64 protein-coding genes and 1 pseudogene (2 of these 65 running past the window's edge) are annotated in these 53,919 nt (G+C 68.4%); 45 read left to right on the top strand and 20 right to left on the bottom strand.

Features of this window, described 5'->3' with window-relative positions:
• Positions 1-708: the 5' end (the start) of a DUF6421 family protein gene (locus KV397_RS03235; protein WP_261812163.1), read on the bottom strand. 732 nt of this gene lie to the left of the window's left edge; 708 of the gene's 1,440 nt are visible here — the first part of the coding sequence; the start codon lies at positions 706-708; the stop codon falls past the left edge of the window.
• A gap of 72 nt (positions 709-780) precedes the next feature.
• On the opposite strand from KV397_RS03235, the gene KV397_RS03240 reads away from it, so the two are divergent.
• A complete protein-coding gene (locus tag KV397_RS03240) occupies positions 781-1,239 on the top strand; it encodes an Lrp/AsnC family transcriptional regulator (protein WP_261812164.1) in 459 nt (152 codons plus the stop codon).
• Between the two features lie 9 nt (positions 1,240-1,248).
• Here the strand turns inward: KV397_RS03240 and KV397_RS03245 are convergent, their stop codons facing one another.
• Complete coding sequence (locus tag KV397_RS03245; RefSeq protein WP_261812165.1) at positions 1,249-2,274, bottom strand: ArsR/SmtB family transcription factor; 1,026 nt, start codon at positions 2,272-2,274, stop codon at positions 1,249-1,251.
• Between the two features lie 45 nt (positions 2,275-2,319).
• Here KV397_RS03245 and KV397_RS03250 point away from each other — a divergent pair, with 45 nt between their 5' ends.
• From KV397_RS03250 to KV397_RS03260, 3 genes are read left to right on the top strand one after another with little or no spacing between them, the layout of a single operon-like run.
• Positions 2,320-2,682: a cupin domain-containing protein gene (locus tag KV397_RS03250; protein ID WP_232763507.1), complete on the top strand. Its 363-nt coding sequence runs from the start codon at positions 2,320-2,322 to the stop codon at positions 2,680-2,682.
• 18 nt (positions 2,683-2,700) lie between these two features.
• Positions 2,701-2,991 (top strand): DUF4287 domain-containing protein, encoded by a 291-nt coding sequence (locus tag KV397_RS03255; RefSeq protein ID WP_261812166.1) that lies wholly within the window; start codon positions 2,701-2,703, stop codon positions 2,989-2,991.
• 51 nt (positions 2,992-3,042) lie between these two features.
• Positions 3,043-4,017, top strand: a complete 975-nt coding sequence (locus KV397_RS03260; RefSeq protein WP_261812167.1) for a 1,4-dihydroxy-2-naphthoate polyprenyltransferase — start codon at positions 3,043-3,045, stop codon at positions 4,015-4,017.
• A 15-nt stretch (positions 4,018-4,032) separates the two neighbouring features.
• Here KV397_RS03260 and KV397_RS03265 read toward each other — a convergent pair whose 3' ends face one another.
• The 4 genes from KV397_RS03265 to KV397_RS03280 form a co-directional block, all read right to left on the bottom strand.
• A complete protein-coding gene (locus KV397_RS03265) occupies positions 4,033-4,338 on the bottom strand; it encodes a DUF4229 domain-containing protein (RefSeq protein ID WP_047520932.1) in 306 nt (101 codons plus the stop codon).
• A 9-nt stretch (positions 4,339-4,347) separates the two neighbouring features.
• A complete protein-coding gene (locus tag KV397_RS03270) occupies positions 4,348-5,265 on the bottom strand; it encodes a hypothetical protein (protein WP_261812168.1) in 918 nt (305 codons plus the stop codon).
• 119 nt (positions 5,266-5,384) lie between these two features.
• Positions 5,385-6,164 (bottom strand): ABC transporter permease, encoded by a 780-nt coding sequence (locus KV397_RS03275; RefSeq protein ID WP_131492407.1) that lies wholly within the window; start codon positions 6,162-6,164, stop codon positions 5,385-5,387.
• Positions 6,161-7,201, bottom strand: coding sequence for an ATP-binding cassette domain-containing protein (locus KV397_RS03280; RefSeq protein ID WP_153242834.1), 1,041 nt, complete (start codon positions 7,199-7,201; stop codon positions 6,161-6,163). The genes KV397_RS03275 and KV397_RS03280 overlap by 4 nt, the downstream gene beginning before the upstream one ends.
• Before the next feature lie 63 nt (positions 7,202-7,264).
• Between KV397_RS03280 and KV397_RS03285 the strand changes: the two genes are divergently transcribed.
• The 3 genes and pseudogenes from KV397_RS03285 to KV397_RS03295 all read left to right on the top strand — a co-directional run bounded on the left by KV397_RS03285 (position 7,265) and on the right by KV397_RS03295 (position 9,535).
• The gene (locus KV397_RS03285) at positions 7,265-8,251 is read left to right on the top strand and encodes a helix-turn-helix transcriptional regulator (RefSeq protein ID WP_261812169.1); all 987 of its coding nucleotides are present in this window, start codon (positions 7,265-7,267) and stop codon (positions 8,249-8,251) included.
• Positions 8,252-8,336: 85 nt separating this feature from the next.
• Positions 8,337-8,412: pseudogene (locus KV397_RS03290) on the top strand.
• A 121-nt stretch (positions 8,413-8,533) separates the two neighbouring features.
• Positions 8,534-9,535: a TIGR00341 family protein gene (locus tag KV397_RS03295; protein ID WP_047520937.1), complete on the top strand. Its 1,002-nt coding sequence runs from the start codon at positions 8,534-8,536 to the stop codon at positions 9,533-9,535.
• A 33-nt stretch (positions 9,536-9,568) separates the two neighbouring features.
• On the opposite strand, the gene dacB is transcribed toward KV397_RS03295, so the two are convergent.
• From dacB to KV397_RS03315, 4 genes are all read right to left on the bottom strand, one after another.
• Positions 9,569-11,149 carry a D-alanyl-D-alanine carboxypeptidase/D-alanyl-D-alanine endopeptidase gene (gene dacB, locus KV397_RS03300; RefSeq protein WP_261812170.1) on the bottom strand — a complete coding sequence of 527 codons (1,581 nt, stop codon included), beginning with the start codon at positions 11,147-11,149 and terminating at the stop codon, positions 9,569-9,571.
• Positions 11,146-12,411, bottom strand: a complete 1,266-nt coding sequence (locus KV397_RS03305) for a serine hydrolase domain-containing protein (RefSeq protein WP_261812171.1) — start codon at positions 12,409-12,411, stop codon at positions 11,146-11,148. The genes dacB and KV397_RS03305 overlap by 4 nt, the downstream gene beginning before the upstream one ends.
• A gap of 190 nt (positions 12,412-12,601) precedes the next feature.
• Positions 12,602-13,264: a response regulator transcription factor gene (locus KV397_RS03310; RefSeq protein WP_261812172.1), complete on the bottom strand. Its 663-nt coding sequence runs from the start codon at positions 13,262-13,264 to the stop codon at positions 12,602-12,604.
• The gene (locus tag KV397_RS03315; protein WP_261812173.1) at positions 13,252-15,000 is read right to left on the bottom strand and encodes a sensor histidine kinase; all 1,749 of its coding nucleotides are present in this window, start codon (positions 14,998-15,000) and stop codon (positions 13,252-13,254) included. Before KV397_RS03315 ends, KV397_RS03310 begins: the two co-directional genes overlap by 13 nt.
• Positions 15,001-15,122: 122 nt before the next feature.
• Between KV397_RS03315 and arfB the strand changes: the two genes are divergently transcribed.
• Positions 15,123-15,563, top strand: a complete 441-nt coding sequence (gene arfB, locus KV397_RS03320) for an alternative ribosome rescue aminoacyl-tRNA hydrolase ArfB (protein ID WP_134352114.1) — start codon at positions 15,123-15,125, stop codon at positions 15,561-15,563.
• Positions 15,564-15,661: 98 nt separating this feature from the next.
• On the opposite strand, the gene KV397_RS03325 is transcribed toward arfB, so the two are convergent.
• Complete coding sequence (locus tag KV397_RS03325; RefSeq protein ID WP_248570196.1) at positions 15,662-16,138, bottom strand: hypothetical protein; 477 nt, start codon at positions 16,136-16,138, stop codon at positions 15,662-15,664.
• A 178-nt stretch (positions 16,139-16,316) separates the two neighbouring features.
• Between KV397_RS03325 and KV397_RS03330 the strand changes: the two genes are divergently transcribed.
• From KV397_RS03330 to KV397_RS03340, 3 genes are all read left to right on the top strand, one after another.
• Positions 16,317-16,970 (top strand): DUF998 domain-containing protein, encoded by a 654-nt coding sequence (locus KV397_RS03330; protein ID WP_131492399.1) that lies wholly within the window; start codon positions 16,317-16,319, stop codon positions 16,968-16,970.
• Positions 16,971-17,032: 62 nt separating this feature from the next.
• Positions 17,033-17,401 (top strand): YciI family protein, encoded by a 369-nt coding sequence (locus KV397_RS03335; protein ID WP_131492398.1) that lies wholly within the window; start codon positions 17,033-17,035, stop codon positions 17,399-17,401.
• Positions 17,398-18,645, top strand: coding sequence for an RNA polymerase sigma factor (locus KV397_RS03340; RefSeq protein ID WP_261812174.1), 1,248 nt, complete (start codon positions 17,398-17,400; stop codon positions 18,643-18,645). Before KV397_RS03335 ends, KV397_RS03340 begins: the two co-directional genes overlap by 4 nt.
• Before the next feature lie 15 nt (positions 18,646-18,660).
• On the opposite strand, the gene KV397_RS03345 is transcribed toward KV397_RS03340, so the two are convergent.
• The 5 genes from KV397_RS03345 to KV397_RS03365 all read right to left on the bottom strand — a co-directional run bounded on the left by KV397_RS03345 (position 18,661) and on the right by KV397_RS03365 (position 23,669).
• Positions 18,661-19,479 (bottom strand): nucleotidyltransferase domain-containing protein, encoded by an 819-nt coding sequence (locus KV397_RS03345; RefSeq protein WP_244093495.1) that lies wholly within the window; start codon positions 19,477-19,479, stop codon positions 18,661-18,663.
• 4 nt (positions 19,480-19,483) lie between these two features.
• Entirely contained in the window at positions 19,484-21,562 is a 2,079-nt protein-coding gene (locus tag KV397_RS03350; protein WP_131492395.1) for a bifunctional lysylphosphatidylglycerol flippase/synthetase MprF, read from the bottom strand.
• 51 nt (positions 21,563-21,613) lie between these two features.
• On the bottom strand, positions 21,614-22,420 hold the full coding sequence (locus tag KV397_RS03355; protein WP_131492394.1) for a tyrosine-protein phosphatase: 807 nt from the start codon (positions 22,418-22,420) through the stop codon (positions 21,614-21,616).
• A 96-nt stretch (positions 22,421-22,516) separates the two neighbouring features.
• Positions 22,517-23,167 carry a DsbA family protein gene (locus KV397_RS03360; protein ID WP_261812175.1) on the bottom strand — a complete coding sequence of 217 codons (651 nt, stop codon included), beginning with the start codon at positions 23,165-23,167 and terminating at the stop codon, positions 22,517-22,519.
• A gap of 73 nt (positions 23,168-23,240) precedes the next feature.
• Complete coding sequence (locus KV397_RS03365) at positions 23,241-23,669, bottom strand: hypothetical protein (RefSeq protein ID WP_227991784.1); 429 nt, start codon at positions 23,667-23,669, stop codon at positions 23,241-23,243.
• 75 nt (positions 23,670-23,744) lie between these two features.
• On the opposite strand from KV397_RS03365, the gene KV397_RS03370 reads away from it, so the two are divergent.
• Genes KV397_RS03370 through KV397_RS03380 form a run of 3 tightly spaced genes read left to right on the top strand, consistent with a single transcriptional unit; the run spans position 23,745 to position 26,615 of the window.
• The gene (locus KV397_RS03370) at positions 23,745-24,095 is read left to right on the top strand and encodes a PLD nuclease N-terminal domain-containing protein (RefSeq protein WP_047524129.1); all 351 of its coding nucleotides are present in this window, start codon (positions 23,745-23,747) and stop codon (positions 24,093-24,095) included.
• A gap of 14 nt (positions 24,096-24,109) precedes the next feature.
• Entirely contained in the window at positions 24,110-25,756 is a 1,647-nt protein-coding gene (menD, locus tag KV397_RS03375) for a 2-succinyl-5-enolpyruvyl-6-hydroxy-3-cyclohexene-1-carboxylic-acid synthase (RefSeq protein WP_261812652.1), read from the top strand.
• A 16-nt stretch (positions 25,757-25,772) separates the two neighbouring features.
• On the top strand, positions 25,773-26,615 hold the full coding sequence (locus tag KV397_RS03380) for a polyphosphate kinase 2 family protein (protein WP_153242826.1): 843 nt from the start codon (positions 25,773-25,775) through the stop codon (positions 26,613-26,615).
• Here the strand turns inward: KV397_RS03380 and KV397_RS03385 are convergent.
• On the bottom strand, positions 26,612-27,865 hold the full coding sequence (locus tag KV397_RS03385; protein ID WP_261812176.1) for an isochorismate synthase: 1,254 nt from the start codon (positions 27,863-27,865) through the stop codon (positions 26,612-26,614). The genes KV397_RS03380 and KV397_RS03385 overlap by 4 nt on opposite strands.
• A 56-nt stretch (positions 27,866-27,921) precedes the next feature.
• Between KV397_RS03385 and KV397_RS03390 the strand changes: the two genes are divergently transcribed.
• From KV397_RS03390 to KV397_RS03410, 5 genes are read left to right on the top strand one after another with little or no spacing between them, the layout of a single operon-like run.
• Positions 27,922-28,485, top strand: coding sequence for a DUF402 domain-containing protein (locus KV397_RS03390; RefSeq protein ID WP_134352106.1), 564 nt, complete (start codon positions 27,922-27,924; stop codon positions 28,483-28,485).
• Positions 28,482-29,201, top strand: coding sequence for a class I SAM-dependent methyltransferase (locus KV397_RS03395; protein WP_261812177.1), 720 nt, complete (start codon positions 28,482-28,484; stop codon positions 29,199-29,201). Before KV397_RS03390 ends, KV397_RS03395 begins: the two co-directional genes overlap by 4 nt.
• A 46-nt stretch (positions 29,202-29,247) precedes the next feature.
• Positions 29,248-30,309, top strand: coding sequence for a polyprenyl synthetase family protein (locus tag KV397_RS03400; RefSeq protein ID WP_047524123.1), 1,062 nt, complete (start codon positions 29,248-29,250; stop codon positions 30,307-30,309).
• A gap of 59 nt (positions 30,310-30,368) precedes the next feature.
• Positions 30,369-31,742, top strand: a complete 1,374-nt coding sequence (locus tag KV397_RS03405; protein ID WP_047524122.1) for an FAD-dependent oxidoreductase — start codon at positions 30,369-30,371, stop codon at positions 31,740-31,742.
• A 60-nt stretch (positions 31,743-31,802) separates the two neighbouring features.
• Positions 31,803-32,810: an alpha/beta hydrolase gene (locus KV397_RS03410; protein WP_131492389.1), complete on the top strand. Its 1,008-nt coding sequence runs from the start codon at positions 31,803-31,805 to the stop codon at positions 32,808-32,810.
• A 25-nt stretch (positions 32,811-32,835) separates the two neighbouring features.
• Here KV397_RS03410 and KV397_RS03415 read toward each other — a convergent pair whose 3' ends face one another.
• The 3 genes from KV397_RS03415 to KV397_RS03425 form a co-directional block, all read right to left on the bottom strand.
• Complete coding sequence (locus KV397_RS03415; protein ID WP_047524138.1) at positions 32,836-33,474, bottom strand: GntR family transcriptional regulator; 639 nt, start codon at positions 33,472-33,474, stop codon at positions 32,836-32,838.
• A gap of 202 nt (positions 33,475-33,676) precedes the next feature.
• On the bottom strand, positions 33,677-34,168 hold the full coding sequence (locus tag KV397_RS03420; protein WP_047524120.1) for a YajQ family cyclic di-GMP-binding protein: 492 nt from the start codon (positions 34,166-34,168) through the stop codon (positions 33,677-33,679).
• A 9-nt stretch (positions 34,169-34,177) separates the two neighbouring features.
• On the bottom strand, positions 34,178-34,822 hold the full coding sequence (locus KV397_RS03425) for a hypothetical protein (RefSeq protein WP_261812178.1): 645 nt from the start codon (positions 34,820-34,822) through the stop codon (positions 34,178-34,180).
• 200 nt (positions 34,823-35,022) lie between these two features.
• On the opposite strand from KV397_RS03425, the gene KV397_RS03430 reads away from it, so the two are divergent.
• The 26 genes from KV397_RS03430 to rplN all read left to right on the top strand — a co-directional run.
• A complete protein-coding gene (locus tag KV397_RS03430) occupies positions 35,023-36,231 on the top strand; it encodes a sugar ABC transporter substrate-binding protein (protein ID WP_153242821.1) in 1,209 nt (402 codons plus the stop codon).
• Between the two features lie 73 nt (positions 36,232-36,304).
• Positions 36,305-37,909 carry an ABC transporter permease subunit gene (locus KV397_RS03435; RefSeq protein WP_261812179.1) on the top strand — a complete coding sequence of 535 codons (1,605 nt, stop codon included), beginning with the start codon at positions 36,305-36,307 and terminating at the stop codon, positions 37,907-37,909.
• A 1-nt stretch (position 37,910) separates the two neighbouring features.
• Entirely contained in the window at positions 37,911-38,819 is a 909-nt protein-coding gene (locus KV397_RS03440; protein WP_131492372.1) for a sugar ABC transporter permease, read from the top strand.
• A 67-nt stretch (positions 38,820-38,886) separates the two neighbouring features.
• Positions 38,887-39,219, top strand: a complete 333-nt coding sequence (locus KV397_RS03445; protein ID WP_047524115.1) for a PadR family transcriptional regulator — start codon at positions 38,887-38,889, stop codon at positions 39,217-39,219.
• Positions 39,216-39,869: an HAAS signaling domain-containing protein gene (locus KV397_RS03450; protein ID WP_131492371.1), complete on the top strand. Its 654-nt coding sequence runs from the start codon at positions 39,216-39,218 to the stop codon at positions 39,867-39,869. Before KV397_RS03445 ends, KV397_RS03450 begins: the two co-directional genes overlap by 4 nt.
• 73 nt (positions 39,870-39,942) lie before the next feature.
• On the top strand, positions 39,943-40,095 hold the full coding sequence (locus KV397_RS03455; protein WP_153242816.1) for a hypothetical protein: 153 nt from the start codon (positions 39,943-39,945) through the stop codon (positions 40,093-40,095).
• Positions 40,096-40,210: 115 nt separating this feature from the next.
• The gene (locus KV397_RS03460; protein ID WP_131492370.1) at positions 40,211-41,251 is read left to right on the top strand and encodes an ABC transporter; all 1,041 of its coding nucleotides are present in this window, start codon (positions 40,211-40,213) and stop codon (positions 41,249-41,251) included.
• A gap of 65 nt (positions 41,252-41,316) precedes the next feature.
• The gene (locus tag KV397_RS03465; protein ID WP_261812180.1) at positions 41,317-41,751 is read left to right on the top strand and encodes a hypothetical protein; all 435 of its coding nucleotides are present in this window, start codon (positions 41,317-41,319) and stop codon (positions 41,749-41,751) included.
• Positions 41,752-41,818: 67 nt separating this feature from the next.
• Positions 41,819-42,466, top strand: coding sequence for a spermidine/putrescine ABC transporter substrate-binding protein (locus KV397_RS03470; protein ID WP_194239285.1), 648 nt, complete (start codon positions 41,819-41,821; stop codon positions 42,464-42,466).
• Positions 42,467-42,692: 226 nt separating this feature from the next.
• Complete coding sequence (rpsL, locus tag KV397_RS03475; RefSeq protein ID WP_017201609.1) at positions 42,693-43,061, top strand: 30S ribosomal protein S12; 369 nt, start codon at positions 42,693-42,695, stop codon at positions 43,059-43,061.
• A 5-nt stretch (positions 43,062-43,066) separates the two neighbouring features.
• Positions 43,067-43,537 (top strand): 30S ribosomal protein S7, encoded by a 471-nt coding sequence (rpsG, locus tag KV397_RS03480; RefSeq protein ID WP_017201608.1) that lies wholly within the window; start codon positions 43,067-43,069, stop codon positions 43,535-43,537.
• 87 nt (positions 43,538-43,624) lie between these two features.
• Positions 43,625-45,739, top strand: coding sequence for an elongation factor G (gene fusA / locus KV397_RS03485; RefSeq protein ID WP_047524111.1), 2,115 nt, complete (start codon positions 43,625-43,627; stop codon positions 45,737-45,739).
• 169 nt (positions 45,740-45,908) lie between these two features.
• Positions 45,909-47,099, top strand: coding sequence for an elongation factor Tu (gene tuf, locus KV397_RS03490; RefSeq protein WP_047524110.1), 1,191 nt, complete (start codon positions 45,909-45,911; stop codon positions 47,097-47,099).
• Positions 47,100-47,249: 150 nt separating this feature from the next.
• On the top strand, positions 47,250-47,462 hold the full coding sequence (locus KV397_RS03495; protein WP_045264638.1) for a hypothetical protein: 213 nt from the start codon (positions 47,250-47,252) through the stop codon (positions 47,460-47,462).
• An 835-nt stretch (positions 47,463-48,297) separates the two neighbouring features.
• Entirely contained in the window at positions 48,298-48,606 is a 309-nt protein-coding gene (gene rpsJ / locus KV397_RS03500) for a 30S ribosomal protein S10 (RefSeq protein WP_017201594.1), read from the top strand.
• Positions 48,607-48,614: 8 nt separating this feature from the next.
• Complete coding sequence (gene rplC / locus KV397_RS03505) at positions 48,615-49,274, top strand: 50S ribosomal protein L3 (protein WP_047524109.1); 660 nt, start codon at positions 48,615-48,617, stop codon at positions 49,272-49,274.
• A 2-nt stretch (positions 49,275-49,276) separates the two neighbouring features.
• Positions 49,277-49,939 carry a 50S ribosomal protein L4 gene (gene rplD, locus KV397_RS03510; RefSeq protein WP_047524108.1) on the top strand — a complete coding sequence of 221 codons (663 nt, stop codon included), beginning with the start codon at positions 49,277-49,279 and terminating at the stop codon, positions 49,937-49,939.
• Positions 49,936-50,259, top strand: a complete 324-nt coding sequence (rplW, locus tag KV397_RS03515) for a 50S ribosomal protein L23 (protein WP_017829206.1) — start codon at positions 49,936-49,938, stop codon at positions 50,257-50,259. The genes rplD and rplW overlap by 4 nt, the downstream gene beginning before the upstream one ends.
• Positions 50,260-50,279: 20 nt before the next feature.
• Positions 50,280-51,119 carry a 50S ribosomal protein L2 gene (rplB, locus tag KV397_RS03520; RefSeq protein WP_017201590.1) on the top strand — a complete coding sequence of 280 codons (840 nt, stop codon included), beginning with the start codon at positions 50,280-50,282 and terminating at the stop codon, positions 51,117-51,119.
• 12 nt (positions 51,120-51,131) lie between these two features.
• The gene (gene rpsS, locus KV397_RS03525) at positions 51,132-51,413 is read left to right on the top strand and encodes a 30S ribosomal protein S19 (RefSeq protein WP_017829205.1); all 282 of its coding nucleotides are present in this window, start codon (positions 51,132-51,134) and stop codon (positions 51,411-51,413) included.
• On the top strand, positions 51,413-51,811 hold the full coding sequence (gene rplV / locus KV397_RS03530; RefSeq protein ID WP_021201121.1) for a 50S ribosomal protein L22: 399 nt from the start codon (positions 51,413-51,415) through the stop codon (positions 51,809-51,811). Before rpsS ends, rplV begins: the two co-directional genes overlap by 1 nt.
• The gene (gene rpsC, locus KV397_RS03535; RefSeq protein ID WP_017201587.1) at positions 51,811-52,566 is read left to right on the top strand and encodes a 30S ribosomal protein S3; all 756 of its coding nucleotides are present in this window, start codon (positions 51,811-51,813) and stop codon (positions 52,564-52,566) included. Before rplV ends, rpsC begins: the two co-directional genes overlap by 1 nt.
• A complete protein-coding gene (rplP, locus tag KV397_RS03540; protein WP_047524107.1) occupies positions 52,566-52,985 on the top strand; it encodes a 50S ribosomal protein L16 in 420 nt (139 codons plus the stop codon). Before rpsC ends, rplP begins: the two co-directional genes overlap by 1 nt.
• Complete coding sequence (rpmC, locus tag KV397_RS03545) at positions 52,985-53,302, top strand: 50S ribosomal protein L29 (protein ID WP_017829202.1); 318 nt, start codon at positions 52,985-52,987, stop codon at positions 53,300-53,302. Before rplP ends, rpmC begins: the two co-directional genes overlap by 1 nt.
• Entirely contained in the window at positions 53,302-53,634 is a 333-nt protein-coding gene (gene rpsQ / locus KV397_RS03550; protein ID WP_047524106.1) for a 30S ribosomal protein S17, read from the top strand. Before rpmC ends, rpsQ begins: the two co-directional genes overlap by 1 nt.
• Positions 53,631-53,919 carry the 5' portion of a 50S ribosomal protein L14 gene (rplN, locus tag KV397_RS03555; RefSeq protein ID WP_017201583.1) on the top strand. Its footprint extends 80 nt past the window's final position, so the window shows 289 of its 369 coding nt (coding positions 1-289); the start codon lies at positions 53,631-53,633; the stop codon falls past the right edge of the window. Before rpsQ ends, rplN begins: the two co-directional genes overlap by 4 nt.

Here is a 53,919-nt window from a genome sequence, read left to right on the forward strand (position 1 = left end):
CGCGGCCGCGCGCTCCGGCAGCTCGAGGTTGGTGATCTCGGCCGCGGCACGGGTGACGCGACGGTAGCGGGCGGCCTCACGGTCCTGGAAGATCGCGCCCCACGTGAAGGTCGGGATCTCGCGCATCGCGACGGTCTCGGGGAACAGCACGGCCGAGTTCGTGTCGTAGCCGGGCGTGAAATCGACCAGACGGAGCGAGACGAACAGCTTGTTGCCGTAGTCGCCCGCCTCGAGAGCAGCGATGAACTCGGGCCAGATGGTCTCGACGATCAAAGCCTCGACCAGGCGGTCGCTCGAACCGTTCTGGGTGTACATCGGGAACACGACGAGGTGGCGGATGCCGTCGACTCGGTGCTGCTGCGGCTGGAAGGCCACGAGCGAGTCGAGGAAGTCCGGCACACCGAAGTCCTCCGATGCCCAACGGTCGAAGTCAACCACCGATGCGGCGAGGTACTCGGCGTCATGCGGGAAGGCAGGGGCGAGTGCGCGGATCGCGCCGATGATCGCACCGACGAGCTCGCGGGCTGCGGCGTGGTGCGCGGCGTCGGGGATCGAGCCGTCCTTGATCTGCATCTCGCGGATCGCGATCGCGGCGTCCTTGAGCTGCGCCCAGGCGGCGGACTGCTCGGCGATCGCTGCGTCCTCGACGACCTCGGGTTCGCCGACGATGGCCTGAACAGCGGAACTGTTGGCGGAAAGAAGGGACATCGGGACCTCCGATCAGAGATTTAGGCGGAAAGATTCCTGCATAAACGGAATCCTGACGATAATCTTACAGCTATGGATGACTCTGTCGACCGCGCGATCCTGACCGCGATCTCCCGTGACGGGCGTGCCACGCTCTCCCAGCTGTCGGATGCCGTCGGGCTCTCGGTCTCGGCGGTGCAGTCCCGCCTGCGCAGGCTGGAGACGCGCGGCGTGATCTCCGGATATCGGGCGATCCTCGACCCCGAGCAGGTGGGCACGCCGCTCTCCGCCTTCATCGAGATCACGCCGCTCGATCCGGCTCAGCCGGACAACGCGCCCGAGATGCTCGAGCACCTCGACGCGATCGAGGCCTGCCACTCCATCGCCGGCGACGCGAGCTACATGCTGTTCGTCCGCGTCCCGACTCCGCGGGCGCTCGAGGAACTCGTGCGGGATGTGCGCCTCGCGGCGAACGTCAGCACGCGCACCACCGTGGTGCTGCAGACCTACTACGAGCACCGGCCGATCATCCCGGTGGGCTCGGCCGAGTAGCCGCGCGACTCAGAGCACGGCACCCACCATCGCCTCGCCGAGCGGGGTGCGCAGGTGCTGCATCCTGGCGCCATCGCGTTCGCTGGCGATCAGGCCGGCGCCTCGGAGCACGGCGAGGTGATGCGAGGCGGTGGAGATCGCGAGGTCGGCCTCCTGGGCGACCTGCGAGGTGGTGCGGGCGGTCCCGGCCCGAAGCAGGATGCCGGCGCGGGCCGGCCCCAGCAGCGCGCCGAGGGCATCGGCGATCTCGGTCGCGTCCCGCGCCCAGCCGGCCGTGACGCCTCGGGCGGGGTAGAACAGGGTGGGTTGCGCGGGAGGCTCGGTCAGCACCATGCACCCCCACGACGACATGACCGAGGGGACCAGGACGAGACCGCTTCCCCGGCAGTCGACCTGCTCGCTGTGACGGCGGAGGGAGACACGGACGGCACCTGCACCCCAGGTCACCTGAGGGTGCAGGTCGCCGGCCATCCCCGCGATGCCCGTGCTCGCGATCGCGCGCGTGCGGACGGCGATGTCGGCGCGCAGCAGGCGCTCGAGCTGCGGCCACACCGGGGCGAGCGCCGCGTCCCAGACGGCGGCGCAGGCGTCCGCGATGAGGCCGCGGGCGCGCTCGGGGTGATCCTGCATCTCGCGCAGCGCCTGTCGTCGAGCGCCGGTCGAACGCACCACCATCTTCCCGAAGTCGACGCGCATCGGCTCGAGCGGTGCGCCGCGCAGCTCCTCGAGCTCGACCTCGGGCGTCAGGTCCCACCGGGGCGCGGTGGTCAGGAAGTCGGGCAGGTAGCCGTCATCTCCGATCACGGTGGTGAGCAGGGCGAAGTCGTCGCGCGGAAGACGATCGCGAACCGCCCGCAGCCATCCCCACTGCAGCGGATGCGCGGCGGGACGCCGCAGCACACGTACCGCGTGAGCCAATTCGTGACCGGGTGAGATGCCGAACCGCACCGCCTCGACGTCGCCGGGGGTGAGGTGGAACTCGACGCGATGATCGGGATGCTCGATGCCTTCGATCGGACCGGAGTTTCGATGCACATCGAAACTCTAGGGGGTGCGTCCTTCGCTGTCGAGACTGGGGTCATGAACAGCACATCTCTTCCCGTCGGGGTCGTCGCCGGCGCCGATATCCGCATCGGCTCGGGTCGCAGCCGCCGATTCGTCGGGGTCGAACACGGCGCCGAGGTGTCGTACTTCTTCGTCGAGAATCAACCGGGCGAGGGGCCGGGGCTGCACTGGCATCCCTATCCTGAGACCTGGGTCGTGATCGAGGGCGTCGCCTCGATCACGGTGGGCGAGGAGACGTTCGTCGCCGAGGCCGGAGACACGGCCACCGGCCCCGCTTTCATCCCGCACCGCTTCACCAATGCGGGTGACGGGGTTCTCAAGATCATCGGCATCCACGCCTCCGCCACCATCATCCAGACGTTCCTCGACGAGGACTGACACACCGTAGGAGACCCCATGTCCTTCCAGGCATACCTCGACAACATCGAGACCAAGACCGGCCTCACCCCGCGACAGTTCCTCGAACGCGCCACGGAGAAGGGCTTCGACCAGACGACCAAGGCCGCGCCCATCGTCGCGTGGCTCAAAGAGGACTATCAGCTCGGACAGGGCCACGCGATGGCGCTCGTGCACGTGATCACGAAGGGTCCGCAGATCAGCGACAAGCACGTGGGCAAGGGCGGCGCCCACGGGGACGCCTCCGACACCCTGTGGCTCGACGGCAAGGACAGCAATCCGAACGCCTGATCCCTCCGCATGCGCAGGCCGCGCATCGTCCCGGCCAGTAGGATTCCCTGCGTGGCAGCATCCTCCCAGCGCAAGAAGAAGGCCCCGAGTGCCCAGCGCACGCCGACCCGCAGAAGCGGCAACCCGGCGAAGCGTCCGGTCGTCGAAGCGGGGCCGGTGACGGTATCCGACTGGATCGGGGCTGCACGGCTGCGCACGCTGCCGCTCGCGATCGCGCCGGTGGTCATCGGCACGGGGGCGGCGCGCAGCACCGGTCCCGAGTTCCACTGGGTCATCGCGCTCGCCTGCCTCGCCGTCGCGGTGCTGCTGCAGATCGGTGTGAACTTCACGAACGACTACAGCGACGGCATCCGCGGGACGGACACCCACCGCGTCGGCCCGGCGCGGCTCACCGCCTCCGGACGGGTGAAGCCCCGCACCGTGCTGATCATCGGTCTCGGCTTCTTCGCGCTCGCCGCAGCCGTCGGGCTGGCGATCGTGATCCGCACGGGGCAGTGGTGGATGCTCGCCGTCGGTGCCGCGTGCATCATCGCGGCGTGGTTCTACACCGGGGGCAAGCGTCCCTACGGCTACTACGGCCTGGGCGAGGTCTTCGTGTTCGTGTTCTTCGGGCTCGTGGCGACGCTCGGCACCACGTGGGTGCAGGTGTTCGACCTGCCGCAGCAGGCCTGGCTCGGGGCGATCGCCGCCGGCCTGTTCGCATGCGCCGTCCTGCTGGCCAACAACCTGAGAGACATCGATCAGGACCGCGAGGTCGGCAAGCGCACGCTCACCGTGCTGATCGGGCGCCGGGCGACCCAGGTGCTGTTCACGCTGTTCGTCCTGGTGCCGTTCGGCATCGCGGCCGTCCTGGCGCTGCTGTTCCCGATCGCGTGGATCTCGCTGCTGGCGTTGCTCGCAGGTCTCCCCGCCATCGCGATCGTCTGGTCGTACCGGCAGCCGAAGGAGCTGGTGACCGCGCTGGCGCTCACCTCTCTCACCGCGCTGCTCTACGCGGGCGCTCTCTTCTGGGCGTTCGTCGGCTGACCCGGCGCGCGAGAGTCAGACCCGCGGGTCGTCGTCGACGGATTCGTTCGCATCGTCGATGGCCCGGTCCTCGGCCTCCGCGTCGGCCTGACCACCGGAGGAGCGGCTCTCCCGACGCTCCTGCAAGCGGGCGGAGACGTCGGTGAGGGGCGTGCGCAGGAACAGCATCGAGATGCTCATCCCGATGAGGGCGGCGAAGATCGCCGCGAGCCACCAGAACTCGCGGAAGATCGGGAGGAAGAACCACAGGATGGCGAGCGGCACCAGGAATGCCAGCAGCCGCAGCACGGTGTAGACGAGGAAAGGGGCGGGCTTCTTCACCCCTTCAGTCTACGTTCGCTGTGCTTTGCCTCCGTCGCCGATGCCCAGGTGAGCGAAGGGGATGCCACGCACCACGCGCCGCCAGGGGTGTTCGCCCAGCGTCCACAGCAGCTCGGCGTCGAGGTCGAGTGCGAGGTCCTCGCAGCCGACCGGCAGTGCCGCGCGATCTCGGGTGAGCGCGGACTGCGGACCGCTCCACAGCACGCCGGGGTGCAACTGGTCGGACTGTGACACGAAGTAGCGGTCGCCCCACCGCACCGCCCCTTGCATGCGGGCGATGTCGGGGGCGAAGCGGTCCGTTTCGAGGAAGGCGTCCTCAGGGTCCTCGGGGATGGAGAACTCGCCGATCCGGCCGCTGCCGTCGGTGCGGTGCTCGCCGATGAGCACGCGTCGGAGGGGAGAGCCGTCGTCGTCGAACACCCGGCCGAGGAAGGAGCAGCGCAGAGCGACCGGATGCACGGCGGCGCGCACGGCCACGAGCGCGGTGGCACGGCTCCTACGGGCGCGCGCTCCGGCGAGTCGTCGGGCGTCGGCGCCGCGGACCTGGCGGATGTCGGAGAGGTCGAACTCCCAGATGCCGCGTCCCGTCGCCGCGACGAACAATCGATCCCCGAACCAGGCGAGGCCACCGGCGTGGATCGGCGCCGGCTCGAGCTCGCCGTCGTCCCCGGTGACCACGAGGACGATGTCCAGGTGTCGCGCGCGTTCCCGGTCGACGAGGGTGACGCGGGAGGCGAGATGGACGCCGTCGAGGCGCTGCCGGAACCAGCTCACGGCGATCGTGGGGCGGTCGCGCCAGCTGCCGAGGTCGATGCCCTGGGGGTACCAGCGGCGGGTCCACGTGCGGGCCGAGAGCCAGCGCAGCTCGAGGGCGTCGCGCCGTCTCCACCGCACCGGGCGCCAGGTCGATCCGAAGGGCCAGAGCATGCTCCTCATCGTCCCTGATCCGAGGGCGTTGCCGAAACCCAGACGCGTCGTGCGGTTGTCGGTGTGTCGTGGGACGACATGCTGACGGGCCGACGCCGCGTCCGGGTTTCGCACTCGCGTCAACTGCTGCGACGGATGGCGCGTACGCCGACGGCCAGTCCGACGACCGCGACCGCGAGCGCCGAGAGCCAGCCCCACATCACTGTCTCATCCCCGAGGTCGCCTGCGAAGAGTGCGCGCTCAGCCTGCACGACCCAGTTCACCGGGTTGAACGAGGCGACCACTCGCATCCATCCAGGCGCCGCGTCCAGCGGCAACAGCATCCCCGACAGGATCAGGAGCGGGAAGATCAACGATTGCTGCACCCCCCAGAAGAGCCACTCCCGGTCCTTCGTCGCCAGCGCGAGCGAGTACGACAGTGAGCCGAGGCCCACCCCGAACACGGCCAGCAAGGCCAGCCCGATGAGCAGGCCGGGGACGTCGACCGTGAATCCGAAGGGCCACGCGATCAGGACGATCACGAGTGCCTGCACGACGATGGGCGCGATCTCCTTGAGTGCACGGCCGATCAGCAGCGAGGAGCGGGCGAGCGGGGCGACCAGTGTGCGCTCGTGCGAGCCGGTCATCATCTCGTACTGCAGGTTCGATCCTGTGGACCCGGTGCCGAACAGCACGATCATCACTAGCACGCCCGGCACGAACCAGGCCAGGGTCTCGCCGGCCGGTCGCCCGGAGTCGCCGATCAACAGCGGGGCGAACAGTCCCAGGAAGATGAGCGGCTGCAAGAGGCTGAAGATCAGCGTGAACGGGTCGCGCAGAACGGGCTTGAGCTCCCGGCTCAGCACATTGCCGGTGTCGCGCGCGAGGTTCGGGCGCACGCGTGTGTCGTTGTCGGTCATGAGTGGACTCCTGTCATGTCGTTCCCCGAGAGGGAGGGTGCGGGATCGGGCGAGTCGACGGCGGCCTCGGCGCCCTCTCCGGCCTCGCGCAGGGTGCGTCCGGTGAGAGCGAGGAACACGTCGTCGAGGGTGGGTGGCACTCCGGTCGCCCGATGGACGGTGATGCCGGCGGCGTCGAGTTCTCGCACGACCACCGGGAGCAGCCTGTCGCCCTCCGGGACCGCGAGCGAGATCTCGGAGTCTTCGACCGTGACCTCAGCCGCGCTGAGACGAGCGACCACGCTCCGCGCGCTCGCCGCGTCGGCAGCATCCGCGAATCCGAACGTCAGCACGTCTCCGGCGAGCTTCGCCTTGAGGGAGGTGGCGTCGTCGTCCGCGATGATGCGGCCCTTGTCCATGACCATCACTCGTTCGGCGTAACGGTCGGCCTCTTCCAAGTAGTGCGTGGTGAGGAAGACGGTTGTGCCGTGCTGGGTGCGCAGGTCGAGGATGTGCTCCCAGAGGTTGGCCCTGCTCTGCGGGTCGAGTCCGGTGGAGGGCTCGTCGAGGAAGATCAGGGGCGGAGCGTGCATGAGCCCCAGCGCGATGTCGAGTCGACGCTTCTGCCCGCCGCTGAGTTGCTGCACGCTGCGGTTCGCGAAAGAGGTGAGATCGAGCGATTCGATGAGCTCGCTCGCCCGCCGTGCGCTGTCCCGGCGAGACATCCCGTAGAACGCGCCCTGGCTCAGCAGCTCATCCCGAACGCGTTGCGAGAAGCTGCCGCTCGTCAGCTGCCCGACGTAGCCGATGCGCGCGCGCACCCCGGCTGCGTCCGTGCGGATGTCGTGTCCGACGATCGTCGCGCGACCGGAGGTCGGCGGGATCAGAGTGGTCAGCATCCGGAGGGTGGTCGATTTGCCTGCGCCGTTCGGGCCGAGGAAGGCGACGAGCTCGCCGCGCACGGCGGTGAAGGAGACATCGGTCACCGCGTGCACCGGTGTCTTCTTGACGGTGAAGACCTTGGTCAGGCCTTCGGTCTCGATGAGGGATTCGTTCATGAGGGGGAGCGTAGAAAGAAATGCGGACAGATCTCGTCCTCGTTGTCTGGCAATCTGTGACGCATGACCGACACGACCGCCCGCGCCCTCGCTCTGCTCAATCTGCTGCAGACGCACAGACATTGGCCGGGAGCCGAGCTCGCGACACGCCTGGGCGTCACCGAGCGCACAGTGCGTCGCGACGTCGATCGTCTGCGGGAGCTCGGTTACCGGGTGGAGTCGACGCCCGGGGCTGCGGGTGGTTATCGATTGGAGGCCGGGAGCGCCGTGCCGCCACTGCTGCTCAACGACGATGAGGCGGTGACCATGGCCATCGGGCTGCGGGTGGCTGCCACTCAGCAGCTGGTCGGGGGGCCGGATGTCACGCTCACGGCGCTCGCGAAGCTCGAACAGGTGCTGCCTTCGGCATTGCGACAGCGGGTCAACGCGCTCGCCGCGTCGGTGCAGGCGCCCCGTATCGGCGATGCTCCGGTGGTCTCGCCGGAGGTGCTCGGAGAGATCGCCCTCGCCACGCGCGACACAGAACGGTTGCGGCTGCGCTACGTGGACGGGGAAGGGCAGGAGAGCGTCCGCCGGGTCGAGCCACATGCTCTCGCACCGGCCGGCCGCAAGTGGTTCCTGCTGTGTTGGGATCTCGATCGTGACGATTGGCGCACTTTCCGAGTGGACCGCATCGTGTCGGTCGAGCACACCCGCGTGCTGTTCAGCCGGCACGAGATCACCGAACAGGAGATCGAAGAGCGCGTGCTCGTGGCGGCGTCCTGGTCGCCGCAGAACGTCACGGCAGCGGCCGTGATGGAGCTGCCGCTCGCCGAGGTGCAGGAGCGTTTCGGGCCGTGGTGGGAGGGGGCGACGCCCGTGGGCGACGACCGCACGCACTGGCCGGTCGGCGGCTCCGATTGGCGGGAGGCCATGTATGGACTGCTCTGGATCCCCGAGGGGGTCGAGTACACGGTGGCGCTGTCCGAGCCGCATCGCAGCGAGCTGCGCGAGGCCGTCGGACGGCTGCTGCGCGCCCTCGACGCTGCTGCGCCGGATGAACTCGAGTGACGGGCCGGTCATCCGAAGACTCGGAGCGTCATCCCAGGAAACGGTTCTAGCGAGGAAGATCACGGCCGGGTAACGTCGTTCGCATCGCGGCGATCCGGGTGGTCCCGGGCCTCAGCTCATACCTGACGGCGTTGCGGGTTCGACTCCCGCCGTCGCGTCCACTTCTCCCGACGGTCCGCCACACCTCCTCCCGTGCGGGCGAGGGGATCTTGCGCGCAGGGGTCCGCGTGCCTAGCTTTCGGTCATGACGAGAACACGAGGCGCGGAGACGGGGTCCGCGGCATGTCGAGACTGACGCAGACTCTGATCCCGCCGTCGCAGCGGCTGTCGGCCGAGGCGCTGGACGATGCGCTGAACCTGGGCGCCGGAGACGCCCTCAGCAAGCGGACGGGCTTCCTCATCATGCTCACGCTCTCCGGCGTGATCGCGATCGCGGGAGTGCTGACCGACTCGACGGCGACCGTGATCGGGGCGATGATCATCGCCCCGCTGGGCACACCGATCCTCGGCATCGCCTGGGGGATCGTCACCGGCCATCCGCGGAGGGTCCTCTCGTCAATCCTGTGGGTCCTCAGCGGGGTCGTCATCGTCATCGCGCTCGGATTGGTGTTCGCGGTCTTCGTCGCGACCCCGGAGAGCCTGTCCACCAACTCGCAGGTGATCGGACGCACCTCGCCGAGCCTGATGGATCTGATGGCCGCGCTGGCGACCGGGTTCGCCGGCGGATTCGCGATGTGCCGCAAGGACCTGAGCGCGGTGATGCCGGGCGTCGCGATCGCGATCTCCCTCGTGCCGCCGCTCGGTGTGGTCGGCGTGTGCGCGGGGCAGGGGCAGTGGCCCGAGGCGCTCGGTGCTCTCGTCCTGTTCCTCTCGAACGTGTTCGCGCTGGTGATCGCGGGCAGCATCGTGTTCACGGTGGCGGGGTACGCGCGGGACCCCGGTTCTTCGCCCACCGCCGATCGGCGCCGGGCCTATGCGATCGTCGTGACGCTGGCCCTGATCATCGCTCTCCCGCTGGCGGCGAACTCGATCGCCTCGATCGCGGTCGCCCGCTGGTCGGTCAGCATCCGGAATGTGACGGCCGACTGGCTCGGAGACGAGAGCGGCGGTCACATCCACGGGCCGGTGCAGTGGAGCGGGCTGACGGCCACGGTCTCCCTCACCACCCCAGACGGCTCGACTCCGCCGCTGGACGACCTTCAGGAGGAGATCGCCAAGACCGTGCCCTCGTACATCGGGGTCGTCGTCGACGCGGGTCAGGGGACCGAGCTCGTCGTGCAGTGAGCGCCCCCATGCGTAGGGAACGACCCCGCGTTGTCAGAAGGCCTGCTGGATGATCGCGGTCACGGCGCCGACGTCGTCATTCGCGTCGAGGATGCCGTCCAGGTCGTCGAAGAACCCCTGGGTGACGATGATCGTGAAAGCGAGGTCGCGTCCGGACGCCGTCTCCATGACGCCGCCGAGTGTCTTGGTGGCGAGTCGGAAGCGCTGGTTGAAGGCGTCCCAGTTGAGGAGGGTGCCGGTCTTCGCGAACACCTTGCCCGCGGCCGGACCGTCGGCCCCGACCATCGCGAGCGAGCCGTCGACGCCGAGCACCGGCAGCGTGGCCTTCCAACGTTCGGCGTCAGGGCGCTGGGCCATCAACGTCTGGATCTGCAGGGCATTCGCCGGTGTCACGTAGTTCCCCTCGAGACCCGAGCCGTCGATGAGCGCTGCTCCGGTGACGTCGAGCCCGGCGTCCTTCCAGATCTCGCCGGCGATCGGCATGCCCGCGTCGCATTCCGAGTCGCCGCGCTCCACCGCGAGACGGCAGACGAGCGTCTGCGCACCGCGGTTGTAGCTGATCTTCATGACATACGTGACCTCCTCCGCGAGGGGGAGTGACTCCAGCTCCGCGACCGTCGGCATGGTGTCGACCTCCGCGCGCTCGGCGAGTTCCGTCCCGGGGTTCGTGGCGAGCGGATCGGCGGCCACCGCGACGTCGGCGCGCCCGAGGGCTTCGATGAACGCCGTGCGTGCGAAGGTGGCGGGGTCGTCGAACGCATAGACCTTGAGCTGCGGCTCGCTGTCGGCCGCGATGGTGCCCGACAGGACGACTTCGCCGTCGTGCGAGGACTCGTCGATGGTGATGTCGGTCGTGCCCCCGGCCTCCACGGTCTCGACAGTCGAGGTGACGGTCCACGGTGAGACGGCGGGGGTCAACGTCGTTCCGGCGGGCTCTCCGGGCTCCGTCGGCTGCACCATCACGTCGACCAGATTCTGGTTGATGACGGTCGGGGTCACCGCTTGCCCGCCGAGCGTGCCCGTGAAGAGACGGTCGTCCACCACCACGTCACCGACGACCGAATCGATGCCCGACGCCTTCACCTGCGCGGCGAGCTCGTTCAGCCCGGAGAGGGGATCCTGGGGCGTGAGCGTCGAGCCGGGGAGGAAGTTCGCGTCGTTGTGGTCGAGGTTCGTGAAGTCCACGCCTCCGTCGTCCTTCGTGCGTCCACCCATCGTGAGGTCGCCCATCCCCACGAGCACGAGATCGCCGGCGAGGACACCAGCCGTGACCTCGCCGGTGCGCTTGACCGGTGTCGTGATGGTGTGGTCAGGACCCCACTCGAGCCATGCGGCTCCGGCGCTGTAGGACTTGGCGAAGGAGCCTGGCTCCACCATCCGGTCCGCGCCGAGATCGATGAGCACCTCTCCGGTCTCGAGGTCGTGCACGGCGATCGACCAGGTGGCGTGCTCGTACCGGTCCTGGTTCATCACGTCCAGCGCGGCGTCCGGAAGGCCGTCGACGGCCCAGGGGTCGGTGGGGGCCTCCGTGGTGCATGCGGTCGCGCCGGCGAGGACGAGCGCCGCCACCGCTGCGACCGTGGCGCCGCGCCGGAGAAAGACCGCCGCGTTCATTCGGCGTTCCGATCGGCGAGGAGATCCGCGATCCGACGGAACGTCTGATCCGCAGGATGCGCCTTCGGAACCACGTTCGATTCGTTCATGAACACGGCGACGTTCGTGCCCGTCTCGGGGTCGTGGAACACCGCCGCGGTGAAGCCCAAGCCCTCGCCGTTGTGCCCCCACCAGCCCTTCGTCTCACCGATGCCCAGGGCGTATCGATCGTAGGGAGGTCCCTGGTCGAGGGGTGCCCCGTCCTGGCGTTCGGCTTGTGTGGAGGGCTCGAGGAGGAGGCCGGAGCCCAGCGCTTCCGCCCAGACACGGGCGTCGTCGAGCGTGGACACCATCGACCCGGCCGGTCCGTAGATCGACAGGTTGTCGTTCTGCACGACCTGCTCGCCGTCCAGCATCACGTGGCCGAGCGGATGCTCGGTCCACGTCGTGGCATCCAGGGTGTACCGCGTGCCGTTCTGTCCGAGCGGCTCCAGGATCCGCTCGTCGAGTGCCGCCTGGAACGGTTGTCCTGTGACCTGCTCGACGACCGCACCGAGGAGGTTGGTGTTCGCATTCGTGTAGATCCGCTGTGTGCCCGGTGCGAACTGCGCAGGCTGGTCGACGAGGAATCCGTTGAGCTGGTCGAGGGTGAAGATCGTCGACTCGTCGGCGCTGTAGGCCGCGCCGAAGCCCTCGGTCGTGGTGTAATCCGCGTTGCCGCTCGACATGTCGGCGAGCTGGCGGATCGTGATGCTGTCACCGTTCGTGATGCCGTCGACGTACTGGTCGATCGTGTCGTCGAGGCTGATCTCGCCCGCGTCGACGAGCTGGAGGATCAGGGTCACGGTGTACGACTTGGTGACGCTTCGCAGGGGCCAGGTCATGTCGAGCGATACCGGCACCTCGCCCTCGATGTCGGCGAGGCCGAAGGCCGAGGTCCACGAGCCCTCGCCCGGAATCCATACGCCGACCGCGGCGCCGGGCACCGCGTACTCGGCCATCGCTTGGTCGACGATCTGCTGCAGCGCGGTCTGCGTCTCGTCGGGCAGCGTACCCTCGGGCGCCGCGGGGCGGAGCGTGCCGGAGGTCTCGGAACCGCCGCTGGTGCTCGCTGCCGGTGTCGGTGCCCCGCTGCACCCCGCCAGCAGCACGGCGAAGATCGCGACTGTGGCGAGACCGGTGACGGCCCGCGCGCGGGCACCGTCAGCGTCGGTCCGGGGAGCCCGCGTGCGTGCGCGCGTGCGCGCAGACGTGAGCAGCGGGCGTCGGGTGCGGTGCGTCATGGGTCTCCCAGCGTGAGATTCGGCGGGCGATGGCCCACCCCAGCCACTGTGGTGCACAGCGGCGCCCGCAGCAATGGACCCCGGTCGCCTCTTCGGAATGGCGACTCAGGTCTATGGCCGCCGGGGAACGCGCCGGTGAGGCTGGGGCCTGGCAGGGAGGGGACCGTTCGGTCCGCCCGCGCTCAGTGTCTCAGGTCGCGGGCGGGGGCGCCGCCTGGAGATGGCGGAGGACGGCGAGCACGCGACGATGATCGTCCGCGTCGACGGGGAGGCCGAGCGCGTCGTAGATTCTGGAGGTGTGCTGCACGACGGCCTTCTCGCTCAACACGAGTTGTGCGGCGATGGCCGCGTTGCTGCGTCCCTGCGCCATCAACTCGAGCACTTCGATCTGACGCGGCGTGAGACGCGCGACGGCCGATGCGCCGCGGCTCGCGCGTGCCACCAGCACCGAGACGACCTCGGGATCGAGAGCGGTGCCACCGGCGGCGACACGACGGAGATCGGCCGTGAACGTGTGGACATCGGCGATCCGTTGTTTGAGCAGGTACCCGAAACCGCCGCCGCCCTCGAGGAGCTCGGTGGCGTACCGGCGTTGCACGTGCTGGGAGACCACGACCACGCCGAGGTTCGGACGGGCGCGACGTATCCGTACGGCGGCGAGCAGTCCCTCGTCGGTGTGCGTCGGCGGCATCCGGATGTCGGTGAGGACGAGGTCGGGGCGGTGTCGTTCCACCTCCTGTTCGAGGTGGAACGCGTCGCCGACGGTGGCGAGCACATCGAACCCGTCGTTCGAGAGGATGTGGGCGATGCCGGTGCGCAGCAGCACTTCGTCCTCGCCGATCACGACGCGCATGGCAGCTCCACGCGGACGCGGGTGCCGCGCAACGGCTCCGAGCGGATCGAGATCGTGCCGCTGAGCGCGTCCACCCGGTCGGCGAGGCCGCGCAGGCCCGCTCCTGCGCCGATCCGCGCGCCGCCGACCCCGTCATCCTCCACGTCGAGCGAGATCCGCCCGTCGCGCTGTGTCAGGGCGATGCGGACCCGGGAGGCTCCGGCGTGCTTGACGGTGTTGGCCAAGGCCTCCGCGATGATGAAGTACGCGGTGTGGGCGGTGGACGTCGAGATCATCGTCTCGTCGACGTCCGCCTCGAGCGTCGTCGGCACCGACAACCGGTCCATCAGGTCTTCGGTGGCGGCGAGGAGACCCCGCTCGAGCAGGGCGGCCGGAAGCACGTCGTGGACGAGGCGACGCAGGTCGGCGGCGGCGAGGTCGATCCCCCGACGCAGCTTCTCGATGTCACCGGTCACGGCGGATCCGCCGGCTGCGTTCGCGATGGTCTGTGCTTCGATGGCGAGGAGGACGAGCTGCATCTGCAACCCGTCGTGCAGATCGCGCGCGATGCGCGAGCGTTCACGGTCGGCGGCTTCGACGAGGCGGACCCGCGACCGGCTGAGAGCTTGGTTGCTGACGAGGAGCTGCGCGGTCAGGCGTTCGCGATCGAGGGCGATGGCGAGGACTTCGGCGGCGCGACGCACGGGTCCTGGCTCGGCGATCATCCGGGCGTCGTAGTCGACCGCCCCGACGACGTCGTCATCCACTCTCACCTGAAGCCATGCGCGGTCGCGGTCGGAGAGCAGCTGGTCCCGGAGCACCTGCTCACCGCGTTCGTCGACATACTGTCCTTTCGCGGCATCCCAGTAGGAGACCCGCAGGGTGTCATCCCCGACCGTCGTCGCCAGCGCCTGCGCGACGGCCGGACGGCTCGCTCCTCGGATCGCAAGCCATTCGCTCAGTGCTTCGAGGGGAGCCGTGCGGGAGAAACCGCCGCGGAGGACCCCGAAGAGGAACGCGATCGGCAGTCCCGCGAGAAGCACGCACTGCAAGGAGATGACGATGTCGAAGTCGAGTCCCATCGGCAACAGGACGTTCGGGATGAGCGGCAGGCAGATCACCGCGAGAAGTCCGTACGTGTAGAGAGGGAGCAGGCGTCGCCGATGCGCCGCATCCGCGGACCGCAAGCGCTGGGCGAGCACCACCGCGGTCATGGCCATGGCCGTGACGCCGAGCACGCTCTGCACGAATGACAGCCGTTCGAACGCCGGGGTGCCGGTCGTGAGCGCACGTGCCGTGTCGAAGACGATGCAGGTCACGTAGCCGAGCACGACCGCGGTCGCCGAGAGTCGGCCACGGACGCGCCCGGAAGGGAACGCGAGCAGCAGATGGATCGCGACGCCGAGCGGCGTCGTCGCGAAGATAGCGTTGAGCCAGTTCATCGAGGGAGGGCCGAGAACGCCGGTGCTCATGAGGAAGATCGAAACGGAACCGACCAGGAGCAGACCACCGATGCCGTTGGTCGGCCGCCGCCACCACGCGCAGATCCCCGCGCCCGCCCAGATCCACGCGAGTGCGACGAAAGCCAGCACGGCGAACGGCTCGCCACTCTGCTCGGAGCCGACGGCGATCACGATGATTCCGAGCAGGGCCGTGAAGACGGCGACGACCATCAGGGCGAGTTCGAGCGACCCCGTGCGGCCGCCCTGCAGGCGTCGCGGTGTGGGGCTGGTGAGGGGCGAGACGGGGGCAGACACGAAGGGTCTCTCGGTGAGCAGGACGGGTCGGTGTGCTTCCACACTGGCGGACGGGGGTGCCGCAGAGCAACCGGACAGCGGTCGTCGTCGAGTGCGGCCTCGCAAGGGCCGATGATGGAGGTATGCCTTCTGCCCATCGCCCCGGTCTGCGGGTCTCGTCGGGCCTCACCATCCCCGAGTCCGAGCTGTCGTGGCGCTTCTCGCGGTCGTCGGGACCCGGTGGGCAGGGTGTCAACACCGCGGATTCGCGGGCGGAGCTCGTCTGGGATGCGGCGAACTCGGCGGTGCTCTCCCCGCATCAGCGGAATCGGCTGCTCGACCGGCTCAGCGGGCGTCTGGTCGACGGGGTGCTCACGATCGCGGCATCCGAGCACCGTGCACAGCTGCGCAATCGAGACGCCGCGCGGGATCGGCTCGTCGCGCTGGTGGCCGAGGCGCTGCGCCCGCCGGCTCCTCCGCGTCGCCCGACCGCACCCACTCGCGGTTCGAAGGAGCGTCGGCTGAAGGCGAAGCAGCGCCGCACCGAGACCAAGAACCTGCGTCGACCGCCTCGCGACTCCTGAGCGCGGAGCGACCTGCACGGTTCCTTTCCGCGCTCCCGTCGCACTTTCGCCCGCAAACGGCCCGATAGCCGTCGAAAGCGCGACGGGAACGCCTGTGCTCACTTCCTGGTCATCGTCGAGGGGTAGCCGCCGCCACCGGGATAGACCCACTCGCCGGCCATGACCCGGTCGTCCTCCGTGAACGTCCCGCGGAAGTACGCCGGACTGCCCTTGACCCCGCCCCAGATCGTGAGCGTGTCACCCTCGAGCTCGTACACATAGTCGAGGGTGTTGCCGAGCGAGTCGTAGAAGCGGGAGACGACGTCCTCGCCGACGGGTTCGCCGAACGGGTGCAGGTTGCCGATCACCTCGAATCCGGTGATCCGCTGGCCGAACTGCTCGAGGTCGACGTGCTGGAGGAGGAAGTACCCGCCGGGCATCCACTCGTAGCGCACGGTGCCGGGGGCCCCACCGTCGACCACCCACTCGCCGACGAGCCGGTCGAGGGCGCGCAGCCGGGGATCGGGCTGGGGTTGCTCGCCCATGACCTCATCGTCGCCGAGCTGTGTGCTGTCGGTCTGCGTCTGGTCCGTCATGATTCTCTCCTGTTCGAAATCGGCCCGGCGGATGCCGCGCTCACAGACACGACGGAGCCGACTTCGGAATCTCGACACGGCGATGGGCGAGAAGTCCTCGGCGAGGATGTCGAGATCTGCGGGTCGGCACCGTGGTGTCTTCAGATGCGCCGCCCGGGGCATCGGAGAGGAAACCACCATGACCACCCATTCCGCGCCCGCTCCGGAGCAGGTCCGCCCGCCGCGAAAGGCGTCGACGCGACGGCTGCTGCTGTTCGCTGCTGTCGCCGGTCCTGTGTTCTATGCGTCGTCGATCATCCAGGGGATCGCCAGGGAGGGCTTCGACATCCGCATCCATCCCCTGAGCCAACTCGCGACGGGCTCCGTCGGCTGGGTGCAGATGCTCACCTTCGCCGTCGCCGGCCTCGGCGGGATCGCGCTCGCCATCGCCTACCGGCGGGTGCGGACCGAGGGCATCGGACGACGCCTGGTACCGATCTTCGTCGGGATCTTCGGCGCGGCGTTCCTCCTCGCCGGGCTCTTCCCGATGGATCCGCAGAACGGATTCCCGGTCGGCGCCCCGGAGGGCGTCGTCGCGATGTCGTGGCATTCGATCGTGCACACCTCCGCCGCAGCGCTGTCGTTCCTCGCGCTCGCGGGTGCCGCCATCACACTCCTGATCCGCGAGATCCGCGCGCGTCATGGGGCGGCGGCGGTCGGTCACGGGGTGGTCGCCGTCGTGCTCCTGCTGCCGATGTCGCCCACCGAGTCCAGCATCCAGATCGCGATCACCGGTGCTGTGGCCTTCGGATGGGTGAGTGTGATGGCGCTTCGCGTGCGGCGGTCGGCATGACCCGTACGGTGGGAGAGACGTATCGGACATCATCGGATGACATGAGACCCCGGAGGAGAACAGTGAAGTTCCTGCTGCTGAGCTATACACCCGCCGACGCCTGGGACGCAGAGACGGCGGATACCCCGAGCCAGGAGGCGCTGGATGCCTTCGCGGCCTATCAGCGTTTCGAGGAGTCGCTGCGCGCTTCGGGCGAGTTCGTCCTCAGCGAGGGGCTGGGGCATCCCGCCGTGACCACCACCGTGCGTCCGACCGGATCGGGTGCGGTCGCGACCGACGGTCCGTTCGCCGAGCTGAAGGAGGTGCTCGCGAGCTTCGCCGTGATCGAGTGCACGGGCATCGAGCGGGCGCGGGAGATCGTCGCGGAGATGGTGTCGGTCCTCGGGGAGCCGATGGAGATCCGCCCGATCATGGGTGACGACTTCGCGTGACGTCACCGACCGTCCGTCGGCGGATCGAGGAGATCCTTCGACAGGAGGCGCCGCAGGTCCTCGGTGCCCTGGTCCGTCGGTTCGGACGTTTCGATCTGGCGGAGGATGCGACGCAGGAGGCGCTGCTGGCAGCGCACGGGACGTGGCAGGCCGAGGCCATCCCCGCGGAACCGCGGGGTTGGCTGATCCGGGTGGGCTACCGCAAGCTGATCGATCTCCTGCGCGCGGAGGACGCGGATCGGCGTCGCGAGTACGAGTGGCTGGCGTCCGATCCCCGTCGCCGTGACGTCGCCGGAGCGTTCGTCACGCCCGTCGCGCGAGACGACAGCCTTGAGCTGCTGGTGCTGTGCTGCCATCCCGCGCTGACCGGGTCGTCGCAGATCGCGCTCACCCTGCGCGCGGTCGGCGGCTTGACGACCGCAGAGATCGCACACGCCTACGGAGTACCGGAAGCGACCATGGCCACCCGGATCAGCCGGGCGAAGCAGACACTGCGCAGGGCGGGTGCGCGCTTCGAGCTCGCCGGTGTCGATGACCTCGATGCCCGTCTCACCGCGGTCGAGCGCGTCCTCTATCTCATCTTCAACGAGGGGTACACGGCGACGGCGGGCCCCTCGCTCGTCCGCGTCGATCTGACGAGCGAGGCGATCCGTCTCGCTCGCATGCTCGTGGCCGCACGCGACGACGATCCGGAGGCGCAGGGGCTCCTCGCCTTCATGCTCCTGACCGAGGCGCGAAGGGAGGCCCGCGAGATCGACGACGTCCTGGTCGTGCTCGACGATCAGGATCGGGCGTCCTGGGATCGCACGCTCATCGAGGAGGGGTCGCGGCTGATCGAGGCCGCGTGGGAGCGGGGCCAGGTCGGTCCGTTCCAGCTCCAAGCGGCGATCAGTGCGGTGCACGTGAACGCCGCGACCGCGGCCGACACGGACTGGCCGCAGATCGCCGCGCTCTACCTCTGGCTCGAACGGCTCGAACCGACCGGCGTCGTCCGGCTCAGTCGTGTGGTCGCCGTCTCCCGTGCCTTCGGCGCGCGGCGGGGGCTGGCCCTGCTCGACGAGCTCGACCGGAAGCACGCGCTGTCCTCCGATCCGCTGACGGCCAGCAGGGCGCGGATCGTGCGTGCGCACCTGCTCGATGAGGTCGGCGAGCATTCGGCGGCGCGGGCCGGCTTCGCGGAGGCCGCCGCGAGTTCCGCCAATGAGGTCGAGAAGCGCTACCTCGAGGAGCGCGCCCGGGGGTGACCGCCCCTCTGCCGGTCAGCCGGCTGCAGAGCCGCCGGGGCGCGGGAGCTCCCGCAACCGGCCGACTGCCGCGAGCAACTCCTCGGCGGAGGTGCCCAGATTCCCGAGAGCGGCAGCTGCGGCCGCGCTGAACCCGCCGGTGTCGATCGGAAGGCGGGCCACGTTCGGGACGAGACCCTTCTCGTTCGTGACCCAGGTGCCGGCGGCAGCATGCCACCCGTGCGCGGTGAGCATGGTCGTCGTGGTGCCGCACAGCGACACGTAGGCGACATCGCCGGCCTTCGCGCCCTTCACCGCGGCATTCAGCAGGAAATCGACCTGCCAGAGGTTCGCGAGGAACGCCTCCCGCAGCGCGTCGGGGTACGGGGTCACCCCGCGCGCGAGAGTGACCAGCAGCCCGTCCGGATCACGCAGCGGCACGCTCGTCGCGACCTCGCCCGCGTAGGCGACGTCGAGGAAGCCGAGCGGGTGCCCGGGCTGGGGGTGGAAGGCGAACCGGCCTCGGGCGGCGCGGGCGCACTGCTCCGTCACCCGCTCCACGTCTCGGAGGATGAGGTCCACGGGCACGCCGTCCACGATCAGCCAGGCGCCGCCGTCGACCCAGGGGCCCCATCCGCCTCGCTCGGCGACCTCGACGTGTTCGCCCGTCCAGCCGCTCGCGACGCGGGCGATACCGGCGCGGTCGACGTCCGCATCCACGTACAGTCCCAGGTCGATGTCGGAGTCCGGGCGATGGGTCCCGCGGGCGCGGCTCCCGCCCAGCGCGACCGCGCGCACGCCGGGGACGCGGCCCAGGTCGTCGGCCATGGAGCGGAGGCGGCCTTCATCGAGCACGGGCTCAGTCCTTCCCGCCGCCGCGGACGAGTTCGAGCCCCGCGCCGGCGAACTGCCGCAGAGTCGCATCCGGCAGGAACGCCCTGGTGAGGGCACCGCCGATGCGGGTGAGGTCGCTCTCGTCGCGGAAGAGCAGGTACATGGTCTCGTAGCGGGGATGGAACTTCTGCTTGAACCGGTGCAGCGAACCGAAGCCGTACACCGGTTCCAGGGCCTCAGCGAGGCGGTCGCTCAGCGCGGCGATCACACCGGCATCCGGGGGATAGTCGTGGGCGAGGGGCGCTCCGGAGAGTGACATGATCTGTGCGCCCTCGTCGGAGAACTGCCGGGCGGAGGAGCCGATCAGGAACTCCATCACCGGGCCGAACCCGCCCTCGCGGCGGCGCATGAGGTCGAGGGTCCAGCCCCGTACTTCGCCGTCGTCGCCGTACACGGGCAGCCAGGAGAGGAAGCCGTCGACGTCGCCGTTCGGGGCGAGCGCGAGGGCGAGCCGCACTTCGGGATCCTCGGCCTCGTCGAGCGTGCCGAGGGTGAAGCGCATCTCGGGCAGATCCTTGTCGCCGACCCATGCCTCCGAGATCGCCCGCAGCTGCTGCTGCACCCCCCACGGTTCCGCCTTGAAGTGGGTCATCCGGAAGGTCATGTCCTCGCGCCCGGCCTTGTTGAGCGAGGTGCGCACGGAGTTCCACCGTTTTCCCGTGAACTCGAGTCCCGGCAGATCGACGATCGTGTCGTCCGCGACGACGATGCTCCGCCAGGTCGAGGGGACCGCGGCGCGGGTGGCCTCGTCCGCGCTGAAGAAGCACGGGACGAGACCGGCGAGCTCCGCCGTGCGGATGAACTCCTGCACCGCCTCGGCACGGGCATGCGCCGGGCCGATCGGGTCGGCGAGCGCGAGCGCGACGCCGTTGCGCCTTTGGTACGCCACGATGCCGCCGGGCACACGCGCGTAGCTGTTGCCGTCCCAGGTCGTCATCCACGAGAGGGTGCCGCCGCCGTGCGTGCGCAGTTCGTGCTTCATGTCGTCCGCGGTGGGGGAGGGCTGCATGCCGAGCTTCGACTTCCGACGGGCATGGAACGCGCGGCGTACCCAGATCAGGTACACGAGCATGATCAGCCAGAGGAAGCCGTTCGCGAGGGCGAGCTCGGTCTCGCCGTCCCAGCGGACGTCGACCTGGGCCTGGCTGAAGACGGTGATCAGCGTCAGCACGAGCGCGGCCGTGACGATGTTGAGGATCCCGAGCAGGAGGGCGAGCACCCAGGTCCAGCGTCGTCCGCGACGCAGCCCGTTCACGAGCACCAGGATCACGACCAGGTCGATGGCGAGGTCGATGAAGCCGCCCGAGGCGGGCTCGGTCGGACCGAACGGACCGTCGGTCGGCAGGAGGGTGGTGATGATCTCGACCGCACCGAGCACGAGGATCGCCATCACCGCGATCAGCCTCTGCTCGCGGACGGTCGTGTGACGCACGCGCAGGGTGCGATCCACCACGAGGATCAGCAGCACGGCGAGCAGATGCTCGAGGTCGGCGAGCTTGCCCCAGAACAGCATCGCGATGAAGACGAAGCCGAGCAGGATGAGCCACCCGCGCACCCGCCACGGTGGCCGGAACAGGCCCACCGCCGCAGCGATGCAGGCCATGGTGCCTCCGGAGGCCCCGACATCGAGCGCCTGTGCCTGCGTGGTCGCCCACGCCCACGGGAACGAGGAGAGCACGAGGAGCACCAGGGCGGTGGCGAAGATCGCGAACAGCTGGCCGACCGCGTAGTACGCGATGGCGACGCGCGTTCCGCGCCGGAACTCCAGGTAGGCCATGCCCCAGAACCCGGCGATCGTGAACACGTAGACCCACGGCTGGTTCACGAAGAACGTGCCCGTCAGCGGCGTCCACCACTTCCCCTCGGCGAGATTGGGCAATCCGTAGGCGACGGTAGGGAACAGGTCGCTGTCCTCGAACGGTGTCCACAGGCCGCGCCAGATGACCCCGACGGCGAGGATCAGCACCACCATCGTCAGCGTCGCGGGGATCCGCCGCGCGAACGCCGGCAGCGGGTGCAGCGAGGGGGAGCGCTCCTCAGTCATGCGATCAGCGTAGCGACGGCTCCGGTGATGCGGGGAGATACGGGGGCGGGACTACTCGCCGCGTAGCACCCGCCGCAGGTCGGCGACCTCGTCGTCCGTCAGACCGCCGCTGCGGAGGTAGCCCGCGGCGTCACCGTGAGTCGCGTCGATCCAGTCCAGCGCCGCCTCGATGGCCGAGGCGGGTGATTCGGTCGCCAGCGTCTTGAGTCCGGGGGTCAGGGGAACGCCGAGCGAGGTGATGAGGCCGGTGAGTGCTTCCGCGAATCCGAGCGCAAGGTTCTTCTCGGTCTCCGTGTAGTCGCCGACGATCGCCTCACGCGGCACGCCTGCGACGGAGAGCAGGATCGCCGCAGCGAGACCCGTCCGATCCTTGCCCGCGGTGCAGTGGAACAGGACGCCGGGGCGGGGGGTGCGCGCAGCGTCGAGCACCGTGCGCGCCACGGTCGCGAACTGCGCGGCGCTGTCCGTGAGGATCGCGATGTACAGCTCCTCCAGGGTCGGCACCTGCTTCAGGAGCTGGGCGACCTGGGTCACCGACAGGCTCTTGCTTCCGGCCGCAGGGAGCAGATGCTTCACCATCTCGTCCATCGCTCCGCCCTGCATGGGCAACGGCAGAAGCGTCACGCTGCCGTCCGCGGGGAGACGGTCGGCTGCACGGGATCGCTCGGCATCCGTACGCAGATCGATCACGGTGCCGATGCCGAGATCCGTCAGAGCCTGCAGTCCATCGTCGGTCAGTCCGGCGAGAGCATCGGCACGGAACAAGAGCCCGGACGCGATGGTCCCGCCTCCCGAGACCGGCAACCCGGTGAGTTCCCGGGCGTTGTGCGTCCCCTGCAGAAGCGAAGTCAGTTCCATCGTCGTCCGGGCCCTCTCCCTGAATCTGATCTCAGAGTATCGGGGTTCGTGTCCGGCCTTCACCCTCGGCGTGGCTGCCGTGACGGGCGCCAGGACTCAGCCGTTCAGGGCCTTCTCGATCGCCTGCTCCGGGTCGTCCCAGGTCTCGAGCACGACCTTCTCGCCGTCCACGAAGAAGGTCGGGGTGCTGGTCACGCCGAGCTTCTCCCCGTCGGTCTTGTCCGCCTGCACGCGCTCGGCCGTCGCCGGGTCCGCGATCGCCGCGTCGTACGCGGCCATGTCGAGTCCGAGCTCCTCGGCGATGGCGCGGAACACCTCGGGCGTCTCCTCACCCTGCTCGCCCCACTGCGCCTGCGTCTCGAACAGCCGGTGGTACATGTCCTCGAATCGGTCCTGCTGCGCCGCCGCCTCGGCGGCGAGGGCGGCCTGGGTGGAGTTGATGTGACCCGGGAGCGGGAAGTAGCGGACGACGTAGGTGATCTCGCCGTCGTACTTCTCCCGGAGCTCTTCGACGACGGGATAGAACGCCCCGCAGGCCTCGCACTCGAAGTCGAGGAACTCGACGACGGTCACGGCGCCCTCGCCCCCGTCGTCGAGTACGTGCGAGTCGGTGCGGACGGTCTGCTGCTCCGCGCCTTCGGGCGGCGTGGGGGCTGCGCGCTGGTTGAGCGCGAACGCGAGGGCGACGATCAGCAGGACGATGGCGACGGCGATGGCGATCAGGGTCGCTTTGACAGAGTTCTTCATGGGGTCTCCAGACACACGGGTACGACGGGAAAGGGGATGCCGCGCGAAGGCGGCCCGAGGGACGCGTCGGTGTTCAGGTGCGGGAGATCGAGAGCTGTGTGAGCGAGAGTGCGGAGAGGAGAGGACGCGGTCCGGCGCGCGCCGGCGGTGCTGTGCGCGGGGCGCGCGAGACGAGCAGCTGTGTGCCGCGACCGCGGAGACGCCGGAACAGCAGCACCAGTGCGACGCAGCAGAGCGCGACGACCAGGCAGACCCCGGCGTCGGCGGTGAGGACGTCGACCGCGGTCGCGCCGTCGACCACGGCGGTGCCGGATTCCGTGCCCGTCGACGCCGTGGTGCCGGAGGCGAGGCAGAGCGTGGCGTGCACCTCGGCGGAGCCGCGCGACGTCGACCACGCGCCGACGACGAGCAGGAGCGCGAGACCGACGGCGAGGACCACACGCGCGATCATCGTCCGCTCGGCCCGTGCTCGCGGCATCCGATCCGGCGATGAGGGCAGCATTTCCCGCGCAGTCTAGCAACGGCGCCTCTGCCTCCTCCGAACCCCGGACGCTGAGGACATGCCTACACTGGAGGGGTGGCGAGACTACTGATCATCGGCGGCTTCCTCGCCGCCGTGTTCTGGGTGTTCAGCATCGTCGACTGCGCTGTGCAGCCGGCGACGCGGCACCGAGGCGTGCCCAAGGCCGCCTGGATCGCCATCGTGGTGCTCCTCCCCGTGATCGGGGGGATCCTCTGGTTCGTGATCGGTCGTCGGCGGGCCAACGGCTCCGGCGCTCGCCCGGTGATCGCCCCGGATGACGATCCCGCCTTCCTGCGCAGCATCGACAAGACCGAGCAGGATGCGCGCATCCGCCGTCTCGAAGAGGAGCTCGCGCGCCTGGACGAGGAGACCGACGAGCCTCCCGCCTCGGACCCGCGCCCGTGAGCTCGTCGCCGGCGATGGATGCGGCGGCGTCCCTGCTCGCCGATCTCGTCGCCCATGGAGTCCGCGACGTCGTCGTCTCCCCGGGTTCGCGATCGCAGGCCCTCGCGCTCGCCGCGGTGCGACTGGCGGATGAGGGTCACCTCCGTGTGCATGTGCGCGTCGATGAGCGGGTCGCCGGTTTCACCGCGCTCGGCATCGCCAGGGAGACACAGGTCCCCGCCGCGGTGATCTGCACCTCGGGGACGGCCGTCGCGAATCTGCTGCCCGCGGTGATGGAGGCGTTCCACTCGGGCGTGCCGCTGCTGCTGCTCACCGCTGATCGCCCACCCGAGTTGCGGGGCGTCGGTGCCAACCAGGCGACGCTGCAGAACGGTCTGTTCCACCCCTGGGTGCGCGATCAGGTCGACGCGCCGGTTCCGGGAGACGGCGAGTGGGCAGGGCTCGCCGAGCGTGCGGTGGCCGCGGCGATGGGCGTGCGCGACGTCGACGCGCTTCCCGGCGTCGCAGGACCCGTCCACGTGAACCTGCCGTCGCGCGAGCCGCTCTCCGGCGCATTCCCCGAAGTCAGGGTTACTCCCGGCGATATGCCCGTCCGGCGTGCGGCCGACCCGTTCGAGCTCGCACGGGGTCCGCGCACCGTCGTGCTGGCCGGTGCCGATGCCGGGCCGGACGCCGAGGAGATCGCCTACGCCGGTGGGTGGCCGCTGATCGCCGAGATCGTGAGCGGGGCCCGGTTCGGTCGGCAGATCGTGCACGGGTATCGCCGCCTCCTCGCGCAAGAAGAGCTCGGTGGACGTATCGAGCGCGTGGTCGTGCTGGGTCACCCGACCCTCAGCCGGGAAGCGACGGCCCTGCTCTCGCGCCAGGATGTCGACGTGGTGGCCGTCCGTCGCGGAGGGGAGGAGCTCAATCTCAACCACCGCACGCGCGCCGTCGGGGCCGTCACGGTCGCCCCCGGCGCCGCCGATCGTGCGTGGCTCGGTGCGTGGCTCCAGGCCTCCGCCGCCGAGACCGTCGACCTGAGCGAGAACGCCCCGGATCCGGAAGGCCTCGCCTCCACGGACTTCGCCGCCCGTCGGGAGGCCGTGAAGGCCGAACTCGACGCGGTCCGGCGCCCGCTCGATCGCGAGCTGCTGGTCGATGCCGTGTGGCGGGCCACCTGGCCGCACGATCGGCTCGTCTTCGGCTCGTCGCGGCTGGTGCGCGTGGCCGACCAGGTGCTCGGAGGCAAGAAGGTGCCCGTCCACGCGAACCGCGGTCTCGCTGGGATCGACGGCACGATCGCGACCGCGACCGGTATCGCGCTCGCCAGCCAGGCCGCGGGCGCTCCCGGCGTGACCAGGGTGCTGCTGGGCGACCTCGCCTTCCTGCATGACGTCGGTGCCCTGCTGCTGCCGCCGGATGAGGCGGAACCGCGTCTCCAGGTCATCGTCGGCAACGACGGCGGTGGGACGATCTTCGACGCGCTGGAAGTCGCCGCCTCCGCACCCCCGGCCGACCTCGATCGCGCCTTCTACACCCCGCACACCGTGCGACTGGAACACCTGGCGTCGGCGTACGGCTGGGAGTACCAGCGGGTCACGACCCGCACCGCGCTGGATCAGGCGCTCACCACGCCGCGAGGCGGACGTCAGATCATCGAGGTGCCGCTGCCGCGTTGACTGGCAGGATGTGCGTATGAACGCGCACACCTGGACGCAGCGGCTCCGCGTCGACGAGGGTTTCCGTCTCGCTGACCTCGACCCCGACACCAAGCCCGGCTATGTCGGCGGTAAGTCGCACGGGGTACGCGATCTCGCGGCCGGGCTCGACGCGCTCAACGATCTGCAGGAGCGGTTGTTCGCCGAAAGCCGGGTGGGCGTGACGAAGGACGCGGTGCTGCTGGTGCTGCAGGCGATGGACTCCGCCGGCAAGGGCGGGATCGTGCGGCATGTCGTGGGGGGTGTCGATCCGCAGGGGGTCGCGCTCGCCGCGTTCAAGGCCCCGACTCCGGAAGAGCTCGCCCACGACTTCCTGTGGCGCGTCGAGAAGCGCCTGCCCGAGCCGGGGTTCATCGGCGTCTTCGACCGCTCCCATTACGAGGACGTCCTGATCGGACGGGTGCGCGGGCTCGCGGACGCCGCGGAGATCGAGCGCCGCTACGACGCGATCAACGAGTTCGAGGCGCGGGTGGCGGCGTCGGGCACCCGCATCATCAAGGTCATGCTGCACATCTCGCCGGAAGAGCAGAAGGCGCGGCTCATGGAGCGACTCGACCGGCCGGACAAGCACTGGAAGTACAACCCCGGCGATGTGGATGAACGGCTCCTGTGGTCGCAGTACATGGAGGCGTACCAGAGGGTCTTCGACCGCACCTCGACCGAGGCCGCCCCGTGGCATGTGATCCCGGCGAACGCCAAGTGGTATGCGCGCCTCGCGGTGCAGGAGCTGCTGCTCGCGGCCCTCGAGGACATCGATCCGCAGTGGCCGGTCGCCGACTTCGACGTCGAGGCCGAGAAGGAGCGCCTCGCCGCGAGCTAGGCCAGGGCGTCGACGAGCGGGCGGAACTTGACCCGGGTCTCGAGCAACTCGCTCTCCGGGTCGGAGCCGGCCACGATCCCGGCACCCGCGTAGGCGGTCACCCCGATCGCGTCGGTGCCTGCCGTGAACTGCGCGCACCGGAGGGCGATCGCCCATTCTCCGTTGCCTGCCGCGTCCACCCAGCCCACCGGCCCGGCGTAGCGTCCGCGATCGAAGGGCTCGAGGTCGCGGATCGCGGCGATCGCCGCCGGGGTCGGGGTGCCGGCGACCGCTGCGGTCGGGTGCAGGACGCGCACCAGGTCCAGGGCCGACTCGCCGTCGGCCAGCTCGCCCTCGACATCGGTCGCCAGGTGGAAGAGGTTGGGCAGTTTCAGCAGGAAGGGCTGTTCGCTCGCGGCCAGGGCTCTGGTGTGGGAGCGCAGTGACGCGAGCACGCTCTGCACCGCGTACTGGTGCTCGTCGAGGTCTTTCACGCTCGAAGCGAGGTGTGCGGATGCCGCGGTGTCGGCGTCGGCATCGGCCCCGCGCCCGATCGTGCCGGCGAGCACCCGCGCCGTGACGGTGCCGTCGTGCACGGTGACCAGAGTCTCCGGGCTCGCCCCGATCAGGCCGTCGACCGCGAAGGCCCAGGTGTCGGGGTAGCCGGTCGAGAGGGCGCGCACGAGGCGACGCAGGTCGGACCCCGCAGGGATGCTGCCGGTCAGGTCGCGCGCGAGCACGACCTTGCTCAGCTCGCCGTCGGCGATGCGGGTCAGGGCCCGGCGCACCGCGTCCTGGTAGCGCTGAGGGGTCTGCGCGCCCGGTCCGACCGTGCCGGCCCAGTGCGGTCCGTACGGCTCCGTGGCGAGTGCATCCTCGTGGACCGCTGCGTCGGCGAGGCGGATGCGGGTCTCCCAGAACCGGTCGCCGTGTCGGCCGAGCACGCGCGTCGGCACCAGGAGCACGCTGTCGGCCGTCGACTCCTCATCGAAGGTGAAGGCACCGAAGGCGACCAGCCCGGTGCCCGGGAGCCCGATCGGATCGGTGATCTCGGCCTCGGCGGCCATCCCCCGCCAGGCCGTCGCGAGGGCTTCGACGCGTGATCCGCCGGGACGCGCCGGAGGGCGGATCTCCGCGAGGGTCTCGCCGACCGCGACGATCCCGTCCCCGCGCCGCAGCCAGGCGAGCGGGCGGGCGGGATCCGTGTAGGCGAGCAGATCTTCGACCGGGTCGATCTCTCGGGTCTCCACGACCAGGGGGGTGGTGTGCACGGTTCCAGCCTATGCCGCTCAGGGGGCAGGGATCCGCGCCGTCGTAGGGTGAGCGGATGAGTGATGCACGCCCCGCACCCGGCACCGAGATGGTCTTCCAGTGGCGAAAGTGGGACGGCTCGCCGCACTGGCGCCACGAATGCGTCTACCTCGGGGCCGACGAGTGGGGGGACTGGCTCGGGCAACCCGTGGGATGGCACAGCGAGCGCCCCGGGGCCGCGTTCCATGCGGGCGGCCCCAACGTGACGCTCATCCCCGCCAGCGGAGACCATGCGGTGACCGTGAACCGCCGTCACCGCCGCGGGATGCGCATCTACATCGACCTGGGGTGGGACATCCGCTGGTCCGACGACCCGCTGCTCGCGACCGGCATCGACATGGACCTCGACGTCGTGCGGGTGGCGGGTGCGCGGGGGACCTGGGTCGACGACCGCGACGAGTGGGCCGAGCACAGCGCCCGGTACGGCTATCCCGCCGACGTGATGACTCATCTCGAGGCGCTCGCCCTCGACCTCGAGGAGCGGGTGCGTGCGCAGACCGCCCCGTTCGACGATGCCACCGCCGATCCCTGGCTCGACCGCCTCGAAGCCCTGGGTCTCGCGCCTAGACTGAAGCCGTGACCCCGAACGAAGCCAACCGCGCCGATCTCGGCAAGGACCCCGCCCGCGTCAGCGGCATGTTCGACCAGGTCGCCGCAGGGTACGACCGCACCAACACGGCCATGACCTTCGGCAACGACATCCTGTGGCGGGCGGCGACGACCCGCGCGGTCGCGCCGAAGCCGGGGGAGCGGATCCTCGACCTCGGAGCGGGCACCGCGTCTTCGTCGGCCTCTCTGGCCCGCAGCGGCGCCGACGTGGTCGCGGCCGACTTCTCGCCGGGGATGCTCGCCGAGGGCCAGCGCCGCCACGGGGCGATGCGCAACCTCTCGTTCGTGCAGGCGGACGCCACGGCCCTGCCGTTCGCGGATGCCGAGTTCGACGCCGTCACCATGTCGTATGCACTGCGCAACGTGAACGACCCGAAGAAGGCCCTCCAGGAGCTGTACCGGGTGACCAAGCCGGGAGGAAGGCTCGTGATCAACGAGTTCTCCACCCCTCCGGGCAAGCTGTTCCGTGGCGCCTACCGGCTCTACAACGATCAGGTCCTGCCGCGCGTCGCACGCGTGGCCGGCACGAACGGCGACGCGTACGACTACCTCAACGAGTCGATCCGGGAGTGGCCCGACCAGAAGAAGCTGTCGGCCTGGATCCGTGAGGCGGGGTGGACGGACGTCGCGTACCGCAATCTCACGTTCGGCATCGTCGCCCTGCACAGAGCACGCAAGCCGGAGTGATTCCTCCGCGCGAAACCGCGGCACCCGACGAAGGTAGGCTGGGAACGTGACTTCGAGCCCCATCGCCCCGGGTTCGCGACTGGCGAGCCGTCTCGGCTTCAGCGATCGCGTCTTCATCGGCCCCGCCGCCCGCCGCGTCGCGCGCGCCATCGAAGACGGGTTGGAGCTGGTCGAGACCGGACTCGCCGAGGACGTCCGCGTCGCCGATCCGCTGGCCGACGCGGCCAGCCGCTACCTGTACGAGGCCGGCGGCAAGCGCATCCGACCGGTGCTCACGCTGCTCGCCGCGCAGCTGGGCGACGGCAACACCCGCGAGGTCATCGACGTCGCCAAGGCGCTCGAGATCACACATCTCGGCTCGCTGTACCACGACGACGTCATGGACGGGGCGGACCGCCGACGCGGCGTCCCGGCCGCGCACGCCGTGTGGGGGAACAACATCGCGATCCTCACGGGGGACATCCTGTTCTCCCGCGCGAGCCAGTTGATGTCCCGACTGGGCGAACGCGCGATCCGGCTTCAGGCCGATACGTTCGAGCGGCTCGTGCTCGGGCAGATGCACGAGACTCTCGGCCCGCAGGAGAACGACGACCCGATCGCGTTCTACATCCAGGTGCTCGCCGACAAGACCGGTTCGCTGATCGCCGCAGCCACGCAGGGCGGTGTGATCTTCTCCAACGCCCCGAGCGAGTACGAGGAGCCGCTGCGGATGTACGGCGAGAAGATCGGCGTCGCCTTCCAGCTGCTCGACGACGTGATCGACCTCTCGGCCAAGCCGGAGGAGACGGGGAAGGTGCCCGGAACCGACCTGCGCGCCGGCGTCCCGACCATGCCGTATCTGCTGCTCAAGGCCGAAGCCGACGAGGCGTCCGCCGACCTCGCTGCGCGCATCGATGACGGGGTCGCCCGGATCGCGGATGGTGCGGACCCGGCGATCCTCGACGAGCCCCTGGACGAGCTGCGCGACCACCCGGTGACGCAGAAGACCCTCGAGCTCGCGCACGCCTGGACGCAGGACGCCATCGACGCCCTCGGTCCGTTGCCGCGCGGCACGGTGCGCGAGGCCTTGACCCGATTCGCAGAGACCCTCGCCGAACGATCCAGCTGATCTGCGCGGGCGGCCCGTCGGGCCGCGCGCCCGCTGCGACGGCATACGAAAGGACCTCCATGACCAAGCTCAGACTGGCCATCGTCGGTGCGGGCCCCGCCGGCATCTACGCCGCGGACATCCTTCTGAAGGCCGAGCGCAAGTTCGATGTGTCGATCGACCTCTTCGAGCAGCTTCCGGCGCCGTACGGTCTCGTGCGCTACGGCGTGGCTCCCGATCACCCTCGGATCAAGGGCATCATCACGGCTCTGCGCGACGTGCTCGACCGCGGCGACATCCGCCTCTTCGGCAACGTGCGCTTCGGCGAGGACATCACGCTCGACGACCTCAAGAAGCACTACAACGCCGTGATCTTCGCGACCGGCGCGATCCGCGACACCTCGCTGGACATCCCCGGTATCGATGCGGTCGCCTCCTACGGAGCGGCGGACTACGTCAGCTGGTTCGACGGTCACCCCGATGTTCCGCGCGAGTGGCCGCTGGACGCCGCGTCCGTCGGCGTCCTCGGCAACGGAAACGTCGCGCTCGACGTCGCCCGCATGCTCGCGAAGCACGCGGAGGACCTGCTCGTTACCGAAGTTCCGCAGAACGTGTACGAGGGGCTCCAGGCCAGCGAGGTCACGGATGTGCACGTCTTCGGTCGGCGCGGCCCTGCTCAGGTCAAGTTCACGCCGCTCGAGCTCCGCGAACTCGGAGAGCTGCGCGACGTCGACATGGTCGTGTACGACGAGGACTTCGACTACGACGAGGCCTCGAAGGACGCGGTCGCCAGCAACAAGCAGGTCATGGTCATCGACCGCATCCTGCAGTCCTGGCGAAAGCGTGACTCGGTCAACAACGCCGGAGGCACGGCCTCACGGCGCCTCCACCTGCACTTCTGGGCGCGCCCCGTCGAAGTGCGCAAGGACGAGAACGGTCGCGTGGCGGCGCTGGTGTACGAGCGCACGCGGCCCGACGGACAGGGCGGCGCCGTGGGCACGGGCGAGATGCGCGAGGTCCCGCTCCAGGCGCTGTACCGTGCCATCGGCTACTTCGGTTCGCCGCTGCCGGGTGTGCCCTTCGACAAGAAGCACGGTGTGATCCCGAACCGCGAGGGCCAGGTGCTCGCGAAGGATTCGAACGAGCGCGTGTCCGGCATCTATGCGACCGGGTGGATCAAGCGCGGCCCGGTGGGTCTGATCGGCCACACGAAGTCCGACGCCATGGAGACCGTGCGGCACATCATCAACGATCAGGGCTCCTGGTGGCACCCGGAGGACCCGTCGGAGGAGGCGATCGTCGCTCTCCTGCAGGAGCGCGGCGTGCAGTGGACCGACCTGGACGGCTGGCACCGCCTCGACGAGCACGAGATCGCCCTCGGTGCGCCGCAGGAGCGCGCTCGCGTCAAGGTCGTCCCGCGCGACGAGATGGTCCGCGTCTCCCGGGGCGAGTAGCGCCGGACCCGCTCCCGGCGTCGCGCCTGGGCTAGCCTGGCGATGACGGGGGAGGACCGCATGGCCGACTGGACACCCGACGTGCTCGGCGACGAGTTCGAGCAGCTCACGCTCGACCTCGGCGCGGACGACCAAGGGCCGGTCGTCGCGACGCTGGTGCGCGCCCTTCCCGCGGAGCCGGGGTGGTGGGACCGGGTGCGCCGCCGTGCGCCGCAGCTCGACGGCGTCGACGTGCTCTACGTGCACGGGTGGTCGGACTACTTCTTCCAGAAGCGACTCGCACGCTTCTGGACCTCGCGGGGTGCGCGCTTCTTCGCCCTCGATCTCCGCAAGTACGGGCGCAGCCTCCGCGAGGGGCAGACGCCCGGCTACGTCGCCGACCTGGCCACCTACGACGAAGACATCGCCGCGGCTCTGACGGAGATGGGACGCGGGAAAGGCGGGGGTGAATCCGACCGGCGCCTCGTCCTGCTCGGGCACTCCACCGGCGGTCTCACGCTCAGCCTGTGGGCGTCGCGGCATCCGGGCGTGGCCGATGCGGTGATCCTGAACAGCCCGTGGTTGGAGTTCCAGTTCGCGCCGGCCAGGGCGGCGATCGCGCCGATGGTCGAGTTGCAGGCACGGATCCGTCCGCTGGAGGCCGCACCGCAGGTCGATCTCGGGTTCTACACCCGCGCACAGCAGGAGGTCGCCGATCCCGATGACCCGATGGAGGTGAACCCCCTCTGGCGCCCGGTGCAGACCATGGCGGTCTACGCCGGATGGCTGCATGCGATCCTCTCGGGTCACAAGACCGTCGCCGGGGGACTCTCGATCACCGCTCCGGTGTGCGTGCTGCTGTCCGCGAGGTTCGTGCCTCCGACCCGTTGGTCCGAGGAGCTGACGTCGGCGGACTCCGTGCTGGTGGTCGACGACATCGCCCGTGCGGCTCTCCGCCTGGGCTCGACGGTCACCGTGGAGCGCATCGACGGAGCTCTGCACGATGTCTTCCTCTCACGTCACGAGGCGCGAGAAGACGCCTACCGGCGGCTGGACCGATGGGTCACCGGCTGGCGAGCGGCCGACTGAGTTTCCTCAGAGGTACGGAGTTTCCTCAGAGGTAGTGCATCGACCGGACGAGCTGTTCGGCGCGTCCCCCGTCACCGTCGAGGACGGCGTCGCGGAAGTCGAGGTAGATCTGCCGCATGCGGTCGCGGTCCGTCGGCGTGATCTTCCAGTTCCGGAGGTTGCGGAGGAGAGCCATGCTCGCGTCCTCCATCAGCGCCCGGTGCTGGGTGTTGCCGCAATGCTCACCCAGGTAGGAGAAGACCGCCCAGCGGGCGTCGGACGTCTTCGCGCCGTCGTCGAGTGTGGCGTACATCGCCGCCACGAGGCGGACGACGTGTGCGCGCTGCGTCGCGGTGAGCCGGGGGACCGCCAGACGCGCGGCGATGCCGGCCTGGCAGCCGGCGAACACGAGGGACTGCGCCTCGGTCTCCGCCGTCACGGAGGTGACCTCGGTGTACCGGCTCGGATACATCATCACCATCCCGAGCCGTTCGAGACGTTGCAGAGCCTCTCTCACCGGTGTCCGCGAGACGTGCAGTTCCTCGGCGACGTCGACGTCGCGGATGCGTTCGCCCTCCGTCAGTGTGCCCGTGACGATCTGCGTGCCGATGTGCCGGAAGACCTCCTCCGCCAGAAGCTGCTTGCTCTCACCGATGCCCGTCGATGTCGATCCGATGTTCCGCATGGATGCGCTCCCCGTACGCTTGTGTCCCGAGCAGCCGACGTTCAGGCTCGGAGGGCCACTGCACCAGGAGGTCGCGTGGATCCCGAAGATCTCCACCCTCGCGCCAACACGAGCAGTACATCTGCATCCATTCGGAGACATACGCAGAGAGGGGGCCGGATGCCGTGGCATCCAGCCCCCTCTTGCGTACCAGCCGCCGGGGTCAGCGGTAGTTGATGAACTGCAGATCGAGGTCGAGATCGGCACCCTTGAGGAGCGCGATGACCTCCTGGAGGTCGTCGCGGCTCTTCGACTGGACGCGCAGCTCGTCGCCCTGGATCTGGCTCTTGACGCCCTTGGGTCCCTCGTCGCGGATGATCTTGCCGATCTTCTTCGCGTTCTCCGAGGAGATGCCGTCCTTGAGCGTCGATACGATGCGGAACTCCTTGCCGCTGGCGAAGGGGTCGCCCGACTCGAGGCTCTTCAGGGAGATGCCGCGCTTGATGAGCTTGGACTGGAACACGTCGAGCACGGCCTTCGCCCGCTCCTCGGTGTTCGCGGTGATCAGGATCTGCTCGCCGCTCCAGGCGATCGACGCCCCGGTGCCCTTGAAGTCGTAGCGCTGCTCGACCTCCTTGCGGGCCTGGTTCACGGCGTTCTCAGCCTCCTGGTGATCCACTTTCGAGACGATGTCAAAGCTAGAGTCGTTTGCCATTCTGCAATTCTAGGCAACGGGTGTGTCGGGACCCGCTGATTCGAACACAGGTACCGTGTTGACCCGACGGTGGCCGGCGAGCGTCACCGCCACGATGCCGAGCCCGAGAGTGCTTGCCAAGAAGCCGAGGAGCCCGAGCGCGGGGAGAACGGCGGCCATCTCGATGAGCGCGCGCGGGGAGCTGGCGCCGATGGCCTGCGGAACCACCCACACGATCGTCTGAACGCCAAGCGCCCACAGCGGAGCCCCGTTCCAGGGCGCTGGGACCGTACGCGCGCGGGCCACCTGCATCGCGGCGATCACCCCGGAGATGAACGGGATCAGCACCGACAGATACGCCCAGGTCTGCCATGCTCCCGTCGCCGTCGGCTCCTCGGGGAGGACGAGCGGGCCGAGGACTGTGGCCGTCACCGGCCAGACGGCGACGACCGCGGAGGCGGTCAGTCCCAAGGGTCTTCGTGCGACGACGCTCGCCTCGCGACTCAGGCCGATGGACAGGAGGAGGATCGCGCCGGCCCAGAGCAGGTCGCTGAGAAGCGCGAGGATGACGTCCGCTCCGGGAGCACCCAATACGGAGCTCCGAGCGATGCCGACGATGCCGCACGAGATCAGTCCGATACCGCCGAGCAGCCACGAGCGTCGGATTTTCCGCATCTCTCGACGGTATCGCGTCGTGCCGCTACCTCCCAGTTTCCTGCCGTCGTGGAAGCGTTTTCACTACGAAATTGCGAGTTCGCCCCGGTCACAGGTTGATATCACCCGCTCTCTTCGTTGCAAATCGCCCTTGCTTCGATGCATACTGTAAGCGCTTGCAGTCTGTGCAGGCCACCCAGCACTGAGAGAGGCACACACCAATGAAGGTGAACAAGAGGGGCATCGCCGCCGCGGGCGCGATCGCCATCGTTTCGACTCTGACGCTCGCCGGCTGCTCCACGGGGACCAGCGGCGATGACACCTCCGGCTCCGAGGACAGCGGCACGCTCGTCGTCTGGGTCGACGCCGAGCGCGTCGACGCCCTGCAGGGGGCGGCGGACGCGTACGAGGACAAGACCGGGGTCACGGTGGAGCTGTTGGGCAAGTCCGTCGACGACATGAAGGACGACTTCATCCAGCAGGTGCCGACCGGCAAGGGACCCGATGTGGTCATGGGCGCGCACGACTGGCTCGGGGAGCTGTCGACGAACGGCGTCGTCGCTCCGATCGAGCTCGGTGACAGCGCGGGGGACTACCTCTCGGTCGCGCTGCAGGCCGCGACGTATGACGGCACCGTCTACATGCTTCCCTACGCCGTCGAGAACATCGCCGTGCTGCGCAACGCCGACCTGGTCCCGACCGCCCCGCCCAGCTTCGACGACATGATCGCCCAGGGCACGTTCGTCGTGGAGCAGGGCGCCGAGGGCAACCCGTACCACCTGTACCCCTTCCAGACGGCTTTCGGCGCTCCGGTCTTCGGCACGGATGACACCGGCAGCTACGACGCCACCGACCTCCAGCTCGGCAGCGAGGGCGGTTTCGCCTTCGCCGACTGGCTCGGCGTGCAGGGCGCGGCCGGCGTGCTGAACACCGACATCGACGGTGAGATCGCCAAGCAGCAGTTCCTCGACGGCACCGCGGCCTTCTGGCTGACCGGTCCCTGGAACGTGGGGGCGGCCACCGACGCCGGCATCAACGTCGCGATCGACCCGATCCCGAGCCCGACCGGTGAGACCGCATCGCCGTTCGCCGGCGTCAAGGGCTTCTTCGTGAGCTCCGAGTCCAAGAACAAGGTCGCGGCGAACGACTTCCTGGTCAACTACCTCGGCACGGAAGACGTCCAGCTCGAACTGTTCAAGGCCGGCAACGTCCTGCCCGCGCTCACGGCGGCCGCCGACACGGCGGCATCCGACCCGATCATCGCCGGCTTCCAGGCCGTCGGTGCCGACGCCGTCCCGATGCCGGCCATCCCGGCCATGGGCTCGGTCTGGCAGTTCTGGGGTGTCGCCGAGGCGGCGATCATCAACGGTGCGGACCCGACGACGACGTGGCAGAAGCTCGTCGACGACGTCACCGCAGCGATCAAGTAACAGCCATCACACGGGCCCTGCCGGGGCGGACGGCGACCACCGCCCGCCCCGGCAGGATCATGACGAGGACGACATGACAGACACCGACGAGCGCACGGCTCCTCCGACCCGACGTCAGCGCCAGGCCGCGAAGATCGCGGAGGCCGCATCCGGACCGATCGGCTGGATGCTGCTGAAGATCCTCCTGCTGGCGGTGGTCGATGCGATCGCGCTCTACGCCGCGTTCGTGCTCTTCGCGAACCAGGAGTGGCTGATCCTCGGCATCGTCGTCGCGGTCGCCGTCCTCGTCAACTACATCTACTTCTCGCGCAAGCGCATTGCAGCGAAGTACCTCACCCCCGGCATCATCTTCCTGGTCGTGTTCCAGGTGTTCACGCTCCTCTACACCGGGTACATCGGCTTCACCAACTACGGCACCGGCCACAACGGCACCAAGGAGCAGGCGATCTCCTCGCTCCTCGCCTCGGCACAGGAGCGGGTCGAGGACTCGCCCACCTACCCCGTTACCGTCGTCGAGCAGTTCGGAACGTACGGGTTCCTCGTGACGGACCCGGAGTCCGGCGACGCCCTCCTCGGCACGTCCGAGCAGCCGCTCGAAGAGGTCGACGCCGAGTTCGCGGGCGGTCAGGCCATCGCGGTCGACGGCTGGACGACGCTCCCGCTCGCGACCGTCTTCACGCTCTCGGAAGAGCTCGAGAAGCTCTCCGTCCCGTTCAGCGATGACCCCAACGACGGCAGCCTGCGGGCTCCGGACGGCCAGAAGGGGTATCTGTACGTCTCGACGCTCGAGTACGACGCGCCTGCCGACACGATCACGGACACCACCACCGGCACCGTCTACTCCGACGAGGGTGACGGAGCCTTCACCGCGGCGGACGGGGAGCAGCTGCTGCCCGGGTGGCAGACGACCGTCGGCTTCGACAACTTCGTCCGTGCCGTCACCGATTCCTCTATTCGTGGGCCGTTGATCTCGGTCACCCTGTGGACGTTCGCGTTCGCGGTGATCTCGGTCGCGTCGACGTTCTTCCTCGGGCTCCTGCTCGCGCTGGTGTTCAACAACACCCGGATGCGCTTCCGCAACGGATACCGGATCATCCTGATCCTGCCGTACGCGTTTCCCGCGTTCCTCTCCGCACTCGTCTGGGCCGGGATGATGAACGAGAGCTTCGGCTTCATCAACCAGGTCCTGTTCGGAGGTGCGGCGATCCCGTGGCTCACGGATCCGACGCTCGCGAAGGTGTCGGTCCTGCTGGTCAACCTGTGGCTCGGCTTCCCGTACATGTTCCTGGTGTGCATGGGTGCCCTCCAGGGCATCCCGGAGGACGTGAACGAGGCGGCCGTCATGGACGGCGCGAACCCCTGGCAGGTGTTCCGGCGCATCAAGCTCCCGCTGCTGCTCGTCACGGTCGCGCCGTTGCTGATCTCGTCCTTCGCGTTCAACTTCAACAACTTCAACCTGATCTACATGCTCACCAAGGGCGGGCCGCGATTCAGCGACGTGTCGATCCCCGTGGGACACACCGACATCCTGATCTCGATGGTGTACAAGGTGGCCTTCACCGGGCAGACGCGCGACTACGGTCTCGCCTCCGCCTTCACCATCCTGATCTTCATCGTGGTCGCGACCATCTCGATCATCAGCTTCCGCAAGACCAAGGCCCTCGAGGAGCTGAACTGACATGAGCACCGCCAGCCCCGCCACCGACGCACACGCCCCCGCCGCGCGCCGACGCACTCTCGGCGCCTGGTTCGCCGACACCGGGTGGCGTCACCTCGTCGCGATCGTCGTCAGCGTGTTCGCCCTGTTCCCCCTCCTGTACGTCGTGTCTGCCTCGCTGAACCCGAAGGGGACGCTCACCGGATCGAATCAGCTGTTCTCGGCGATCGGGATCGACAGCTACGTGCGTATCCTGAGTGACCCGCAGAACCCCTACGGCACCTGGTTCCTGAACACCTTGCTCATCGCGGTCGTCACGGGCGCCGTCACGGTCTTCATCGGGGCGTGCGCCGCATATGCGTTCTCCCGCATGCGATTCGCCGGGCGCCGCGTCGGACTCGTCACGATCGTCGTGGTGCAGATGTTCCCGCAGCTGCTCGCCGTCGTCGCGATCTTCCTGCTCATGTCGACGCTGGGGGATTGGTTCCCGGCGATCGGGCTCAACACCCACACCGGACTCATCCTGGTGTATCTCGGGGGCGCACTCGGCGTGAACACGTATCTGATGTACGGCTTCTTCAACACGATCCCCAAGGAGATCGACGAGGCCGCCCGCATCGACGGCGCCGGACATGCCCGGATCTTCTTCACGATCATCCTGCGCCTGGTCGCGCCGATCCTCGCCGTCGTCGGGCTGCTGTCCTTCATCGGCACCGTCAACGAATACGTGATCGCGAGTGTGATGCTCGTCGACGTCGACCAGCAGACGCTGGTCGTCGGGCTCACGAAGCTCGTGGCCAACCCGCGCTACGCGGATTGGTCGGCGTTCTCTGCCGGTGCCGTGATGGCGGCGATCCCGGTGATGATCCTGTTCCTGTTCCTGCAGAAGTACATCGTCGGCGGACTGACGGCGGGCGCGACCAAGGGCTGACCTCCTTCGGACCGCCTCGCGTATCGGCCGGTCGCGGTAGCTTGTGTCGCATGCTATCTTGTGATGCATGACAGCTGATGTCGGCGCCCAGATGCGCAAGGGGGTCGTCGAGTACTGCGTGCTCGGCCTGCTCGCGCGCGAGCCGATGTACGGCTGGCAGCTGGCGGACGCACTCACACGCGCCGGACTGATCGCCAGCATCGGCACGTTGTATCCGCTTCTGGGGCGGCTGCGTGACGCCGACTGGGTCAGCACGTTCGACCAGCCGTCCGAGAGCGGTCCGGTGCGCAAGTACTACCGGCTCACGGAGGCGGGTGTGCAGCAGCTCGAGCGCTTCCGCGCCCAATGGACACCGTTCGCCCGTGTCGTCACGGGCATCGTCGGAGAGGGGCGACCATGACACAGACAGACGCACACGCACTGCGCGACGACTACCTCGCGCGGCTCGATGAGGCCATGCGAGACCTCCCGCACGGCGTCGCCTCCGACATCCGCGGCGGCATCGTCGAAGAGCTCGAGGGGCTCGACGCCGAAGCGATGGCCGCACGGATCGCGCGGCTGGGGGATCCGGCCGCGATCGCGCGCGAGGCCCAGGACGAAGTCCCGGACAGCCCGAGGATCGTGGTCGCCGCCCCGGTCTCCGCCCCGCCGGCGCCGCGCCGCCCATCGACGTCGACGCGAGGGTTCGCGATCACGGCGGCACTGACGTTGAGTTTCGGCGGATTCATCGTCCCGGTACTCGGGTGGTTCGTCGGAGCGGTGCTCGTCTCGCTGAGCGCCCTGTGGAAGACGTGGGAGAAGGTCGTCTCGATCGTCGTGCCATTCGTGTTCGGCGCCCTGTCGCTGCTGCTCCTGCAGTTCATGAGCTTCGTGGAGTTCGCCTCCTCGGGAAGCTCCTCCGGGTCCGGTCCCGGGCCGGACGACGTCACGAACAATCCGCTGGTGCCGAGTCTCAGCATCTGGCACCTCCTGCTCCTCTTCGGCTTCCTCCTCATCCCCGCATCGGGCCTCTGGCTGCTCTGGAGGCTGCGGGGGCGCACCGCCGCGTGAGACCGTGCAGCGACCGCGTCATCGCTCGGCGTTGCGGCCCGCGAGTTCGCCCCGCTCGTCGTAGCGTGAGGATATGGCACGAGTGGCTGGGCGCAGCATCGCGATGAGCTGGTTCGCCGGTGTCGTGTGTGCCGCGATCATCGGGGCGCTCGTCTGGCTGTCCCTCCCGATCCTTCCCGTGCTGGCCGCGTTCGCGGGCGACGCCCTGCGCACCGCCCTCCCCTGAGCGGTGGCGACCGGCCCGTCTTCACCCGCATGGCGACACGTCGGCACGCCTGCGTGAGCGGCCGTTCACGCGGCGGTACCCTCGCAATGCACATATCCGATGAGAGGCGCACCCCATGAGTGATCCCGACGGCCCCCAGCCCGAGAAGCCGGCTGACGTCGACGACGTCGTCGGCAGCGCGAACGCCGGTCTCGCAGACGCCGCCGCCGCGGGCGCGGATGTTCCCGGCGCGAACGACAGCGTGGACGACGGTCCCGTCGACCCCGTCGCCGCGCCCGTCGACCCCGACCTCGCCGCCTTCGAAGAGGCCGAGCGGGACCACCCCGGCACGTTCGCTCCTCCGCCCCCCGCCGCGACAGCGACGCCGGCCGCCGCCTCGAACCCCGACGTGCGCGATGTCCGCTCTGAGGCCGACGCCGACAGTGCTTCCTTCTTCCCTGAACCGGTCGTGGCCGAGCCCGCACCGTTCGGCCACGAACAGTCCGGCATGGCCGGGGGTGCCTACGCGCAGTATGGCGATGAGGCCGACACCCGTGTCGTCCCGTCGGAGCCGCTGGTCGCCGCGAGCGCGGGTGCGGCCGCGGCCCAGCCGCAGCCGATCTTCGTGCAGGCTCCGGAGCCGCCGCGTGATCGCGGCAACCGCGGAACCGCCGGGCTCATCGGTCTGCTCGCGACCCTCGTCTTCGCCGTGCTCTACCTGGGCGCGGCGCTGGGATTCGGCGCGGTCGCCGGGGATGTCACGGGCGAGAACATCGGTGAAGCGGCGCTCGCGCCTCTGCTCACGTGGGGATACTGGACTCCCGTCGTCGTGTTCTTCCTCGGGTTCTGGCTGCTCGGCGCGATCATCAACCGCGGACGCTGGGGCCTCTGGGTCGTGTTCGGTCTCCTCGTCGGCGTCATCGCGTACGCCGGCCATATCCTCGGGCAGCTGTTCGAGGCGCCGTTCTGGAAGCTCACCGCCTCGCAGGGACTCGACCTCGTCGGGGAACAGCTGCTGGCGCCGTTGGCGATCGCCGCGTTCGTGTTCGCCCGTGAGCTGACCATCTGGTTCGGCGCATGGGTGTCCCGCAGCGGTGCGCGCAAGACCGAGCTGAACGCCGAGGCGCAGCGCGAGTATGAGCGCACCCTCGAAGCCGGTCCGACGCTGTCGAGGTAGTCACGAACTCCACCACGCCGAACCCCCGCGGGCCCGAGTCCGCGGGGGTTTCGGCTGTCTTGGCGGTGGTGCTCGCCACCATCAGCTTCTTCGCGCTCGCGGTGTTCGGGCTCGGTGCCTTGAGCGTGGCGACCGACACCGACATCATCTCGACCCCCGACCTCGGTCAGGTTCCGGGGGTGGTGGGGATGCTCGCCGCGGTCGTCGCCTTCGCGGTGCTCCTGGGGGTGACCCTCCGGACCCGGCGTCCGTCCTTCGTCTCCACGATCACGATCGCGCTCGTCACTGTCCTCGCGCATCTCGTGGTCGTGTGGTTCGCCGTTCTCCTCGGAACGTCGGACGTCGTGATCGCCACGGCGGTCGCCGGGGACCTCGTCCGGGGTGGAGTGAGCGCGGTGCTGCTCGTGGCGGCGCTGATCGCCGCGTGGGGTGGCGTCGCTCTCCGACGCACTCGTGCTGAGCATCCGCGTTGGCCTTGGGAGCGCGACGAGGACGAGTGACCTTCCACGCCCCGCCGCGGAAGGGGAAATCGACGCGGTGAAGGGCGACGCGCCGTACGCTGGTGGGGTGGAGCGCTCACTGGAGACGCAGGTGGACCAAGCCGTCGAGGCCTGGTTGCGCTGGGTGCCGCGCTGGGAGCCGGCGACCCATCGAGGCCGCGTCGCGCCCTGCCGCCGTTGTCTGGGGTCTCCGATCCTCGCCGCCGCCGGGATCGGAGCGAACGCGCCCCACGGCGTGCAGCATGGGCTCTCCACCCGGATCAAGACCATCGTCGACCACGCGGTCGCCGAGTACACGGCGCAGAACCTCCCGATGCTGCAGCGAGAGCTCGACCAGCAGGCCGCACGCAATCGCGCCCGCAGCTACCGACCGGCCGAAGACCTCGACCCCGAGTTCGACGGGCTCCCGCTCGATCCGGAGCCGGTACCCGGAGCACCGTTCCTGTTCACGATCGCCGGCCTCGCCGACGACTCCGCCGCAGAGCTCCCGGCGCTGCCGCCGCTCACGGAGGAGGCGAAGATCGCCCTCCGCCAAGAAGTCGCCCTGGCCGACGAGTACGCCAACATGGTCGGCCGGGAGATCTGCAACATGCTGCTCGGGCACCGGATCGTCATCCAGGCGGCGATCTCCCAGCATGTCGAGCCTCAGATCGAGGCGCTGCTGGCGGAGTTGACCGAGTCGCTGGACTCGCCCTTCGATCCCGACATCCCCTGATCCTCGCGACGGTTCGCGGCCGCACGCTCATTTGACCGCCACGTTACGCGGCATTACACTTGACCAGGTGTGTGCACGTCTCGACGTGCGCGCTGGGCGTCGGCACCATGCCGGTCCGCCCCCACGGCATACCCACCACACCAAAAGCTCGTCGATTCCGGCGTGCCGGTGGGTCATGATGTGAAACCCATCACGCTGTCACCGTGCAGCACTATGAGGAGAGAACGTGCCAACCATTCAGCAGTTGGTTCGCAAGGGTCGCTCGCCCAAGGTCACCAAGACCAAGGCGCCGGCGCTCAAGTCGAACCCGCAGCAGGCCGGGGTCTGCACCCGCGTCTACACCACCACCCCGAAGAAGCCGAACTCGGCGATGCGCAAGGTCGCTCGTGTGAAGCTCCGCAACGGCACCGAGGTCACCGCGTACATCCCCGGTGAGGGCCACAACCTGCAGGAGCACTCGCTCGTGCTCGTGCGCGGCGGTCGTGTCAAGGACCTTCCCGGTGTGCGTTACAAGATCGTCCGTGGCGCCCTGGACACCCAGGCAGTCAAGAACCGTAAGCAGGCTCGTTCCCGCTACGGCGCGAAGAAGGGTTGAGTTAGATGCCTCGTAAGGGACCCGCCCCGAAGCGCCCCGTCGTCAACGACCCGGTATACGGCGCACCGATCGTCACCTCGCTGGTGAACAAGATCCTCGTCGACGGCAAGAAGTCGCTGGCCGAGTCGATCGTCTACGGCGCCCTCCGCGGTGTCGAGGCGAAGAACGGCCAGGACGCCGTCGCCACGCTCAAGAAGGCGCTCGACAACGTGCGCCCGACCCTCGAGGTCCGCAGCCGCCGCGTCGGTGGTTCGACCTACCAGGTGCCGGTCGAGGTCAAGCCTCACCGCGCCAACACGCTCGCTCTGCGCTGGCTCGTGAGCTACGCGAAGGGCCGTCGTGAGAAGACGATGACCGAGCGTCTCCAGAACGAGATCCTCGACGCGTCCAACGGCCTGGGTGCCGCGGTCAAGCGCCGCGAGGACACGCACAAGATGGCCGAGTCGAACCGCGCGTTCGCTCACTACCGCTGGTAAACAGCTTCGCCCGTCCCCCGGCCTCCCGTCGGGGGACGGGCACCCCCTCTTCGCAGTAAGACTGCTCCAAAAGATAAGGACACTCCTGTGGCACAAGACGTGCTCACGGACCTGAGCAAGGTCCGCAACATCGGCATCATGGCGCACATCGATGCCGGCAAGACCACGACGACCGAGCGCATCCTGTTCTACACGGGCGTCAACCACAAGCTCGGCGAGACGCACGACGGCGCCTCGACCACCGACTGGATGGAGCAGGAGAAGGAGCGCGGCATCACGATCACGTCTGCCGCCGTGACCTGCTTCTGGAACAAGAACCAGATCAACATCATCGACACCCCCGGTCACGTGGACTTCACGGTCGAGGTGGAGCGCTCGCTCCGCGTCCTCGACGGTGCTGTCGCCGTGTTCGACGGCAAGGAGGGCGTCGAGCCCCAGTCCGAGACCGTGTGGCGTCAGGCCGACAAGTACAACGTGCCGCGCATCTGCTTCGTCAACAAGATGGACAAGCTCGGTGCCGACTTCTACTTCACGGTCGACACGATCGTCAGCCGCCTCGGCGCCAAGCCGCTGGTCATCCAGCTGCCCATCGGTGCGGAGAACGACTTCATCGGTGTCATCGACCTGATCGAGATGCGTGCACTGGTCTGGCCCGGCGACTCCAAGGGTGATGTCACCATGGGCGCCAAGTACGAAGTCCAGGAGATCCCCGCCGACCTCAAGGAGAAGGCGGACGAGTACCGTCAGCAGCTCCTCGAGGTCGTCGCCGAGACCGACGACGCGCTGCTCGAGAAGTTCTTCGGTGGCGAGGAGCTCACGGTCGCCGAGATCAAGGGCGCGATCCGCAAGCTGACCGTCGCGAGCGAGATCTACCCGGTGCTCTGCGGCTCCGCGTTCAAGAACCGCGGTGTCCAGCCGATGCTCGACGCGGTCGTCGACTTCCTGCCGAACCCCCTCGACGTCGGTGCCATCGAGGCGCACGACCCGAAGGACTACGACACGATCATCGAGCGTCACCCCGACGCCAACGACCCGTTCTCGGCGCTGGCCTTCAAGGTCGCCGTGCACCCGTTCTTCGGTCGCCTCACCTACGTGCGCGTCTACTCGGGTCACCTCGACTCGGGCTCCGCCGTGGTCAACTCGACCAAGGGCAAGAAGGAGCGCATCGGGAAGATCTTCCAGATGCACGCCAACAAGGAGAACCCGGTCGACTCGCTGACCGCCGGCAACATCTACGCGGTCATCGGCCTGAAGGACACCACCACCGGTGACACCCTCGCCGACCCGGCAGCTCCGGTCGTCCTCGAGTCGATGACGTTCCCGGAGCCCGTGATCGAGGTCGCGATCGAGCCGAAGACCAAGGCCGACCAGGAGAAGCTGGGTCTCGCGATCCAGAAGCTCGCTGAGGAGGACCCGACCTTCCGCACGGAGCTCAACCCCGAGACCGGTCAGACGACCATCAAGGGCATGGGCGAGCTGCACCTCGACATCCTCGTCGACCGCATGAAGCGCGAGTTCCGCGTCGAGGCGAACGTCGGCAAGCCGCAGGTCGCGTACCGTGAGACGATCCGCAAGACCGTCGAGAAGCACGACTACACGCACAAGAAGCAGACCGGTGGTTCTGGACAGTTCGCGAAGATCCAGTTCAACATCGAGCCGCTCGAGCTTGACTCCGAGACGACTTACGAGTTCGTGAACGCCGTCACCGGTGGTCGCATCCCCCGTGAGTACATCGGCTCGATCGATGCTGGTTTCCAGGACGCGATGAACGTCGGTGTGCTCGCGGGCTACCCGATGGTCGGCGTCAAGGCGACCATCGTCGATGGTGCAGCGCACGACGTCGACTCCTCGGAGATGGCGTTCAAGATCGCGGGCTCCATGGGCTTCAAGGAGGCCGCTCGCCGTGCCAACCCCGTGCTGCTCGAGCCGCTGATGGCCGTCGAGGTCCGTACTCCGGAGGAGTACATGGGCGACGTCATCGGTGACCTGAACTCGCGCCGTGGCCAGATCCAGTCGATGGAAGACGCCGCCGGCGTCAAGGTCGTCCGCGCTCAGGTGCCGCTGTCCGAGATGTTCGGCTACATCGGCGACCTGCGCTCGAAGACCTCGGGCCGCGCCGTCTACTCGATGGAGTTCCACAGCTACGCTGAGGTTCCCCGCGCGGTGGCGGACGAGATCGTCCAGAAGACCAAGGGCGAGTAATCACCCTTCTGGGTTCCCCGCGGCGCCGAGCACGGCGAAGCGCCGCGGGGTTCCCAGGTCACCTACAACTTCACATTCCCTCTCTACTAAACTGAGAACCTAACCCGTAGAGAACCGGTCGCAAACCAGTGCCCGGTCACCTCTACAACGACGTCCTGAGGAGGACCCAGTGGCTAAGGCCAAGTTCGAGCGGACCAAGCCGCACGTCAACATCGGAACGATCGGTCACGTCGACCACGGCAAGACCACGCTCTCCGCAGCGATCTCGAAGGTGCTTGCTGACAAGTACCCGTCCGACACCAACGTGCAGCGTGACTTCGCTTCCATCGACTCGGCGCCGGAAGAGCGCCAGCGTGGTATCACCATCAACATCTCGCACATCGAGTACGAGACCCCGAAGCGCCACTACGCGCACGTCGACGCTCCCGGCCACGCCGACTACGTCAAGAACATGATCACCGGTGCGGCTCAGATGGACGGCGCGATCCTCGTGGTCGCCGCCACCGACGGCCCGATGGCTCAGACGCGTGAGCACGTGCTGCTCGCCAAGCAGGTCGGCGTTCCCTACCTGCTCGTCGCGCTGAACAAGTCCGACATGGTCGACGACGAGGAGATCCTGGAGCTCGTCGAGCTCGAGGTCCGCGAGCTGCTCGCCGGCCAGGGCTTCGACGAGGACGCTCCTGTCGTCCGCGTCTCCGCTCTCAAGGCCCTCGAGGGCGACGAGAAGTGGGTCCAGGCGATCCTGGACCTCATGCAGGCCGTCGACGACAGCGTTCCGGACCCGGAGCGTGACCGCGACAAGCCGTTCCTGATGCCCGTCGAGGACGTCTTCACGATCACCGGCCGTGGAACCGTCGTCACGGGTCGCGCCGAGCGTGGCACGCTGGCCATCAACTCCGAGGTCGAGATCGTCGGACTCCGTCCGACCGTCAAGACCACGGTCACGGGTATCGAGATGTTCCACAAGCAGCTCGACGAGGCCTGGGCCGGCGAGAACTGTGGTCTGCTGCTCCGCGGTACCAAGCGTGAAGACGTCGAGCGCGGTCAGGTCATCGTCAAGCCGGGTTCGGTCACGCCGCACACCGACTTCGAGGGCACCGCGTACATCCTGTCGAAGGACGAGGGTGGCCGTCACAACCCGTTCTACACGAACTACCGCCCGCAGTTCTACTTCCGCACCACCGACGTCACCGGCGTCATCTCGCTGCCCGAGGGCACCGAGATGGTCATGCCCGGCGACACCACCGACATGACGGTCGAGCTGATCCAGCCGATCGCCATGGAGGAGGGCCTCGGCTTCGCCATCCGTGAGGGTGGACGCACCGTCGGCGCCGGTACGGTCACGAAGATCATCAAGTAAGCATCTGCTTCCTCGCAAAGGGGTCGGGCCTTCGGGTCCGGCCCCTTTGTCGTGGACGGGCGGCGAGGGTTCCCTTCGGCGGGGTGGACATGCACAATGAGTGTGGTCGCCCCGATCGGACGACCGCACACGTCTCAGAAGGGGAGTCACATGGGTATCGAGGACGCCGTGAACAAGGGCAAGGACCTCTACGAGCAGAACAAGGACAAGATCGCCGAAGCCGTGAAGAGCGAGCAGGCGGAGGACATCAGCGACAAGGTGCTCGACGGTGTCGCCGACTTCGCGAAGAAGATCGCACCCGGCGCGGCGGACAAGATCGACGAGATCCGGGACAGCGCGGACAAGGCCGTCGGCAACGAGTAGCCTCGCCCGTCGTCGCTGAGCGGCGCCCCACCGGTGGTGGGGCGCCGCTTTTCGGTGCCGGGCGGTGAGACCCGGTGTCAAATGTGGCGGATTCGCTCCTGCATCGAGTAAGATCGTCTCGACCGCCTGGGGATCTTGCGGTCATGGAAGCCGAAGGGGTTCGGTTTCCGGGAACACGCGGTCATCCGCGTCCAAACTGGGGATATGCGATCTTGGGGATCATCGTGCGACGCGCGCAGCCACTGCGCCTGAGCGTCTCCCTGCCTGCGCGGCGGGTCTTCCGCCGCGCCCTCGGTCGAGGAGCTCGGCGTCCCTTCACGCCGGGCTACTCGCGTTCGGTGTGCCCCCTCGCACTGAACGCCCTCCCCAAGCGGGGCGAGGCATGGGGATGCCTCGCCCCGCTATCTCCTGCGATCTGACGTCTCCGCCGCGCGTCTGAGGCGCGGCGAGACGACCGCGACACGCCCGGGTTTGCAGAAGTGAAATCGGCCGTGGCAGAATAGACAGGTTCGATATTCCGTTGCCGCTGTGCGTGCAACGGATCACTGCCAGGGCAGTGCATAGACGGCGCCTCCTCCGGGACGGCGCAGGGTTCTAGGCCGCGGGTAGCAGAACACACCCCGACACCCCCTCATGATGAAGGGTTCCGCCGTGCGCGGTGGAAGGTCGGCATCCGGTCGCCTCGCGGCTTCCGGCTGACAGAAGAACAGTGGTGCAGCAGATCGACTCGTGAGAGCCGTTCTCGTGCCGAGGCGCGAACAGCGCCGACGTGCGTCCAATGCCCCAGGGCCACCCGGTCCCGGACGGTAAGACGCCTAAAGAGAGAGAGCAGACAATGGCGGGACAGAAGATCCGCATTCGCCTGAAGTCGTATGACCACGAGGTCATCGACACGTCCGCACGCAAGATCGTCGACACCGTGACCCGTGCGGGCGCAACCGTCGTCGGCCCCGTGCCCCTTCCGACCGAGAAGAACGTCGTGTGCGTCATCCGGTCGCCCCACAAGTACAAGGACAGCCGCGAGCACTTCGAGATGCGCACCCACAAGCGTCTGATCGACATCGTCGACCCGACGCCCAAGGCTGTCGACTCGCTGATGCGTCTCGACCTGCCGGCCGATGTCAACATCGAGATCAAGCTCTGAGGTTCGACATGGCTGACATCAATTCCAAGGTTTCCAAGGGCATGCTCGGCACGAAGCTCGGCATGACCCAGGTCTGGAACGAGAGCGGCAAGCTCGTTCCCGTCACCGTCATCGAGCTGGCACCGAACGTGGTCACCCAGGTCCGTACCCCCGAGAAGGACGGCTACAACGCCGTGCAGATCGCCTACGGCCAGATCGACCCCCGCAAGGTGAACAAGCCGCTCTCCGCTCACTTCGAGGCAGCCGGCGTCACGCCGCGTCGTCACGTCACCGAGATCCGCACCGCGGACGCCGGCGACTACACCCTGGGCCAGGAGCTCACGGTCGACGGCACCTTCGAGGCAGGCCAGCTCGTCGACGTCGTCGGCACGAGCAAGGGCAAGGGCTTCGCCGGTGTCATGAAGCGCCACAACTTCAAGGGCGTCTCGGCTTCGCACGGTGCACACCGCAACCACCGCAAGCCCGGCTCCATCGGCGCATCGTCGACCCCGAGCCGCGTCTTCAAGGGCATGCGCATGGCCGGCCGTATGGGTGGCGAGCGCGTGACCGTCCTCAACCTCACGGTGCACGCCATCGACATCGAGAAGGGACTCATGCTCGTCAAGGGCGCCGTCCCCGGTGCTCGTGGTCGCATCGTCTATGTCCGCAACGCAGTGAAGGGTGCCTGATCATGGCTGACTCCACTCTCGCGCTCGACGTCCTCAAGGCAGACGGCAAGAAGGCAGGCTCCATCGAGCTTCCCGCCGCACTGTTCGACGCCAAGACGAACATCCCGCTCATCCACCAGGTCGTCGTCGCGCAGCTCGCGGCGGCACGCCAGGGCACGCACTCGACCAAGCGTCGTGGCGAGGTCTCCGGTGCCGGCCGCAAGCCCTTCAAGCAGAAGGGCACGGGTAACGCCCGTCAGGGTTCCATCCGCGCGCCCCACATGACCGGTGGTGGCATCGTCCACGGCCCGAAGCCGCGTGACTACTCGCAGCGCACCCCCAAGAAGATGATCGCCGCCGCCCTGCTGGGCGCGCTCAGCGACCGCTTCCGCGGAGACCGCATCCACGCCATCGACTCCTTCGGGATCGACGGCACGCCCTCGACCAAGACCGCGGTGAGCTTCCTCACCAACGTCGTCTCGTCGAAGAACGTGCTCGTCGTCATCGAGCGGGGCGACGACGTGACGCTGAAGAGCATCCGCAACCTGTCGAACCTGCACGTGCTGACGTTCGACCAGCTCAACGCATACGACGTGCTCGTCTCCGACGACATCGTCTTCACCCAGGCCGCGCTCGAGGGCTTCATCGCCTCCAAGTCCGGCGCCAACCAGGAGGTCTCCGCATGAGCGAGCAGGCATCTGTTCTCCAGACGGCCCTGAACAAGGACCCGCGCGACATCATCCTGAAGCCGGTCGTGTCCGAGAAGAGCTACGGGCTCATCGATGAAGGAAAGTACACCTTCCTCGTCGACCCGCGCGCTTCGAAGACCGAGATCAAGCTCGCCATCGAGAAGATCTTCGGCGTCAAGGTCGCAGGGGTCAACACCCTCAACCGCGTCGGCAAGGCTCGCCGCACCCGCTTCGGAACCGGCAAGCGCAAGGACACCAAGCGCGCCATCGTCACCCTGAAGTCGGGCACCATCGACATCTTCACGGCAATCGGCTGATCCGGGGGATAAGGACAATCATGGCTATTCGCAAGTACAAGCCCACGACCCCGGGCCGTCGCGGCTCGTCGGTGGCTGACTTCGCCGAGATCACTCGATCGACGCCGGAGAAGTCGCTGCTGCGCCCGCTCTCGAAGACCGGTGGTCGCAACAACCAGGGCCGCATCACGACCCGTCACATCGGTGGTGGCCACAAGCGCCAGTACCGCGTCATCGACTTCCGTCGCAATGACAAGGACGGCGTCAACGCCAAGGTCGCTCACATCGAGTACGACCCCAACCGCACCGCGCGCATCGCGCTGCTGCACTACTTCGACGGTGAGAAGCGCTACATCCTCGCTCCGGCGAAGCTGAAGCAGGGCGACATCGTCGAGTCGGGTGCCGGGGCTGACATCAAGCCGGGTAACAACCTCCCGCTGAAGAACATCCCCACCGGTACCGTCATCCACGCGATCGAGCTCCGCCCCGGCGGCGGCGCGAAGATGGCACGTTCGGCCGGTGCATCCGTCCGTCTCGTCGCCAAGGACGGCCCCTACGCCCAGCTGCGTCTCCCCTCGGGTGAGATCCGCAACGTCGATGCGCGCTGCCGCGCGACCATCGGCGAGGTCGGCAACGCCGAGCAGTCGAACATCAACTGGGGCAAGGCCGGCCGTATGCGCTGGAAGGGCGTCCGCCCGACGGTCCGTGGTGTCGCGATGAACCCGGTCGACCACCCGCACGGTGGTGGTGAGGGTAAGACCTCCGGTGGTCGTCACCCCGTCTCCCCGTGGGGCCAGGCGGAGGGTCGTACCCGTCACGCCAACAAGGAAAGCGACAAGTACATCGTGCGTCGTCGTAACGCCGGCAAGAAGCGCAAGTAGGAGTAAGAGAAGATGCCTCGCAGTCTTAAGAAGGGCCCCTTCGTCGACGATCACCTGCTTCGCAAGGTGGTCGTGCAGAACGAAGCCGGCACCAAGAACGTCATCAAGACCTGGTCCCGTCGGTCCATGATCATCCCGGCCATGCTGGGTCACACGATCGCGGTCCACGACGGACGCAAGCACATCCCTGTGTTCGTGTCCGAGACCATGGTCGGTCACAAGCTGGGCGAGTTCGCGCCCACCCGCACCTTCCGCGGTCACGAGAAGGACGACAAGAAGGGGCGGCGCCGCTAATGGTCGAATCGATCGCACGCGTGCGACACATCCGCGTGACCCCTCAGAAGGCTCGCCGTGTCGTCGCGCTCATCAAGGGCAAGCAGGCTCAGGAGGCTCTCGCCATCCTGAAGTTCGCGCAGCAGAGCGCCAGCGAGCCGATCTACAAGCTTGTCGCGTCGGCCATGGCCAACGCGCAGGTGAAGGCGGATCGCGACGGCGAATTCCTCGACGAGCAGGACCTGTACGTGGCGAACGCGTACGTCGACGAGGGCACGACGCTCAAGCGTTTCCAGCCCCGTGCACAGGGTCGCGCTTTCCAGATCAAGAAGCGCACGAGCCACATCACGGTCGTGCTCTCGACGCCTGAGGCAGCTCCGGCCGCCACGGGCGACAGCAACAAGAAGGCGAGCAAGTAATGGGACAGAAGGTAAACCCGTACGGCTTCCGTCTCGGCATCACGACGGACCACGTCTCGCGTTGGTTCTCTGACTCGACGAAGCCGGGGCAGCGTTACGCCGACTACGTCGCCGAGGACATCAAGATCCGCAACCTGCTCAAGACGCAGCTCGACCGCGCCGGTGTCTCGAACATCGAGATCGAGCGCACCCGTGACCGCGTCCGCGTCGACATCCACACCGCCCGTCCGGGCATCGTGATCGGTCGTCGTGGAGCCGAGGCCGAGCGCATCCGCGGCGACCTCGAGAAGCTCTCGGGCAAGCAGATCCAGCTGAACATCCTCGAGGTCAAGAACCCCGAGGCCGACGCTCAGCTCGTCGCGCAGGGCATCGCCGAGCAGCTCTCTGCTCGTGTGGCGTTCCGTCGTGCGATGCGCAAGGGTCTGCAGGGCGCTCAGCGCGCCGGCGCCAAGGGCATCCGTATTCAGGTCTCCGGCCGCCTCGGCGGCGCCGAGATGAGCCGTTCGGAGTTCTACCGCGAGGGTCGTGTGCCGCTGCACACGCTGCGCGCGAACATCGACTACGGCTTCTACGAGGCGAAGACCACCTTCGGCCGCATCGGCGTGAAGGTCTGGATCTACAAGGGCGACCTGACCGCGAAGGAGCTCGCTCGCGAGCAGGCCAACGCACCCAAGGCTCGTCGTGACGACCGTGGTGGCGACCGCCGCCGTGCCCCGCGCAACGAGGCACCTGTCGCAGAAGGAGCGTCGGCATAATGCTCATCCCCCGTAAGGTCAAGTTCCGCAAGCAGCACCACCCCGGGCGCTCGGGTCAGGCCACCGGCGGCACGAAGGTCTCCTTCGGCGAGTACGGTATCCAGGCGCTTTCGCCCGCTTACGTGACGAACCGTCAGATCGAGTCCGCTCGTATCGCGATGACCCGTCACATCAAGCGTGGTGGAAAGGTGTGGATCAACATCTACCCCGACCGTCCGCTCACGAAGAAGCCTGCCGAGACCCGCATGGGTTCCGGTAAGGGTTCCCCCGAGTGGTGGGTCGCCAACGTCAAGCCGGGCCGTGTCCTCTTCGAGGTCGCGGGTGTCGACGAGCAGCTCGCTCGCGAAGCTCTGACCCGAGCAATTCACAAGCTGCCGCTCAAGGCACGCATCATCAAGCGCGAGGAGGGCGACGCGTAATGGCGATCGGCACCAAGGAGCTCGCCCCGGCAGAGCTCGACACATTCGAAGACCAGCGCCTCGTCGAGGAGCTGCGCAAGGCCAAGGAGGAGCTGTTCAACCTCCGTTTCCAGTCGGCCACCGGCCAGCTGGAGAGCCACGGCCGCATCCGCGCCGTCAAGCGCGACATCGCGCGTCTCTACACCGTGATCCGCGAGCGTGAGCTGGGCATCCGTGCGACGCCCGCTCCGGTCGAGGCTCCGGCCAAGAAGGCGACCAAGTCGAAGGCGAAGAAGGCGGACTCCGCCGACGACGCCGTGAAGGAAGAGGCTGAGTGATGGCCACCAAGAAGGAAGCGACTGCGGAGACGCAGGCCGCAGGACACGAGTCGTCCGAGCACGACGTCCGCGACACCGCTGCACGCGGTTACCGCAAGGCGCGTCGCGGCTACGTCGTCAGCGACAAGATGGACAAGACCATCGTGGTCGAGGTCGAGGACCGCGTGAAGCACCCGCTTTACGGCAAGGTCATCCGCCGCACCTCGAAGGTCAAGGCGCACGATGAGGCGAACACCGCCGGCATCGGCGACCTGGTCCTGATCAACGAGACCCGCCCGCTCAGCGCCACGAAGCGCTGGCGCCTGGTGGAGATTCTGGAGAAGGCCAAGTGATCCAGCAGGAATCCCGACTCAAGGTCGCCGACAACACCGGCGCCAAGGAGCTGCTCACGATCCGCGTTCTCGGTGGCTCGAAGCGCCGCTACGCGGGCCTCGGCGACACCATCGTCGCGACCGTCAAGGACGCGATCCCCGGTGGCAACGTCAAGAAGGGCGACGTCGTCAAGGCGGTCATCGTCCGCACCAAGAAGGAGGTCCGTCGTCCGGACGGCTCCTACATCAAGTTCGACGAGAACGCCGCCGTGATCCTGAAGAACGACGGGGAGCCCCGCGGCACCC

The organism is Microbacterium aurugineum, from assembly GCF_023101205.1.
Lineage (GTDB): Bacteria > Actinomycetota > Actinomycetes > Actinomycetales > Microbacteriaceae > Microbacterium > Microbacterium aurugineum.

Coding starts and splice junctions, on each gene's coding strand:
- KV397_RS03240 (WP_261812164.1), top strand. CDS start 781: ATGGATGACTCTGTCGACCGCGCGATCCTGACCGCGATCTCCCGTGAC.
- KV397_RS03250 (WP_232763507.1), top strand. CDS start 2,320: ATGAACAGCACATCTCTTCCCGTCGGGGTCGTCGCCGGCGCCGATATC.
- KV397_RS03255 (WP_261812166.1), top strand. CDS start 2,701: ATGTCCTTCCAGGCATACCTCGACAACATCGAGACCAAGACCGGCCTC.
- KV397_RS03270 (WP_261812168.1), bottom strand. CDS start 5,265: ATGCTCTGGCCCTTCGGATCGACCTGGCGCCCGGTGCGGTGGAGACGG.
- KV397_RS03275 (WP_131492407.1), bottom strand. CDS start 6,164: ATGACCGACAACGACACACGCGTGCGCCCGAACCTCGCGCGCGACACC.
- KV397_RS03280 (WP_153242834.1), bottom strand. CDS start 7,201: ATGAACGAATCCCTCATCGAGACCGAAGGCCTGACCAAGGTCTTCACC.
- KV397_RS03285 (WP_261812169.1), top strand. CDS start 7,265: ATGACCGACACGACCGCCCGCGCCCTCGCTCTGCTCAATCTGCTGCAG.
- KV397_RS03295 (WP_047520937.1), top strand. CDS start 8,534: ATGTCGAGACTGACGCAGACTCTGATCCCGCCGTCGCAGCGGCTGTCG.
- dacB (WP_261812170.1), bottom strand. CDS start 11,149: ATGAACGCGGCGGTCTTTCTCCGGCGCGGCGCCACGGTCGCAGCGGTG.
- KV397_RS03305 (WP_261812171.1), bottom strand. CDS start 12,411: ATGACGCACCGCACCCGACGCCCGCTGCTCACGTCTGCGCGCACGCGC.
- KV397_RS03310 (WP_261812172.1), bottom strand. CDS start 13,264: ATGCGCGTCGTGATCGGCGAGGACGAAGTGCTGCTGCGCACCGGCATC.
- arfB (WP_134352114.1), top strand. CDS start 15,123: ATGCCTTCTGCCCATCGCCCCGGTCTGCGGGTCTCGTCGGGCCTCACC.
- KV397_RS03325 (WP_248570196.1), bottom strand. CDS start 16,138: ATGACGGACCAGACGCAGACCGACAGCACACAGCTCGGCGACGATGAG.
- KV397_RS03330 (WP_131492399.1), top strand. CDS start 16,317: ATGACCACCCATTCCGCGCCCGCTCCGGAGCAGGTCCGCCCGCCGCGA.
- KV397_RS03350 (WP_131492395.1), bottom strand. CDS start 21,562: ATGACTGAGGAGCGCTCCCCCTCGCTGCACCCGCTGCCGGCGTTCGCG.
- KV397_RS03355 (WP_131492394.1), bottom strand. CDS start 22,420: ATGGAACTGACTTCGCTTCTGCAGGGGACGCACAACGCCCGGGAACTC.
- KV397_RS03360 (WP_261812175.1), bottom strand. CDS start 23,167: ATGAAGAACTCTGTCAAAGCGACCCTGATCGCCATCGCCGTCGCCATC.
- KV397_RS03365 (WP_227991784.1), bottom strand. CDS start 23,669: ATGCTGCCCTCATCGCCGGATCGGATGCCGCGAGCACGGGCCGAGCGG.
- menD (WP_261812652.1), top strand. CDS start 24,110: ATGGATGCGGCGGCGTCCCTGCTCGCCGATCTCGTCGCCCATGGAGTC.
- KV397_RS03380 (WP_153242826.1), top strand. CDS start 25,773: ATGAACGCGCACACCTGGACGCAGCGGCTCCGCGTCGACGAGGGTTTC.
- KV397_RS03390 (WP_134352106.1), top strand. CDS start 27,922: ATGAGTGATGCACGCCCCGCACCCGGCACCGAGATGGTCTTCCAGTGG.
- KV397_RS03405 (WP_047524122.1), top strand. CDS start 30,369: ATGACCAAGCTCAGACTGGCCATCGTCGGTGCGGGCCCCGCCGGCATC.
- KV397_RS03410 (WP_131492389.1), top strand. CDS start 31,803: ATGGCCGACTGGACACCCGACGTGCTCGGCGACGAGTTCGAGCAGCTC.
- KV397_RS03415 (WP_047524138.1), bottom strand. CDS start 33,474: ATGCGGAACATCGGATCGACATCGACGGGCATCGGTGAGAGCAAGCAG.
- KV397_RS03420 (WP_047524120.1), bottom strand. CDS start 34,168: ATGGCAAACGACTCTAGCTTTGACATCGTCTCGAAAGTGGATCACCAG.
- KV397_RS03425 (WP_261812178.1), bottom strand. CDS start 34,822: ATGCGGAAAATCCGACGCTCGTGGCTGCTCGGCGGTATCGGACTGATC.
- KV397_RS03430 (WP_153242821.1), top strand. CDS start 35,023: ATGAAGGTGAACAAGAGGGGCATCGCCGCCGCGGGCGCGATCGCCATC.
- KV397_RS03435 (WP_261812179.1), top strand. CDS start 36,305: ATGACAGACACCGACGAGCGCACGGCTCCTCCGACCCGACGTCAGCGC.
- KV397_RS03440 (WP_131492372.1), top strand. CDS start 37,911: ATGAGCACCGCCAGCCCCGCCACCGACGCACACGCCCCCGCCGCGCGC.
- KV397_RS03445 (WP_047524115.1), top strand. CDS start 38,887: ATGACAGCTGATGTCGGCGCCCAGATGCGCAAGGGGGTCGTCGAGTAC.
- KV397_RS03450 (WP_131492371.1), top strand. CDS start 39,216: ATGACACAGACAGACGCACACGCACTGCGCGACGACTACCTCGCGCGG.
- KV397_RS03455 (WP_153242816.1), top strand. CDS start 39,943: ATGGCACGAGTGGCTGGGCGCAGCATCGCGATGAGCTGGTTCGCCGGT.
- KV397_RS03460 (WP_131492370.1), top strand. CDS start 40,211: ATGAGTGATCCCGACGGCCCCCAGCCCGAGAAGCCGGCTGACGTCGAC.
- rpsG (WP_017201608.1), top strand. CDS start 43,067: ATGCCTCGTAAGGGACCCGCCCCGAAGCGCCCCGTCGTCAACGACCCG.
- KV397_RS03495 (WP_045264638.1), top strand. CDS start 47,250: ATGGGTATCGAGGACGCCGTGAACAAGGGCAAGGACCTCTACGAGCAG.
- rpsJ (WP_017201594.1), top strand. CDS start 48,298: ATGGCGGGACAGAAGATCCGCATTCGCCTGAAGTCGTATGACCACGAG.
- rplC (WP_047524109.1), top strand. CDS start 48,615: ATGGCTGACATCAATTCCAAGGTTTCCAAGGGCATGCTCGGCACGAAG.
- rplD (WP_047524108.1), top strand. CDS start 49,277: ATGGCTGACTCCACTCTCGCGCTCGACGTCCTCAAGGCAGACGGCAAG.
- rplW (WP_017829206.1), top strand. CDS start 49,936: ATGAGCGAGCAGGCATCTGTTCTCCAGACGGCCCTGAACAAGGACCCG.
- rplB (WP_017201590.1), top strand. CDS start 50,280: ATGGCTATTCGCAAGTACAAGCCCACGACCCCGGGCCGTCGCGGCTCG.
- rpsS (WP_017829205.1), top strand. CDS start 51,132: ATGCCTCGCAGTCTTAAGAAGGGCCCCTTCGTCGACGATCACCTGCTT.
- rplV (WP_021201121.1), top strand. CDS start 51,413: ATGGTCGAATCGATCGCACGCGTGCGACACATCCGCGTGACCCCTCAG.
- rpsC (WP_017201587.1), top strand. CDS start 51,811: ATGGGACAGAAGGTAAACCCGTACGGCTTCCGTCTCGGCATCACGACG.
- rplP (WP_047524107.1), top strand. CDS start 52,566: ATGCTCATCCCCCGTAAGGTCAAGTTCCGCAAGCAGCACCACCCCGGG.
- rpmC (WP_017829202.1), top strand. CDS start 52,985: ATGGCGATCGGCACCAAGGAGCTCGCCCCGGCAGAGCTCGACACATTC.
- rpsQ (WP_047524106.1), top strand. CDS start 53,302: ATGGCCACCAAGAAGGAAGCGACTGCGGAGACGCAGGCCGCAGGACAC.